We start from the raw sequence: 47,720 nt of genomic DNA on the forward strand, positions 1-47,720 counted from the left end.
CCTGGCCGCCGGGGTGCCCGACACGCCCGCCAAGGCGGCCACCTACCTCGAGGCCGTGGTGGGCGGCGGCGTGCCGGCCGACCGCCGGGCCGCGTTCCTGTCCGCCGGGCCTGCCATGATCTCCTTCGTCACGCGCAACAGCCCGCTGCGCTTCCGCTGGATGGAGGGCTACTCCGACTACTATCCCGAGCTGCCCGGCGGGATGCCGAACGGCCGCTCCATCGAGCCCGACCAGCTCGACGGCAGGGTCCTCGGCCCCGAGCTGGCCCACCTGAACCCCTCCTACATCCCCACGCCGCCCGGCCTGGTCGTCTTCAGCGCCGACTACAAGTGGCTCACGCTGGCCGCGGTCAGCCTCAAGGGCGCGGCCGTCTCCGCCGAGTGCGTCGCCAGGTACACCGCCGCCAAGCTGCGCGGCGAGATCCCGCTCACGATGGGCCAGGCGCTGGCCGGCGGCCTGCGCGCGGGACTGACGGCCGCCGGCGTGCCGGTGTGGCTGAACACCCCGCTGCTGGACCTGCGCTTCGACGGGGACGGCCGGGCCACCGGCGTGCTCGTGTCGCAGAACGGCACGCAGGTGCTGGTCAGGGCCGCGCGCGGGGTCATCATCGGCTCCGGCGGCTTCGAGCACGACCTGGCCATGCGCACGGAGTTCCAGCGGCAGCCCATCGGCACGGACTGGACCGTCGGCGCCAAGGAGAACACCGGCGACGGCATCCGGGCCGGCCGCCGCGCCGGCGCCGCCCTCGACCTGATGGACGACGCCTGGTGGGGCCCGGCGATCCCGCTGCCCGGCGAGCCGTACTTCTGCCTGGCCGAGCGCACGCTTCCCGGCTGCATCCTGGTCAACGGGGACGGCGTGCGCTTCGTCAACGAGGGCGCGCCGTACAGCGACGTCGTGCACGTCATGTACGACCGCAACGCCACAGGCCCGCACATCCCGGCGTGGCTGATCACCGACCAGAACTACCGCAACCGCTACCTGTTCAAGGACGTCGCGCCGACGCTGCCGTTCCCCGACTCCTGGTACGCCGCGGGCGCCGTTCACAAGGCGTGGACGATCGGCGACCTGGCGACGAGGATCGGCGTCCCTGCCGCCGCGCTGCGCCAGACGGTCACCAGGTTCAACGGCTTCGCGATGACGGGCAAGGACCTCGACTTCCACCGCGGCGACAGCGTCTACGACCACTACTACACCGACCCCGCCGTGGCGCCGAACTCCTGCCTGGCGCCGCTCTGGCTGCCGCCGTTCTACGCCTTCAAGATCGTCCCGGGCGATCTCGGGACCAAGGGCGGGATGCGGACCGACGCGCGGGCGCGCGTCCTGCGCGCGGACGGGTCGGTCATCCCCGGCCTGTACGCCGCGGGCAACGCCAGCGGAGCGGTGATGGGCAACAGCTACGCCGGCGCCGGCTCGACGCTCGGCCCGGCGATGACGTTCGGCTACGTGGCGGCCGACGACATCGCCGGCACCTGACGCGCGGCGGCCTCCCACCGGTCAGGCCGTGGTGGGCTCCCACCGGTCAGGCCGTGGTGGGCTCCCACCGGTCACGCCGAGGTGGGTTCCCAACGGTCACACGGAGGCGTGGCGGGCACCCGCCCCTCACGCGATGCCTGGGGGCGCCCCTCACGCCGAGGCCTGACGGGCGGACGCCGGTCAGGCCGAGGCGCGGCCGTGCAGGACCAGCGCCCAGACCAGCAGGCCGAAGGCCGGAAGGCTGGTGAGCACGCGAACCATGTTGAACGTGGCCCACCTGGCCTCGTCGAACCGCCGGCGCACCGCGGCCACGTCGATCCGGTCGGGATCCCCTGCCGCCTTGATGGCGTCGTTGCGCGGCACGTTCACCCCGACCGTGATGACGAACGTCACGACGTACAGCACGAGCGCGACCACGATCCACGGGAAGGCCGGCCGGCCGATCTGGGTGACGGCGGCGGCGACGGTGAACAGCAGGGCGCCGAAGAAGCCGCCGCCGATGAACCACGGATTGATGATCGCCCGGTCGATGGCCTGGAAGGCGCCGACGAAGGTGCGGTCGTCGGTCTTCCCGAGCCCCGGCATGATGGTGTGCGCGTAGAGCACGAACGCGCTCGCCGACATTCCCATCGACAACGTCGCGGCGATCAGTGACAGCGTGCGCAGTACGTCCATCGGACACTCCCAACAGGCGAGAAACGGGCCGGCACGGCCCGCGGAAGCGAAGGTAGCGGACAAATCCCATCGCGCGCGGCGCGAGCCGGACGGTAGCGTTCTCCGGTGCCCGAACTCCAGCGCCTGCGCCCCGACCACGTCCCCGCCGTCCTCGCGTTCGAGCTCGAGAACCGGGCCTACTTCGCCGCGTCGGTGCCCGATCGTGGCGACGACTACTTCGCCGAGTTCGACGCCCGGCTCAGCGCCCTGCTCGCCGAGCAGGCCGCCGGCATCTGCCACTTCCACGTGCTGGTGGACGGCGACGCGGTGGTGGGGCGCGTCAACCTGGTCGACGTGGAGGACGGCGCCGCCGAGCTCGGCTACCGCATCGCCGAGAAGGCCGCCGGGCGTGGCCTGGCCACCGCCGCCGTCCGCCGGATCTGCGAGCTGGCGGCCACGGAGTACGGCCTGACCGAGCTGTGGGCTGTCACGACGCTGGACAACACCGGATCGCGGACCGTGCTCACCCGCGCCGGATTCGTTCCCGCCGGCGAGACGGTGCTGGAGGGCCGGCCCGGCGTGCGCTACACCCGCGCGCTGACTGACACCGCCTCCTGACCGGGGCGGTGCGGGAGGCCGGGGCTGCCGGTCGTGCCCGGCAGCCCCCAGGACCTCAGTGGGCCTTCGGCAGCGCGTCGATGAGCTTCTTCGGCGCCGGCTCGAGGGATTCCTCGAGCGCGGGAACGTCCTCGCTGCGCGTGACCAGGTCCGCGGGCGGCGGCTCGACCGTCACCTTGGCGCCCCAGCCGGTGAAACGCACGTCCGCGCTGACGTCCAGCCGGCGGTCGGAGAGCCGCTGGTCGGCCAGCATGGTGGTCAGGCGGGTCACCCTGCCCTTGTCGTCGAACCAGAGCGCCCAGGCGATCTTCACGCCGTTCCGGGAGCCGAAGGGCCGGCCCGGGATCTTGCGGATGTCGATGGCGCCCTCGGCGGAACGGGAGCTGACGGAGGAGGCGGTGGCGAGCAGCGCCTTCAGCGCCCCTGGCTGGAAGAGATCGACCGTGAGGTCCGCGGGGCGGGACTCGCCGGGAATGTCGCGCACCCACTTCTTGTCCAGCGGCAGCATGCCGATCAGCTCGCCGCCGGAGGTGTAGCTCACGCCCTTGGCCCTGATGACGAGCGTCGGGAAGCGGAAGTCCGCCTGGAGGCTTTCGGCGCTGTCGGGCGCGTAGACGCTGGTCGTCTCGTCGGTGTCGACCTGCCATCCCTTGCGGAAGCCGGCGACGCGCTCGGTGCGGATGGTGGCCAGCCGCTTGCCGTCCAGCGCGATGCGGGTGATCAGGGAGACGTTGACGCCCTTGCCGGGCGCCACCTGGGCCTGAAGCGCCTTGACCGGGTCGGCCTTGGGCGCTGCCTGCGCCGGCGGAGCGGCGACGAGCGCGGCACCCGTGGTGAGGGCGAGGCCGACGATGATCCTCTTCATGCGATTTCCTTCAACATCTGGAGGGAGGAGGAGCATCCTGCCAAAAGAAGATCACGGCCCCGTCTCGACCAGCGGCGGGCCCCCACTACGGGTGGTGCCAGGGGATGACCACGGGCTCGGCGGGCAGGTCGCCCTGGAGGAGGCGTTCCAGCAGGTCGGCCAGGTTGAGCGGGATCACGCGCTCGGCGGTGGCGCGCAACTCGGCCACGCTCCACCACCGGTGGGTGCCGAACAGGGAGCGTTCGAGGTCCTCCATGCCGGAGGTGTCCACCGTGAACTCCGGGACGCGGAGGAAGAAGAAGGAGTCGTCGGCGTGGACGCGCACGCCGTCGTTCCGGACCCAGGGGCCGGAGCTGACCGCCACCACCGGGCCGACCGCTTCGGGGACGACCGTGTGCCCGGTCTCCTCGCGCAGTTCTCTGGCGGCGGCCACGGCCAGGTCCTCGCCCGGCCGGACACCGCCGCCCGGAGTGAACCAGGCGTGGCCGGAGTTCTTCGTCAATCCCCGCCCGTGGTACAGCAGGATCCTGTCGCGGTCGTCGACGAGGAGGACGCGGGCGGAGGGACGCGATATCGCTTCAGGCACGGGCGCGAGCATAGGGAGGCCTGGCGGGCCTGTCATCGCCTTTTCCGGCGACCGCGAGACGGGCCGGGAGCGTCACCGCTGTTCGTCCGGGCCGCGGTCGCGGATACGGGCTCGTACGACGTCGGGGTACCACTGGGTGAAACGAACGGCGCCGACGATCGCCGCGATCTGGATGATCCAGCCGGTCCAGATGTTGTCCGGGTCGCGCAGGACGAGGTCCCCGAAGAGGCCCGCGATCGCCGCGACCAGGAAGGCCAGCCCCCAGACGCCGGTGATCACATAGTTGGTGCGGAGGAAGACGGGCGAGTTCCAGTACGCGCGGTCGACCTGCTCGCGGGCGTACTGCAGGGTGAAGGGCCGCCGCACCGCCATGGACCCGAACGCGATCAAGGTCAGGGCGATGTTCGACATCTCGCCCGCGTACGTCTCCAGCCAGCGGCGCGTGTCCTCGCTCGCCGCCCCGCCCACCATGGCCGTGACGGCGAAGAACAGCACGGTGGCGACTTCGAGGAGCTTCCAGGAACTGCCCGGCCTGGCGATGCGGGCGGCCACGATCAGGAAGAGGGAGGCGGCCAGCGCCAGCATCACCGCCGACTCGAACCGCCCCGGGCCGACGAGCACGGAGAAGATGATCCACGGGGCCATGCCGACGGCCGGATTGTCCAGGACGCCGGTCGGTTTCCCGCGAGCCTGGGCGTTCATGGGCGCGCCTTACGTCACGGGTTCCTCACTGCCAGTGTGCCCTCCTCGTTCGGCCATCTGCCAGGGGGACGCGCCCCGTCGCGGGGGCCGCCGCGCCTCCGGTGGTGGTGTCAGGCGCCCGGTCAAAGCCGGTCGAGGATTTGGCGCAGCTGGTCCACCTCGGCCTGCTGGGTCGACGCGATGGTCCTGGCCAGTTCCCTGGCCTCGGGGTTGACGCCCCGTGCCTGCTCGGCCTCGGCCATCTCGATCGCGCCCTTGTGGTGAGCGATCATCAGCTGGCCGAACAGCTTGTCGAAGGCGGCGCCCTCGGCGGCCTCGAGCCGCTTCATGTCGTCGGCGGACATGATGCCCGGCATGTCGTGGTGCATGCCGTCCGAGGGCATGGGCCGGCCCCAGGCCCCCAGCCAGCTCCGCATGCTCTGGATCTCCGGCTCCTGGGCCGCCTTGATCCTGGCGGCCAGCTCCTTGACCTCGGGGTCGGCCGCGCGGGTCTCGGCCAGCTCGGCCATCTCCACGGCCTGCTCGTGATGCGGGATCATCATCTGCGCGAACATCACGTCGGCCTCGTCGAAGGCGGCGCCGGGCTGCGCGGTGGCCGTGGTGGCGACCGCGCCCGGCGCCGCGGCGGGCCCTTCCGGTCCGGCCGTCGCGGTGCCGCAGGCGGCGACGAGCAGCGTCGTCGCGGCGCCCACGGCGAGCCGCAGCCGCCGGGCGCCCGATCGGTCGGTGGACATCATGGCTGGGTGCCTCCTGGTGATCGGTGTGCACACAAACCGGAAAACTCCTCACATATCACTATGAGCCATAGTAAGAAGGAGCTGCTAGAAGGAACTATCCAGGCCAAGCCTTACGACTATGGATAGTAGCTATCCGACGCCCCAGCGCACCCAGTACTGGAGCGCTCCGGCGACCAGTTGCACCGCCATCGCGGCGGCGAGCAACCCCATGACCCGCGTCACCAGGTTGAGCCCGTTGTCCTTGAGCAGCCGCCCGATGAGCGAGGAGAAGCGCAGCGTGAGCCAGGTGATCGCCAGAGCGGCCACCATGGCCAGGACGACGGCCAGCGTGGCCGGCCCGCTGTCGGCCTTCTCCATGTAGAGCATGGTGGCCGCGATCGCGCCCGGCCCGGCCAGCAGGGGCGTGCCCAGGGGCACGAAGGCGACGGCGCCACTCTCGGCCCTGGCCCGGTCGCGGGCGCAGTCCGCCTTGAGCAGGTCGAGCGCGATGAGACCCAGCAGCGCACCGCCCGCGACCTGCAACGCCTGCAGGGAGATGCCGAGCGCGTCGAGCAGCCGGTCGCCGAGCACAGCGAAGACGGCGACGATGCCGGCCGCGACCAGCACCGAGATCCTGGCGGTACGGCGCCGCGCCGCCGGCGTCTGGGCGCGGGTGAGGGTGAGGAACACCGGGATGGCGGCGAGCGGATCGAAGATGACCAGAAGCGTGACGAAGGCCTGGACGAACAGGGCGGTGGACATGAGACGACCCCACGGGTGAAAGGGAGGATCCCGCCCGCCGTCAGGAAGCCTCGGCGGGCAGGCTGGACCAGGTCGCCGCCCACTCACAGGGCACGGTCCAGCGCAGCCACACCGCCACGCCACGCCGTCCGTCGATCATGCCCGCCGTAACCGCGGGGCTCTCCGAGCTATTCCGTCAGTCAGCGCCCGGATGGCCATCCGGGTGGCCACTGGACCAAACTTGACCTGCGCGAGCCTGACTGGAGGGTTTACTACTTCGTATAGTTATTTTGTCGGATCGACGCAAGCTGCGAACGCCCGGCGGCCCGACAGGGGTGGACATGTCCGACAGTTTCCCCGTGATGCCGGACATGTCCACCCGGTTTTCGCCTATATACCCCCCACCCGTATATGATGCGGACGTGACCTCTCCGGAACGACGCTTCGTCGAGCACCTCACCCGCTGGCTCGGCGGCTGGCCGGCCACCACCGGCCTCGACATCATCGCCGAGCCCGGGCGCGCGCTCCCCGGCTGGGACGGCCTGCTCCACCCCGTCCTGGGCGTGGCCGGACCGGCGGGCGGAGTCCTCTCGGTCCCCCCTGCGCATGCCGAGACGATCGCCGCGCGGTACGCCGAGAACCAGGACCTGGCACACTTCGGCCCCCTGGTCCCCGCGATGGCGGGCTTTCCCGAGCGCGGCTGGTTCACCGCCGTCTACCGCTGGACGACGCGCCCCGCGCCGCTGGCCGACGCCGGTGTCTGGGTGCCCGCCCAGGACCCCGCCGTGCCGGAGTGGCTGCGCCCCTTCAACGGCGACGTGCTGGTCGCCCACGACCCGGAGACCGGCGAGCATCTGGCCGGCGTGGGGATCAAGCGGCACGACGACTACGGCCGCGAGCTCGCCGTCGTGACCGCTCCCGCCGCTCGCGGCCGCGGCCTGGCCCGCGGGCTGGTCGCGCAGGCGGCCCGCCGCGTCCTGGACGAGGGCGGGATCCCCACCTACATGCACAGCCCGGACAACCTGGCCTCCGCCGCCGTGGCGGAGGCGGCCGGGTTCGCCGACGCCGGCTGGACCGCCTTCGGCGCCACCGAACAGGCGACGCAACAGAAGACCGCCGGCTGACGCTCCCCGCCATGCGGGAAGGCAGGCCGGCTATCCCACCGCTGGGTCGGTGACAGCGTGGCGCCGGACGGGCTCGTCGTCGTCATGGTCGTGCCCGCGGCGGGCCGAGGCCAGCGCCGCCAGCGCGGTGGTGATGGGCACCGCGGCGATCAGGCCGAGGGTGCCCACCACGGCCCGGACGATCTCCTGGGCCATCATCGGGTTGGTCACGGTCTCGCCCAGCGGCTGGTCGCCGATGCTGATCAGCAGGAGCAGCGGCAGCGAGGCACCCGCGTAGGCCAGGATGATCGTGTTGATCACGGAGGCGATGTGGGCGCGGCCGACCCGGGCGGCGGCCCGGTACAGCCGCCTGGCGGTGAAGGCCGGGTTGGCGTGGGCCAGCTCCGCCACCGTGACGGCCTGGGTGACGGTGACGTCGTCGAGCACGCCGAGCGTGCCGATCAGGATGCTGGCCAGGAGCAGCCCCTGGGTGTTGATCCCATGGCCGGTGTCCAGGTAGAACGAGCTCTCGTCGGTGATCCCGTTCAGCTCCGCGAGGCCGATGGCGGCGTAGGCCAGCGCGCCGGTCAGCGCCAGGCTGGTCAGTGTGCCCACGATCGCGATCGACGTGCTGACGGTGAAGCCGTGCGTCAGGTACAGCACGGCCAGCATGATCGCGGCGGCGCCGACGACGGCCACGAGCAGCGGAGGCCGGCCGTCCAGGATGGCGGGGATCACGAAGAGCAGCAGCAGCGCGAAGGTGATGGCCAGGCCGACCAGCGCGCTGAGCCCGCGCCAGCGTCCGAAGGCCAGGACGGCCAGCGCGAACGCCGCCCCCGTCAGCCACAGCGCCGAGGAACGATCGTGGTCGGAGATCCGGTACGGCGAGGCGTCCAGCGTCTCCTCCGGCGTGTAGATCACCACCACGGAGTCGCCCGCCGCGAACGTCTGTGCCCCCGGCCCGCTCGGCAGGGGCGTCGAGACGATCTGGCCGCGCTGGCTGCCGGTGGTCAGCTCGATGCTCGCGGTGCCGCAGGTCCGCGGGTCGGCCGGCGGCCGGTCCTCGGCCGCCACGCCGTCCGGAGCCGGTTCCCTGGGGCACGGTTTCGGCGTGACGGCGATGACGGTGGCGTGCATCCGTTCCAGACCGGCGGGTTGGGGCACGTCCGGCTGCCGCCGGTCGGGCCACAGCCACAGCAGCGCCACCACGGTGGCGAGCGCGAGCGGGATGATGACCGCCAGCGTCGCGACCACTGTTGTGCGGGAACTGCTCGCGACCGAGCCGTGATGGTGGTTGGCACCCACGAACGCGATCTCCTCGGGTGACGAGCGGAGGGGTTTCCGCGGCAGACGGCTACCGCCGCGCTGGGGTCGGCGGCGGCAGGCCCCGATTCCATCAGAGAAGGCCACGGGACCCAAACCGCCACCGGGCGGTCCGCCCGTCCCGCTCATCACTTCCGCGGTGTCGACGAGCCGTCCTTCTGTCGTCTTCGTCACAGCGCGCGCGATCGCCGCGAGGACAACCCGAGAGGGGGAAGGAAACCGTCATGCCCGACCGATATCCCACCGCCGCCCGGCAGGTGGTCCGGTGCCGCCATCGGCCGATCGGCTGCCAGGGGGTGTCCTGATGAGCACGACGGACAGGCGATCCGCCGTCCCGGCCACGGGCCGCGGCCGTTCCACGGGCGGCCGGCGGATCGTCGCGGCGCTGTCGGTCACCCAGACCATCGGCTACGGCGTGCTCTACTACGCCTTCTCGGTGTTCCTGGGGCCCATGACCGCCGCGCTCGACGCGAGCGGAGCGCAGGTCACCGCCGCGCTCACCGCCGCGGTGCTGACCACGGCGCTGTGCGCGCCGCTGGTCGGCAGGTGGCTGGATGCCCACGGCGGACGCGCCCTGATGACCGCCGGATCGGTGCTCGGCACGCTCGCCGTCCTGGCCTGGTCCCAGGTGACCTCCCTGCCCCAGCTGTACGGGGTGTTCCTGGCGATCGGCGTCGCCTCGGCGATGGTGCTGTACGAGCCGGCGTTCGCGGTCATCGTCAACTGGTTCGACGGCAACGGCCGCGCCAACGCGCTGCTCGCGCTCACCATCGTCGCCGGATTCGCCTCCGCGGTCTTCCTGCCGCTCACCGGCCTGCTGGTCGACCGGTACGGCTGGCGCCAGGCGCTGGTCGTCCTCGCCGTCGGCTACGGCGTGACCGCGATCCCGCTGCACGCCTGCGTGGTCCGCCGCCGCGCCGACCCGGCCGCGGCGGCGCGACCGCCCGCGCAACGCGCCGACCTGGTCAGGGCGGCGGTGCAGGGCCGGCCGTTCTGGCTGCTCGTGGCCGCCTTCACCGCCCACAGCGGGGCCGTGGCGACGATCGCGGTCCTGCTCGTCACCTACCTCGTCCGTCTCGGCCATCCGCCGGTGTTCGCCGCCACCGTCGCGGGGCTGCTGGGCGTGCTGTCGGTGACCGGCCGCCTGGTCACCACCGGGCTGCGCCGCCGCTGGTCCGCCGCGCCGGTGGCCGCCGCGGTCTTCACCCTGCAAGGCGTGGGAGCGCTCCTGCTGCCCCTCGCCGGCCGGACCGTCGCGGGCGCGATCGGCTGCGTGCTGCTGTTCGGGCTGGGGTTCGGCGTCGGCACCATCACCCTGCCCCACCTGCTCGCCGAGCGGTACGGCACCGCCGCCTACGCCACCCTGTCCGGCCGCGTCGCGATGTTCTCCGTCGCCGACCGGGCGGCCGCCCCGCTGGCCGCCATGGCCCTGGCCCAGGCGGCCGGCTACGGCTGGGTGATGGCCGCCGTGGCACTGGCGTGCGCGACCGCGGCGTTGGCCCTGCTCGCCTACCACCGCCGCTGACCGGCGCGAGGTCCGAACAAGGTGCTGCCGTCCGAGCCCCGGCGGGGAGGGACACCAGGAGTGTTCAGCGAAGCATGGGTCACTCCAGGTTGGTGTGGCGGGAGCGCAGGGCCCGCGGCGGTTCCGACCGCCGAGTCCGGACCCGGTTCGTGACCAGGTCGGCCAGCACGAGCAGGGCGATCTCGTAGGCGCTCCCCATGGGCAGCACGGAGGTCGAGGTACGATCGTCGGCCATGGTCTGCGCGGTGACGCGGACGACGCGATCGGCCTGCCCGGCCGGCGGGCGCTCGGGCTGGGCCGTCAGGTAGAGCACACGGGCGCACGCGCGCCCGGCCACGCCGGCCAGCGCCGCGACCGTGGACAGCTCCCCGGGACCGCAGGAGAGCACGACCAGGTCGCCCTCCCCCACCGCCGGGCAGGTCATCTCCCCGACGTAGTGCGCGTCGAGCCCCGCGTGGAAGAGCCGCATCACGAGGCCGCGCAGAACCAGTCCCTCCCTGCCCGGCGCGTAGCAGGCGATCCGCCGGGCGGCGAGCAACTCCTCGGCGATCGCGTCGAGCTCGGTCCCTGGCACGCTCCCGACCGCGGCGGCGATCTCCTCCATGGCCTGCGCGGCGTCGTCGGCGAGCCGGCTGTCAGTCGTCATCGCGACCTCCTCGAGCGGCGCCGCTGATCTGGGGAACGAAGCGGTGATCAGCGGAAACTCTGTCCCAAGAATCATTCTGCTGTTCGTGCTTCTCCTGCGGCGCGCCGCCGCGTGCCGTACTGGGCGGATCTACCGTGAGCGCCAGGGCCGACGTGATCGGGGGATGCACGTGCCACAGAAGACAGAGGAAGTTCCGCCCGCCCGCTTCGTCCGGAGCGGTCCGTTGCCGCCCCATCGCGACATCGTGTTCTCCCAGCGCCTGGCTCTGGCCACCGTTCTCGTGCTCGCCATGGCCGCGGGTGTCGGCGGCTGGCTGGGCTCGGCGTCGGCCAGGCAGCCCGCGCTCCCCGCGCCGGCCGCGGCGCCGCGCGCCGTAATCACCGTCACCGCCTCGCCGCACGCCCAGGCGAGGAGCACGGCGTCGCCCGCTCCGACCCCGTCCGCGACTCCCGCCGCCAGGAAGCCGGAACCGCGCACGAAGGAGGAGAGCATGCGCGCGCGGCAGCGGCTGCTGCTGCAGACCGCCACCCGGCGCGAGCTCACGAAGGGGTTCTGCGCCGCTTTCACCGGCCTGCGGCGCGACTACTGCTGGGAGTTGCTCCTGAGGCGCTGATCACCTCGGGGGGCGGGCCGTGCTGTTCCTGACCACGAGCCGGGTCGGGACCAGGTCGGTGCCGGGCTCGGCGGCACGGCCTTCGCGGATCTGGCGCAGCACCCGCTGCACGCATCTCCTGCCCACCTCCGCGAAGTCCTGGTGGACCGTGGTCAGGGGCGGGACGAAGTGGGCGGCGTCGGGGATGTCGTCGAAGCCGACCACGCTGATCTGGTCGGGGATCGCCCGGCCGCGCTCGTGGAAGGCGCGCAGCAGCCCGAGGGCCATCTGGTCGTTGGCGGCGAACACCGCGGTGCAGCCGGGTTCGCCGGCGAGGCGGAGACCGGCGCCGTAGCCGGACTCCGCCGACCAGTCGCCGTGCAGGGGCGGAGGGACCGGACGGCCCGCCGCTTCGAGCGCGCCGCGCCAGGCCTGGGCGCGGCGCTGGCCGGCGTAGGACGTCCGCGGCCCGGTGACGTGCCAGACGGTCCGGTGTCCGAGGTCGAGCAGGTGGTGGACGGCCCGCCGCGCCCCGTCGGCCTGGTCGGTGTCGACCACGCTGTAGCGGTCTCCGGCGTCGGAGTCCACGACGACGACGTGCACACCGGGCGGCAGGCTCACGGTCCCCGCGTCGAGCAGATGGATCCCCATGATGACGATGACCGCGTCGACGGCCAGTTCCCCCATCCGGGTGAACGCCCCGAGCACGTTGTCCTGGGTCGGCACGTCGATGGGGATCAGCGTGATGGCGTAGCCCTCGGCCGCCGCGCGCGTGGCGATGGCCTCCACCGTGCGGCTGGTGCCGGTCGACGCCAGGTCGAAGAGGATGACCCCGATGGTGTTGAACCGGCCGTACCGCAGCGCGCGGGCCGCGCTGTTGGGCCGGTAGCCCAGCTCCCGCATCGCCGCCAGCACCTGCTCGCGGGTCGACCCGATGACGCCGGGCTGGCCGTTGGAGACGCGGGAGACGGTCTGCGCCGAGACGCCCGCCAGCTTGGCGACGTCCGCCATGGAGACGCGCTGCTTGCGGCGGCCGCCCGGGATGCCCGACCCGCCACGCTGGACACCACCGGTGGGCGTGGCGCCCCCGTCCATAGCCTCACCCCTTGCCTGCCCTCGGCCGATGCTCTACCGTACCGCACCAAGTTTACGTAAACATCACCCTGAGGAAATCTCTGACTCCTCTGCGTCGCCATCGATCGCGGTGATGTCGACATCGCGGGCGGCCGGCCTTCTCATGGCGGTTCGCCGGTCAGGAGGCGGGCCCCGGCTCGTGCGGCCGGCGCAGGACGCACACCTGGCGGGGGGCCAGGGTGAGGCCAGGGGCGAGGCAGGGAGCCTGCACCACCTCGCCCGCCACGTCGCCCACGGCGACGCTCCGGTCGGTGCGGTTGATGAGGAACCAGTAGTCGGCGTCGCCGCCGGTGCGGATCGCCAGCTCCACCGCTCCGGCGACCGCTGCCGGGAGTTCGGGGCGCACCCCGCTGAAGGCGAGAAGCCGGGACAGCACCGGGCCCAGGCCCTCGGGCCCCAGCCTGGTCGAGACGTAGGACGCCGAGCCCGGCCCGACGGGCCGCGTGGTCACGGCGGGCCGTCCCGCGTGGTCGCCGGACGCGTACGAGGCGACGATCTCGACATCCGGCGCGACGACGTCGATCCGATCGGTCCACAGCGTGCCGGACACGCCCAGATCGAGGTCGACGCGGTCGCCCTCCAACAGCGGCCCGAACTCCTCGATCCGGATGCCGAGCAGATCCCGCAAGGGGCCGGGATAGCCGCCGAGCCAGACGTGGTCGTTCTCGTCCACGATGCCGGAGAAGTAGGTGGTGACGAGATGGCCGCCGCCGGCGACGAACCCGTTCAGGCGCTCGGCCAGCTCTGCCGGCACGACGTGCAGGATCGGGGCGACCACCAGGTCGTAGTGCGAGAACGAGTCGCCGGAGGAGATGACGTCGACCCGCACGCCGGCCGCGGCGAAGGCCGAGTACCAGTCGAGGGCCTCCTGGCGGTAGCGCAGCCGCGAGGTGGGATGGGAGTCCAGCTCGCCGGCCCACCAGGAGTCCCAGTCGAAGACGATCGCGGCCGCGGCCCGCCGGCGGCGCGTCCCGGCGACCGGCGCGAGCGCCCGAAGCGTCGCGCCGAGATCGACGACCGACCGGAAGACCTCGCTGTCGGTGCCGGCGTGGGGAACCATCGCCGAGTGGTACTTCTCGGCTCCCGCCGCCGACTGCCGCCACTGGAAGAAGCACACGGCGTCCGCCCCGTACGCCACATGGGTCAGCGAGTCGCGGGCCAGGCCCCCCGGCTTCTTGGCCAGGTTGACGGGCTGCCAGTTGACCGCGCTGGTCGAGTGTTCCATCAGGAACCAGGGCCGTCCCCCGGCGAGCGAACCGGTGAGATTGGCCGAGAACGACAGCTCGTCCTGCGCCTGCGGTCCGGTCAGCAGGTAGTGGTCGTTGGACACGAAGTCCACCTCGGGCGCCCAGTCGGCGTAGTTCATGCCGCTGGTGTCACCCATGACCATGAAGTTCGTGGTGACCGGGATCCGCAGCGTCAGCTCCCTCAGCACGCTCCGCTCGGCCCGCAGGTAGTCCTTGAGCGCGTCGGAGGAGAAGCGTTTGAAGTCGAGCTGCTGGGTCGGGTTCGGGTAGGAGGCGGCCAGCCGAGGGGGCAGGATCTCCGCCCAGTCGCCGTACCCCTGGGACCAGAACGCCGTCGCCCACGCCCGGTTCAGCTCCTCGATCGTGCCGTACCTGTCGCGCAGCCAGATCCGGAAGGCCGCCGCCGCGTCGTCGGAGAAGTCGTAGACGTTGTGGCAGCCGAGCTCGTTGGAGACGTGCCAGGCGGCCAGGGCCGGATGCGTTCCGTATCTTTCCGCCATGGCGCGGACCAGGCGCAGGGCGTGCTCGCGGAAGATCGGCGACGTCGGGCGCCAGTGCTGGCGCGCGCCCTGCCACAGCGTGCGGCCGTCACGGTCGACGGGGAGGATCTCCGGATGCCTGGTGGTCAGCCACGGCGGCGGGGACGCGGTCGCGGTGGCCAGGTCCACGGCGATGTCGTGGGCATGGAGCAGATCCATCACCTCGTCCAGCCACTCGAAGGTCCACACGTCCTGGCGGGGCTGGAGCCGCGCCCACGAGAAGATGGCCAGCGAGACGATGTTCACCCCGGCCTGGCGCATCGCCCTGACGTCCTCCTCCCACACCTCCCTGGGCCACTGCTCGGGGTTGTAGTCGGCACCGAAGGCCAAGCGTCCGCGCGAGCTGTCCGAAGGCCAGCGAAGCCAGCCCGGCCTGGACTCGTCATTGATCGTCACAACCACTCCTGCCCGGTCACCCAGTCTCATGTTTACGTAAACATACGCTATCGGGCCCGCCCGGTTCGAGCCGTCCGGGCGGGCCCTCCTACCAGGCGACAGGGAGCCGGCGCACGCCGTAGATGGTCATGTCCGTCCGCAGCGGGATCTCCTCGTGCGGTACGGCCAGCCGCAGGCCGGGGAAGCGGTCGAGGAGCGCGCGGTAGGCGACGCGGAGCTCGATCCTGGCGAGCTGGTGGCCGAGACACTGGTGGATGCCGTGCCCGAAGGCCAGATGCCCGGCCGTCGGCGGCCGGGTGACGTCGAGGACCTCCGGGTCGGCGAACCGTTCGGGATCGCGGTTGGCGGCGGGGATGGAGACCGTCACCACCTGCCCCTTCCTGATCGTCCGGCCGCCGATCTCGACGTCCTCCAGCGCGGCCCTGAGCGGACCGAGATGGGCGACGGACAGGTACCGCAGCAGCTCCTCGACGGCACCGTCCAGCAGGGACGGGTCCTCACGCAGGGCGGCGAGCTGCGCCGGGGCGCTCAGCAGGGCGTAGGCGCCCAGTCCCAGCATGTTCGCCGTGGTCTCGTGCCCGGCGACCAGGAGCAGCAGCCCCATCCCGGCGATCTCCTCGTGGGTGGCCTCCCCGGCGGCCACCAGGCCGCTGAGCAGGTCGTCGCCCGGTTCGGCCCGCTTCCTCGCGACGAGCTCGAAGAGGTAGCCGAACAGCGCCGCCGTCGCCGCCCCCACCTCCTCCTTGCCCGACCCCACCCGCAGCGCCGTGGCGGCGTCGCGCTGGAAGCGCTCCCGGTCGGCGTACGGCACGCCGAGCAGCTCGCAGATCACCAGGGACGGGACGGGCAGCGCGAACTCCTGGACCAGGTCGGCGGGCGCGCCCCCGTCCTCCATCGCGTCCAGCGCGTCCGCTGCGATCCGGGCGATACGTGGTTCGAGCCTGTTCATCCGGCGCACGGTGAACTGGGCGGCCAGGTGCCTGCGCAGGCGGGTGTGGTCGGGCGGGTCCATCTGGAGGAAGAAACCGGGAGGCGTGGCGAAGTTCTCCGGAGCGAGCCCCTCCCAGCGGATCGGCCAGCGCAGATTCTCCATGCGGCTGCTGAAGCGGGGGTCGGCCAGCACGGCCCTGACCGCGGAGAAGCCGGTCACCAGCCAGCCCTCGTGGCCGTCGGGATAGCTCAGCGGCCGGATGGGCGCTTCCTCCCTCCAGCGGCGAAGCACCTCGGGAGGGTCGAAGGGGGACGGGCGCTCTGTCGGAAAGGTGACGGGGGTGGGTGCCGCATCGGTCATGAGACGCTCCTTCGTCGGGCTCTACATCTGTAGATACCTCTACAGAAGTAGAGTAGCGAGGAGCCGCCGCGGCCCGGTGACGAGGTCTTCCTGGAAGGCCGGCGATGCCCTCCGGTCACCGCTCGCCGGCGGCGCTCAGCAGCGAGCCGATCGCGGGGCGCAGGTCGGGAACCTCGTCCGAGTCCGCGCCGACCAGGCGGTCGAACAGCAGCCCGTCGGCGAAGGCCAGCAGGTCACGCGCCCACAGGTCGGCGTCGGGCACGCCCCAGGCGGCCAGCAACTCGACGACCATGGCGCGCAGCCGGGCCCCGCCGGCGACGAGCACCCCGCGCAGCTCCGGTCGCCGCGTCGCCTCCAGGGACAGCTCGTACCTCGCCAGCTGGCGATCACGGTCAGTGGTGAGCCACCGCCCGATCACCTCCGCGACGGCGTCGACCAGACCGTCCCGGCCGGGCGTCGACGACTCCGCCAGCTCCCGCAACGCGGCCAGGTCGGCGGCGGTGTGCTCGGCCAGCCGTTCGACCGTCGCCTGAAGCAGCGACTGACGGGTGCGGAAGTAGTACGACGTCGACCCCTCCGGCAGGCCGGCGGCCCGATCGACGGCACGGTGGGTCAACCCGCGCATGCCCTCCGCGGCGAGGAGGGAGATCGCCACGTCGGCGATCTCTTGTCTTCTGGACACTCACCAAGTGTAGAGACGGGCGCGCCTACTCCTCCAAAGCGGCGAGCAGCCGGTCGCTCTCGCTCGTCCAGTAGGCCAGCCCCAGGCGGGCATGGGTCTCCCGGGCCCGCCGGGCGTGCCGGCGCGCGAGGTCGCGATCGCCCGTCGCGCCGGCCAGTTCGGCCAGCACCATGTGCATCGATCCCCACGCGGCACCGCCCATGCCGCTCACGACAAGCCGTTCGGCGTACGGCGCGAGCCTGCGGTAGTGGGCGGCGGGGTCGGGCGCCCGCAGCCGCGCGGCGACATGACCCCAGACGACCGTCAGGAACTCGGTGGCCCAGTCCTCGCGGACCTCGCTGCCCCACCGCTCCAGCAGCCGGCGGGCGAGCGCGGTGTCGCCGACGTCGAGAGCGGCCAGCACGGCGACGGGGCGCAGCGGCACGAGGCCGGGGTCGTGCGCCCGGGAGATCAGCCGGTCGGCGATCTCGGCCACTCGGCCCTGACCGCGCCTGCAGGTGTACAGGGTGATCAGACCGGGGTAGTCGACCGCCCACATGCCGATCCCCTGGAGCAGCGCGGTGAACTCGGCGGCCAGAACCTCGGCCCGTTCCCAGTGGCCGCGCAGGTTGTGGCCCGCGGCCTCGGCGATCCGGGCCATGCCGGTGAGCTCGGGCCGCTTGAGCTCGTCCACCAGCCACCGGCAGCGGGACAGGTCGCGCTCCCACGCGACCAGTTCGCCGGCCCGCAGCAGGTGCGCCATGCGGAAGACCCGCGCCACCGCCTCGGTCGGCGGGTCCAGCGGCAGGGACAGCATCTCCTCGACCGCCTGGCGGCGCTGCTCCTCGCGTTCCGGCACCCATGCCGCCACCAGGTAGTTGTTGAGCGAGCGGGCCAGCAGGCCAGGATCACCCGTACGGCGGGCCACCCGCACGCCCTCCTCGGCCAGCCGTTCCCCCTCGGCGCGGCGCGGGGAGTAGTAGAGCTCCAGGCCGAGGTTGCCCAGCACGGTCGCCCGTTCGGCGTCGCCGAGCGGCTCGGCCACCAGGCTCTCGAGCAGGGCGATCATCGTCGCGTCGACCTCGCCGTAATGGCGCCAGTTCCACACCGACAGGCCACCGAACACCTTGACGGCCTCGATCAGCGTGGCGCGGTCGCCGATCCGGGCGGCGAGCGTGATCGCCTCCTCCAGCGCCGACCGTGCCCCGCTCAGATCCCCGACCACTCTCAGCGCCTCGCCGTGGCCGACCAGCAGGGCGCAGCGCCGCGCGGGATCGGCGGGGCCGAGCGCGGTGAGAGCCTTCGCCCACCAGGTGACCGCCTCGGCGTACGCGCATCGCGAGGCGGCCTGGCCGGCGGCCCGGACGGCGTAGTCGACCGCCTGCGCCGCGCCGCCGGCGCGGGAGGCCATGACGAAGTGATGGGCGAGCACGGACACCTCGACGCCGGGCAGCGTCTCCAGCGCCAGTCCCGCGCGCAGGTGCAGCTGAGCCTTGCGGACGCGACTGAGGTCGGCGTAGAGGGCGTCGCGGACGAGGGCGTGCGAGAAGCGGTAGTCGAAACCGTCCGGGACCTCGACGAGCAGCCCCGTCGCCACTGCCGGTTCCAGCAGCGCCATGACCTCCTCCGCGGGTGTGCCGCTGACGGCTTCGATGGCGTCGAGGCTCACCTCCCGGCCGAGAACCGCTGCCGAGCCGAGCAGGGCGCGGGTCTGCTCCGGCAGCCGGGCCACGCGGCGGCCGATCACCTCCCGCACCCCGGCCGGGACGCCGAGGGAGGCCGCGTCGAGCCGGTGCTCGCTGTCCAGCAGCCTGATCAGTTCGCCCAGGTAGAAGGGGTTGCCGGCGGTCCGGTCGAAGAGCACGCCGGCCAGCCGCGGGTCGGGCAGGCCGCGCCCGGTCAGGTAGGTGAGGACGTCCTCCCTGGTGAAGGGCGGGAGCGCGAGGCGCTCGGTGCCGCGTTCGCGGGCGAGGGCGGCCAGGGTGTCGCGCAGCTGGTCGGGGTCGCCGCCGGGTTCCGGCCGCATGGTCGCCAGCACCAGCACCGACGTCCTGTGCAGCGCTCCCGCCGCGAAGGCCAGCAGGCGCAGGGACGACGCGTCGGCCCAGTGCAGGTCCTCCAGCACGACGAGCACCGGGCCCACCGACCTGAGCGCGTGGACCACGCGTTCGTGCAGCTCGAACAGGGCGGCGCCGGGGTCACCGTCCCGTCTCGCGGTGACCCCGGACAGCGCGCCCAGCGCGTCGGCGGCCTCCTCGCCGAGGTCGCGCAGCACCTGCAGCCATGGCCAGAAGGCCGGGGCGCCCGTGTCCTCGGCACAACGTCCCCACGCGACAGCCAGTCCCAGCGCGTCCGTCTCGTCCGCCACCGCCTCGGCGAGGCTGGTCTTGCCGATCCCCGCCTCGCCGGAGACCAGGAGCACGCCGCCCCGGCCGCGCCGGGCTTCCGCCAGGCGCTCGCCGACCCGCTGGAGCTGCTCCTGCCTGGCGACCAGCCCGTCCCTCACGAGGGTGCCGGCCGGCCCAGGACTGACGGGGACGGGACCGACCGGGACAGAGCCGGCCGGGACAGGACCGGCAGGGACGGCGGCGGCCCGGGCGGGACCGGCAGGGGCCGGTTCCAATACCGGCGACTGGTCGAAGACGTCCCGCTCCAGCCGCCGCAGCTCCGGACCCGGCTCCAGGCCCAGCTCGTCGGCGAGCCGCGCCCGGACCCTGCGCAGTGCCGCCAGGGCGTCGGCCTGCCGTCCCGAGCGGTAGAGGGCCAGGACCAGCAGCCGCCACACGCGCTCCCGGAACGGGTACTCCTCCACCAGGCGTTCGAGATCGGCCACGCACGAACCGCTGTCACCCAGCGCCAGCCGGGCCTCGAACCAGTCCTCGGTCGCCGAGGCACGCAGCTCGGTGAACCGCGCGACGACCGGCTGGACGAAGTCGTGGCCGGCGAACTCGGCGAGCGGCTCGCCGCGCCACGTCTCCAGCGAGCGGCGCAGGAGATCGGCCGCCGTGTCGTGGTCGTGCTGGACGAGCGCCCTGCGGCCGTCCTCGGCGAGGGTGGTGAAACGGACCAGGTCCACCTGGTGGGGTGCGACGGCCAGCAGGTAGCCGGGCTCCCTGGTGATCAGCACCTTCGGCGGCGTGCGCGGCGGCCGCCCCGGCTCCAGGGCGCGGCGCAGCTGGGAGATGTAGGCCTGGAGCGTTCCCGTGGCGCTCGACGGCGCCTCCCCTGACCACAGCTCGTCGATGAGGCGGTCGAGGGAGACGACGCGCCCCGGCTCCAGGGCGAGCACGGCCAGCACCGCCCGCTGCTTGCGCCCCCCGAGATCGACGGCATGCCCCGCCGAGTCCGTCACCTCGAACGGGCCGAACAGCCGAAAGTCCACGCTTCCTCACCAGAGCCGGAAAACACTCGAAAAGTGTAGGGCCATGCCGCGGGAACCCGTGGACTCCTAGTCACCTCCTACTCGCCTGCAAACCAGCTGCGGCAGGCTATGGCGCGAATGCCGCAGTGATCAGGAGGAAAGTGTGACATCCATCGGAACCGACCTGCGCCGCGTGGTGCGCGGCCGTGTCCTCGCGCCCGGCGACGACGCGTTCGAGACCGCCAGGCTGCCCTGGAACCGGGCGATCGACCAGCAGGTACGGGCGGTCGTCGAGATCGAGGACGCGGCCGACGCCGCCGCCGTCATCCGCTACGCCAAGCTGCACGGCGTCGGTGTCACCGCGCAGGCCGGCGGGCACGGCGCCTCGTCCCATCTCGACGGGACCATCCTGGTCCGCACCGGACGCCTGCGGGGGATCGACGTCCGGCCGGAGCAGCGGATCGCCCAGGTCGAGGCGGGCGTGCAGTGGGGCGACCTGCTCCTCGCGACCGGCAAGCACGGGCTGACCGGCCTGCCGGGCAGTTCCCCCGTCGTCAGCGTCACCGGTTACACCCTCGGCGGCGGCATGAGCTGGTTCGGCCGCCGGTACGGGCTGGCCGCCAACGCCGTGCGCGCGTTCGACGTCGTCGACGCCGACGGCGCTCGCGCCCACGTCACGGCGGAGTCGGACCCGGACCTGTTCTGGGCCCTGCGCGGCGGAGGCGGCGACTTCGCGCTCGTGACCTCGATGGAGGTGGACCTGCACCCGGCGCCCGTCCTGTACGGCGGGCGGCTGCTGTGGCCGGCCGACCGCGCCCCACAGGTGCTGGACGCCTTCAGGGAGGTCACCGCCACGGCCCCGGACGAGCTGACCGTCTGGTTCACCATGCTCAGGTTCCCGCCGCTCCCCCACGTGCCCGAGCCGTTGCGCGGCCTCGCCGCCGTCGCGATCGACACCACGTACCTGGGCGCGGACGACGAGGCGCGGGCCCTGCTCCAGCGCTTCGAGACCATCCCGGGCACGATCCTCGACACGCGCGCGCCCATGGCGCTGGACGCCCTCGGCGGCATCTGCGCCGAGCCGACCCAGCCCGTGCCCGGGATGCAACGCGGCGACCTGCTGGTCGGGCTCGACGACGACGTGGCCGCCGACCTCCTCGCGGCGGCAGGCGGCATCGCGCCGCTGGCCGCCGTGCAGGTGCGTCACCTCGGCGGCGCCCTGAGCCGCCCGACCCCCGGCTCCGGCGCGTGCGGCCATCTGGCGGAGCCGTACCTGCTGGGGTTGCTCGGCCCCGTCCCGACTCCTGAGGCGGCACAGGCGGTCAGGGAACGGCAGGCGGAGATCTCGCGCGCGATGATGGCCCACACCACCGGCCGCAAGCCGTACACCTATCTGGGCGGCGGGGAGAAGACCGCCGCCGCCTTCCCCCGGGACGTCATGTCGCGGCTGCGCGACATCAAGCGCCGTCGGGACCCTGCCGGAGTCATCCGGAGCAACCACCCCGTGCTCATCTCGTGAGACGGTCCGCCCGCGGGCGAGGGCGGACCGGCGGTCATCGCGGAGCGGACGGACGACGGCGTCCTCCGGATCCGCGGCCTCCGGCCCGCCCGGGACCGTCGGGCAGGCCCTAGTTGTACTTGTACAGCCGCGTCGCCACCTGGCGGTCGTCGTCGAACACCGAGGCGCGGTACATGCTCACCGGAAGGTCGTCGTGCACGGCCTTCCCGCAGGTGTTCAGCCCGGCCAGCTGGTGGATCTCGAAGCGCGCCGTGGGGTCGCCGTCCAGGAAGTACTCCGCCCGCGCCTGGTGCCGGTCGGCGCCGGTGTCACACGCGTAGACGAAGGTCTTCTTCCCGCCGAAGCACATGCTGGCGGCGCCCTTCGTCGAGGTGCAGATCTCGGAGCGGGCCCGCGCACCGGCCGGGGTCACGCGGGTTTCCCGCTTGACGGGGTTCTTGGTGACGTCGCGGACCGTCCGCCACGCGCTGACCCTGATCCGCTCGTCACCGCTGTAGACGGCGGCCCGGAACGTGACGGTCTTGCCGATCCGGCGGTTCCCCTTGATCTCACCCTTGCGGGCGAGGTTGTGGATGACGTACTTCGTGCCCAGGTAGCCGTTCTGGTAGTACTCGACCGCGGCGTGGAGCCTGTCCTTGCGCGTGTCCTCGATCGTTATGCCGGGCAGGGAGCCCTGGTCCACTCCCACGCACGCCCTCGCGCCTTTGACGCGGACGCACTCGGCCGGCGCCGAACCCACCGTCGTGGACACCGCGGCCGGAGTGACCACGCCGACCGCCGCGGTGCTGACGCGGGCCACCGGAGCAGGGCGGGCCTGGACCTCCGCCGCGGCTCCCTCCACGCCGAACGCCGCGGTCATCACCATGACCACGGCGGCCAACCTGCGATCTAATACCATTCGTCCCTCCAACCTCAGCTGTCACATGTTCCAGGTGTGACGCGCCGCATGCGGTAAAGGTTCGGATGTGGAGGGATATGACCGTCAGGCCGTGGCCGGTCGCGCTCCCGGGCCGTACCGGTGAAGCAGCGGCTCGCCGCGGTTATCCCGCGCCGGGCCAGGCTCACCGCGGCTCGCGTCAGGCGGGGGCGACGCGGGCGAGCGCGTTCAGCAGGTGCGGCAGCGCGGGCCCCGGTGGGCCCGGGGGTACGGCCAGCGACGTGGTGAGGGCGGGCTCGGCCAGCGGCCGCAGCGTGACACCCGGAAGCACCGGCAGCCCGTTGACCTCGTAGAAGACCGTCCACGACGGTGTCCCGGCGCCGATCGCGGTGAGGGTCTCCTGGAAGCCGGTGAACGGCGGCCCGAGCGTGGGTTCGGCGCCGGCCGCGCGCATCGTCCCGACGACCAGGTCGTGGAACGGGGGATTGTCCTGTCGTGGCGCGAGGCGGAGCGGCAGGTCGGCCAGGTGCGCCAACCGCAGGTCGGGCGTCTCGGCCCGGGGATCGCTCGAGGGGAGCGCGACGTACAGGGCGTCGGTCCAGACCGGGAGCAGTTCCAGCCCCGGTGCCGCGGTCATCGCCCGGACGAACGCGGCGTCCAGTTCCCCGGAGCGCACCGCGGCCAGCCGCTCGGCCAGCGGCAGCCGCCGCGGCCTGACGCGCAGCCGCGGAGCGAGGCGGGACAGCTCGGCGAGCACCTGGAAGATCCGGTCACCCGGCCCCTGGATGACGCCCAGCCGGAGCACGCCGTCCGTGCCCGCGGCGATGTCGGCGGCCACCTGCCTGGTGCGATCCGCGGCGGCCAGGACGCCACGGGCCTCGGCGAGCAGCCGCTCGCCCGCACCGGACAGGCTCACGTGCCGCGTGGAGCGGTCGAACAGCCGCACGCCGAGTTCCCGCTCCAGCCGCTGGATCTGCTGGCTGACCGCCGACTGCACGATGCTCAGCCGCTCGGCCGCGCGGGCGAACCCGCCTTCCTCGGCCACCGCCACGAAGTACTGCAGCTGGCGAAGCTCCACGCGTTACCCCGATTTATCGCGATCGGTGATTTCTGCAGGTGACAACTGCCGGTGGCTCCGGTGATGTTCCCGCGATCGAATGAGAGCCCGCTCTCGATCAAGGAGATGACCATGACGACCATCGGTGGAGCGCTTGTCGTGCGCCCGGAGGAGGCCGAGGAGGTGGCCCTGCCGCACGGCGGCGGTTTCCGCCTGCTGGCCGACGCCGGCCATACCGGGGGTGCGCTGGGGGCCAACCGCCTCGTGCTGGGCGAAGGCGCCGTCGGCGCCCGCCCGCACCACCACGTCCGGTCCACGGAACTGTTCTACGTCGTCGACGGCGAGCTGGAGTTCTGGCTCGACGGCGCCACGACGCGGGTCGGCAGGGGCGCCGTGGTCGTGGTGCCGCCACGGATGCCGCACGCCTTCGGCGCGGCGCCCGCCCGCACCGCCGAACTGCTGGCGATCCTGGCACCCGGCGTCGACCGTTTCGGCTACTTCCGCGCTCTCGGGCGCATCCAGCACGGGCTGGACTCCTTCGAGAGCCTGCTGCCCGAGCAGGAACGGTACGACGTGCACTTCCTCGACGCCACCGTCTGGCCCCGCTGAGCAAGGAGTTCGCATGTCACACACCATCGCGACCACGGGCGCCTCGGCACCGGACAGGGATCACGGACCGCTGTCGACCGCGCTGCGCCTGGGGGCGCTCTTCGGGCCGGCGGTCTTCGGGGTCACGGCGGCCGGTGTGGCGCTCCCCCAGGTCGCGGCCGAGCTGCGGGCGCAGCCGGACGCCGTGGCGTGGGTGCTGACCGCCCACGCGCTGGCCCTCGGTGTGGGCACGGCCGTCTTCGGCCGCCTGGCCGACACCCGCGGCCTGCGCGTCGCGCTCTGGATCGGCGCGCTCCTGCTCGGCGCCGGAGCGATCATCTGCCTGGCCGCGCCGGGGCTGGGCGTTCTGGTGGCCGGGCGGCTGGTCCTCGCGGCCGGATCCGGCGCGATGGCCGCCGGCGGGGCGGCCCTGGCCGCGGCGGTGCCACCGGACCGCCGCTTCCGCGTCCTGGCCGGGTACGGCGTCGTCATCGCGGCGTTCGCGGCCTGCGCCACCCTGGTCGGCGGTGTCGTCGCGACGTGGGTCTCCTGGCGCGCGACGCTGATCCTCCCGGCGCTGTCGCTGGCCGCCGTACCCCTCTGCCTGCCCCTGGTACGGCGGGCCGGGACCGGCCGTAGCCTCGACGTGACCGGCGCCGCCCTGCTGACGCTGGTCGCGACCACGCTCCTGGTGGCCATCCAGTCCGGGACCCTTCGGCTGCCCGCCGCGCTGGTCGTCGCGCTGGTCTGCTGCCTCGTCCCCGCCGCCGCCGCGCTGGCCTGGTGGACCCGGCGGCACGCGGACGGCTTCCTCCCCCACGCGGTGATCACCGACCGCGCGTTCCTGGCGGCGGTCGCCATCGGCGCGAGCGTCTTCGCCGGGCTGTTCGCCACCATGTACGCGGCGCCGCAGATCCTGGCCCGATCCCACGGCTGGAGCGTGCTCGCCATCGGGGCGGCGCTGTTGCCCGGCGCCGTCGTGGGCGCCGTCCTCGCCCGTACGGCGGGAAGGTTCCACCCCGGCGACCGGCGCCGCCTGCTGGCCGCGACGGCGCTGGTCACCGCCGCCGCACTGGCCGTCGCCGCGACCGGCGCGGCCGGGCCATGGGCCGTGGTGGCCGCCGCCTCGCTCAGCCTGTCCGCCTTCGCCGTCACGCAGGTCGTCCTGACCGGCGAGATGTCGGCGCGGCTTCCGATCCAGCTACGCGGTGTGGGGATGGGGCTGCTCAACCTGACGTTCTTCGTCGGCGGCGCGGCCGGTTCCGCGGTGACCAGCGCGCTGTCGGGAGGACTGGGGCTGACCCGGGCGCTGGCCGTGGTCGCGGCGTTCTCGGTCGCCGCGGCGGTGCTGGCGCTGTCCACCCGCCCGGCCGAGACCGCGTGATGTGACCCGCCGGGGCGGTCCGCCGGTTGACCGGCCCGGATGGCGGGATCCGGGGTGGGCGGCCGCGCCCGCCCGCGCTCCGACGGCGTGCCCGATTCGGGTGGTTATCGCACCACAGGGGAAATGTTGCGGGATTGATGGCTGTGTCCTGAATGGATACCCTCCGGGAGGATTCACCTAGCCGTTCGGAGTCGTTCATGCGCGATGTGGGCGGGTTAGTCGGGCGTGAAACCGCGTTTCAGGCCCTCCTGGAGGCCATGACGCACCCACCGTCGGTGGCCCTGGTGGAGGGAGAGCCGGGCATCGGCAAGACCACGCTGGTGCACGCGGCGGCTCAGGCGCGCGGAACCGGCAGCACGCTCCTGCTCGGCCACTGCCACCAGCTGCGCGAGCCGTTCCCCTACGGCCCCGTCTTCGAGGCGCTGCGCGACCTGACGGACCGGCTGCCTCCCGTGGGGCGGCTCAACCCGGTGACCGGGGCGCTGCGCGGCCACCTGCCCGAACTGTCGGACGTGCTGCCCCCGGCGCCCGCCGAGCTGGCCGACCCCGGAGCCGAACGCCACCGGCTGTTCCGCGCCGTCCACGAGCTGCTGGCCGCGGCCGGCCCCGCCGTACTCGTCGTCGAGGACCTGCACTGGGCGGACGACGGCACCCAGGACCTGCTGCACTTCCTGCGGCGCAGGCCCCCGGAAGGGCTCACGCTCGTCCTGACCTACCGCAGGCAGGACCTGCCCGCCGCCGGGCTGCCGCTCGTCGCCTCCTACCGCCAGTCGCCCGAGGCCACCAGTGTGCTGATCCCCCTCGGCCCGCTCGACGCCCGCGACGTCGGGCTGCTGGCGGCCACCCTGCTCGACCGGCCCGAGCTGCCGCCGGAGTTCGTCACCCGGCTGCACGAGCGCACCTCCGGCATCCCGTTCCTGGTGGAGGAGGTGGTGCGCTCGCTGGGCGACGACTGGCGTCCCGAGGCGCTCGACCGCGCGGGGGTGCCGCTGCTGCTGCGCGAGTCGATGACCGAGCGGCTGGCCAGGCTCTCCCCCGTGGCTCTCGGCATCGTCCGGGCCGCGGCCGTCCTGCGCCTGCCGGTCGGAGAGGCGCAGCTCGCCGCGGTGGCCGGCGACACGGGCGGGCTGGTCGAGGCGCTGCGGCTCGGCGTGCTCCACGAGTACCCCGACGGCAGGTACGGCTTCCGCCACACCCTCGCCCAGGAGGCCGTGTACGACACGATCCCCGGCCCCGACCGCAGGCTCGCCCACGAGCGGGCCGTCGCCACGCTGGCCACGGGCGACCCCCCGCCCCTGGTCCAGCTCACCTTCCACGCGCGCAGGTCGGGCGACACGGCGGCCTGGCTGAGGTACGGCGCCGCGGCGGCGGCCCGCGCGGCGGCCGTGGGCGACACCCCTCTCGCGGTCGAGGTTCTGGAGGAGATGCTCGCCGACCCCAAGCTGCCGGAATCCGAGCAGGCCGCGCTGGTGCTCATGCTGGGCCGCCTGTCGCTGGCCGGCCTGTCCTACCCGCGGGTGATCAGGCTGCTCAGGCACCTGCTCGCCGACGACCGGCTCTCCCGCGACCTGCGCGGCGAGGCGCGGCTGTCGCTCGGGCTGATGCTGTTCGGTCAGGGCGGCGACGTGGCCGCGGGACGCTCGGCGATCCTGACAGCCGTGGAGGAGCTGGGCGACCGGCCCCTGGCGGCGAGGGGCCTGGCCGCGCTGGCGATGCCCGCGTGGGGCGAGGAGAGCCTGCCGACGCACGAGAAGTGGATGGCGTGGGCGGAGGAGCTGGCCGCCACCTCCGACGACGCCGAACTCACGGCGGCGGTGCGCGGGAACAGGGCGGCGCTGGCCATGGCGGTCGGCGCGCCGGAGGCCGGCGCCCTGGCCGCCGCGCTGCCCGCCACGGACCCGTCGGCCGCCGTCCGCAGGCAGGTGGCGCGCAGCTACTGCAACCTGTACGACATGGCGGCCAACCTGGGCCGCTACGCCGAGGCCGAGACGTACGGCAGGCAGGTGCGCACGCTGGCCGAGGAGACGGGGGCGTTCTTCCCCGCCCAGCTCGCCCAGGGGGTGACGCTGCGCGTCGACCTGATGACCGGCCGGTGGGACGGCCTGGCGGCCAGGGCGGCCGCCGCGACCGAGGCCGTGGAGGAGTCGCCGGTGGCGGCGATGGAGGCGCACTTCGTGCTCGGCCGGCTCGCGCTGGCCTCGGGCGAGTGGGCCGAGGCCGCCGCCCGCCTGCGCGCGGCGGGGCTCGACGACCCCGGCGAACGCTACCTGCCGCTGGTGCTGGCCGCGTGGGGCGGCCTCATCGAGCTGCTGCTCGCCAGGGGCGAACTCGCGCGCGCGGTGGCGGAGTCGGGCAGGGCGGTGGCCAGGCTGCGCGACAAGGGGGTGTGGGTCTGGGGCGACGAGGTCGTGCCGCCCGCCGTCACCGCGCTTGTCGAGGTCGGCCGGGTGACCGAGGCGGCCGAGCTGACGTCGTTGTTCGCCGAGGGGATCGCCGGGAGGGCGGCGCCGTCCGCGGCGGCCGCGGTGCGTCTCGCGCGGGGCGCCGTCGAGAGCGCGCAGGACAGGCACGAGAGCGCCGCCGAGCAGTTCGCGCTGGCGCGGGCCGCCTACGCCGCCATGCCGCAGCCGTATGCCGCGGCCCGCGCGGGAGAGGCGGAGGCCCGCGCCAGGCTCGCCCTGGGTGACCGTACGGCCGCCGCCGCGGCGCTGGCCGAGGCCGCCGAACGCTTCACCGCGCTGGGCGCCACCCGTGACGCCGCCCGATGCCGTCACGAGCTGCGCGAGTGCGGCGTGCCCACCCCCGGGATGCGCCGCAGGGCCTCCGGCCTGCTGTCGCCCCGGGAGCGGGAGGTGGCCAGGCTGGTCGCGCTCGGCCGGACCAACAAGGAGATCGCCGAGGTGCTGTTCCTGTCGCGCCGTACGGTCGACACCCACGTGGCCACCCTGCTGCGCAAGCTCGGGGTGCGCTCGCGCACCGAGATCGTGGTCCCGGCCGAGGATCCGGCCGGGACCACGGGTGCCTCCTAGACGGTGATGCTCCAGGAGTCCAGGATTCCGTTGTCGAAGAAGTAGACGTCCTCGATCTCCAGCACCCATGTGCCGGCCGCCGGCTGGGTCACGGGCACCGAGAAGTTCCTGGTGCCGAAGACCGAGCAGGAGGTGCCGCCGGCCGACCTGAGCTTGTACCACGCGCCGTTCGGGCCGCGCAGCCAGATCTCCAGGTCCTCGATGCAGGTGTGCGTGCTGGTGATCGAGACCTTCACCGGCGAGACGGCGTTACCGCTGGCGGTGGAGGTGATCGGGCTCTGGACGGTCGAGAAGTCGTTGATGCGGTAGTCGGTGTCGTTGCGGAAGGTGCGCCCGGGCTGGGAGGTCTGCACGGTCAGCGTGTACACCGTGGTGTGGCTGCCCGTCTCGCCGGTGCCGACGATCGTCAGCTGGTGGTTGCCCGCCGGGGTGCCGGCACCGGTGGTGATCGTCAGCGTGGAGCTGGCGCCCGAGGTCACCGACGACGGGTTGAAGTTGACCGTGACCCCTGCGGGCAGGCCGGTGATGGTCAGGTTGACCGTCTGCGCGGTGCCCGCGGTGGTCTGGGTGGCCACCGTCGTGGTGGTCGCCTGACCGGCCTGGACGGTGCCCGAGGAGGGGTTCACCGCGACGGAGAAGTCACGCGAGGTGGGCGTGCCCACCGCCAGCTTCCAGATGGCGTACGCCGAGGCGTCGGCGGCCCGGTCCAGGATCGTGTCGTTGATGTTGGTGGTGGTGTCGCAGGAGGCGTGGTAGCAGGAGTCGTAGGCCTGGCCTGCCGTGCCGCCCCACTTGGCGGCCTGTGCCGACGACTTGGTGTTGCTGGCGCCGGCCGCCACACCCGAGGTCGCGATGCCCGCGTTGCGGAAGGAGGCGTCGTCGGAGCGGTTGGCGCCCTCGGTGTTCTCCTCCGGCTGCAGGTTCAGCGCGTCGTAGAACGCCTTGAGGTGGGTGGCCGCGGTGGTGGTGATGTTGTTGATGAAGTAGCCGCCGTTGCGCGAGCCGACCATGTCGAAGTTGTGGTAGACCTGGATCTTCGAGCGCTCGGCCGAGCTGAGAGAGGCGACATAGCCCTCGGAGCCGTTGAGACCCTGCTCCTCGTCGCTCCACCAGCCGAACCTGACGTGCTTGGCCATCGTCGGGTTCTTGGCGGCCAGTGTCAGCGCGACCTCGAGCAGCGCGCCGGAGCCCGAGCCGTTGTCGTTGATGCCGGGTCCGGCGGAGACGCTGTCGAGGTGCGCGCCTGCCATGATCACCTGGTTGGCGTCACCGCCCGGCCAGTCCGCGATCAGGTTGGGTCCCGCTCCCGAGCTGCAGGTGGAGCCGCAGTTCTGCCGTACGACCGTGTACCCGGCGGCGCGCAGCTTGTCCTCCAGGTAGGTGACCGAGGCGGTGTAGCCGGGGCCGGTGGACCTGCGGTTGCCGCCGTTGTTCGTGGCGATCGTCTGCAGCTGCGCCAGGTGCGCCTTCACGTTGGCCAGGCTGACGTCCGGCGGGTCGGTCGGGTTGGGGCCGCCGCCCACGGTCAGGGCGTAGGTGGCGGTGTGGGTCGCCGTCTGGCCGGTGCCGGTGACGGTCACGGTGAAGGTGCCGGCCGGCGTCGAACCGGTCGTCGCGATCGTCAGCGTGGAGGAGTTCCCGCTGGTCACCGAGGTGGGGTTGAACGTGGCCGTGGCACCGGCGGGGAGCCCGGAGGCGGTCAGGTTCACCGTCTGCGCGGCGCCCGCCGTGGTCTGGGTGCCGACGGTGGTGGTCGCCGACTGCCCTGCCTGGACGGTGCCGGAGCCCGGGTTGGTGCTGATGGAGAAGTCCTGGCTCTGCCCGGTGCAGGTGGGCTCGCCGGCCTGCGCGGGCACGCTCACCGCGTTCCACGCCGCCTTGGTGGTGGCGCACTCGGGGCTGTTGGCGCCGTACAGCTCGGCCGCCGCGGCCAGCGACGCGGAGCGGACGTTCGCGTACCGCCAGGAGGAGGTCTTGCGGGCCAGCGCGCCCATGAAGATCTTGCCGGCCTTCTGGACGCCGACGCCGGTCACCGACGAGGGCCCGCCGGAACAGATCGGGCTGGGCGGCTTGCCGCCGCCCGGCGCCGACCCTTCGGCCAGCAGGTAGAACCAGTGGTTGAGCGGGCCGGCCGCCGCGTGCACCTCGGTGTTGGGAATCGAGGTCGACCAGCAGTTCGGGTCGCCGACGCGCGACGGGTTGTACATGTACCTGATCGGGCCGTCGCCGACCAGGTTGACCTCCTCGCCCACCTCGTAGTCGGGCGGGTCTCCCGCGTTGTTGGCGTAGTGCTCGGTCAGGGCGCCGAAGATGTCGCCGGTGCCCTCGTTGATGCCGCCGTTCTCGTTGCCGGACCCGGCGCCGCCGGGAGTGGTCTGGAAGATGGCGTGGCCGAACTCGTGGCCGACGACGTCGATCGGGGTCGCCTGGCGCTGGTTGTCCTGGGAGTGGCCGAAGTTGGTGTAGCTGCCGTTCCAGTAGGCGTTGACGTCGGAGAGCCCGACCCTGGCGGGGAATCCGCGACCCTGGCCGTCGATGCCGTTGCGGCCGAGCCAGTCACGCAGCATGTCCCATTCCCGCTGCACGCTGTACAGCGCGTCGACGCAGGCGGTCTCCAGGTCGGTGCCGGAGTTGTTGCCCCAGGTGTCGTCGGGTCCCGTGTACGGCTGGCCGTTCTGGCCGCCGCACTGGATGCCGGGGCGGGAGGTGTCGACCATCCGGTAGGTGCCGCTGGACTGGCTGGTGTCGATGGTCACGCCGGAGTAGTAGTTGCCGTTGCCCGTGCCGGCCTTGACCTCGTCGTAGAAGTCGGCGACCCGGCCCGTGCGGGCGTCGACGAACACGTGCTGGCGGCTCGGCTTGCCGTCGGCGACGCCGGAGACGACGGTCTCCCACGCCAGCCTGGGTTGCCCGCCCCAGGCGAGCACGACCAGGCGGGGCGCCTCGCTGTCGTCGACCTTGGACAGCCTCCCCCTGGAGACCTCGATCGCCCGCTCGGCGGTGACCCGCGGCCGGACGTTCAGGTTCTGGGGGGCGGGGCCCGAGGCGGCGGTGGTGTCGCGCACCCGCCCCTCGGAGTCGGTGACGACGACCGCGTCGCCGCCGACGACCGGCAGGCCCTTGTAGGTGCGGTCGTAAGAGACGTAGAACATGCCACTGGCGCCGGCCGTCACGGCGCGGCGCCAGTAGGTCTCGTCAGGTCCCTTGCGTAACTCGTCCAGGCCGCTGGAGACGGCCTGGTCGGCCGCCTTCGCGGCCAGGCTCGCGGGATCGTTGCCCGCTGTCAGGTTCTGCTGGGGTTTCACGCCGGGAGGCGCGCTTGCGGCGGCGGGGTTGACCACCAGCGCAGTCGTGGTCGCCAGCCCGGCGACTGCCGCGAGAACGGATCTGCGTCTCACTCGCCAGTCCTTTCATGCGGCCGTCCACGCCGGCCCGTTCGCTGAGCGGGCCGGGTGGAGGGCGGGGGGTGTTCGGCGGCTTGACAGTAGATCCGAACTGGCGGACAAGATATCCGTATGAATATCGGTACCAGTACCGAATTAGGACACGGGAGGAGAGGGCGGGCGGCGCCCGTGGCGCGGCGGCCACCCCCTCCAGGACGGCACGGCACCGTCTCGTAGGCGGATGCACGAGGGTGGCTCGGCCCGAGGTCGGTGCTAGCGTGTGCCCGTGTCGAAAACGGACAAGGTGCGCCGTCGCTGAGAGCGACGGCGCAAAACCCCAGTTCTCGCCGTCGCTCCTGACCCTGTGGCCAGGAGCGCCTTCGTGGCGCTCGGACTTCCCTTGTTCCGGAGCGCATCCGTGTTCGCCTTGTCTCTTCGTCAACGTCGGCGTGTCCTTGTCGCCGACCTCATCTCCACCGCGGTCTTCCCGCTCGCGATCACCGGCGCGACGGCGATCGCCCCCGATGTGAGCGCGCGGCTCCCAGGTGCGGACGCCCTGGGTCCGTGGATCGTCCTCGCCTACAACGGGCTCTTCGCCGCGGCCCTCCTGCTGGCGGGGGCGAGCGCGGATCGCACCGCCCGCACCCGGTTCTTCGCCGTCGGCAACATCGTCGTCGCGGCCACCGGGATCCTGTCCGCCTTCGCCCCGGACCTGCCGTCTCTGGTCGCCCTTCGCGCGGTCGCCGGCGTCGGGGCGGCCATGTGCGCCGCCGGCGGATCCTCGATGGTCCTGGCCGTCTACCCGCCGGAGGAGCGTCCTCGGGTGTACGGCTACGCGGGCGCCGTGCTGGGCAGCAGCCTGGCGCTGGGACCGATCGTCGCCCAGGCCCTCACGGCCGTCGGAGGCTGGCCCCTCGTCTTCGTCGCGCCGGCGGCCGTCGCCGCCGTCGCGGCCCTGACCACACTCGGGCTTCCTGGTCTTCGCAGCCCCGAGGTGCCCGACGACTTCGACCGTGCCGGAGCCGTCCTGTTCGGGCTGACCATCGCCGCCGCGGTGACCGCACTCGGGCTGGGCCTGGGGACCGGCGTCCCCTGGTGGGGGCCGGGCGCGCTCGTCCTCGTCGCGGCGGCCGCCGCCACCGGGCTCGTCCGCGTGGAACGGCGCGCGTCCGATCCCGCGATCCCCCTGGACCTGTTGCGGATCCCCGCCTACCGGGCGTACGCCCTGGCGACGGGTGCCTTCATGGGGATGCTGGTGGTGGGGTTGACCGTGCTCCCGCAGCTCGCCGCTGTCCGGGACATGGGCCCAGGCGAGGCCGCGGTCATGCTCAGCCTGCTGACCGTGCCGTCCACGGTCCTGCCGCTTGTCGCCGCACGGCTCGCCCGCCGGGCGGCTCGGCCGCTGGTGACAACCGCCCTGTCGGCCTGCACCGCCACCGCGCTCGCCCTGCAGGTCACCGACCATCCTGCCGCTCTTCTCGCCGCGGCCGGGGTCATCGGACTGTGTCTGGGCCTGACCGAAGGCGTCCCTGACGGGCAGGCACTGACGTACGTGCCCTCCCAGCGCGGAGGTGCGGGCGCCGCACTGTTCAGCACGGCGCGGATGAGCGTGGAAACACTCACCCTGGCGGCGGCCACCGGGGTGATGGCGGCGCTGGGTCCTGCATCCGGCATGGCGGTCGCCGGCGCCATGTGCCTCCTGGCCGGCTTCGCCGTCCGCCGGACCGCCTCCTCCCGCGACGCATAGCCGGGGAACGCACTCCCCTGGGCGCACGCCGTCGCGGCGTGCGCCCCGCTCGCTCATGGGACCGGCTCATCCACCGGCGGCCATCACCTCCTCGGGGAGGGCGGCCGAGGTCTTCCGGCGAGTGACGAGGGTGACGGCCAGCGAAGCCGCCATCAGCGCCACACCGAACCAGAAGGCACTCCTGACACCCACGTTGTCGGCGAACACCCCACCGAAGAACGCTCCGAGCGCGATGGCCGTGTTGTATCCCAAGGTGTTGAGTGACATGGCCGCTTCGAAGGTGTCGGGCGCGGCGGCGAGCGTCATGTTGATCTGGCACAGGTTCACGGCGCCGAAGGAGACTCCCCACAGGGCCACCGAGACGATCAGGCCGACCTGTACGTGACCGATCGTGAGCAACAGCAGCAAGGACGCCACGAGTCCCGCGCAGGCGACGACGAAGCTCGCCCTCAGATTCTTGGTCGCGGTGTATCCGGCGACGAAGTTCCCGGCCGCGCCTCCGACACCATAGATCACCAGCAGTGCGGTGATGAAGGCGGGCGTGGCGGCTGAGCCGTCCTCCACGAAGGGGCGCAGAAAGGTGTACGCCCCGAAGTGGCCGAGCACGTACAGCACGACGGTGAACATCACCGCACGTAGCCGGGTGTTCTTGAGCGGGAGCCCGAAGACCTCCCGGACCGGGACCGCGTTCTCCGACGGCAGCGAGGGAATGACGGCAGCGACCGCGAGGAACACCAGCGCGCCGAGGCCGCTCCAGATGAGAAACGTCGTGCGCCAGCTGGTGAGGCTCTCGAGGAAGGTTCCCAGCGGGATGCCCACCACCGTGGCGATCGAGATGCCGGACAACGCGACCGCGGCCGCCCTGCTCGCGTGGCGGCCCGGAACGAGGCGCATCGCCATGCTCACGCCGATGGCCCAGAACACCCCGTTGGCGAATCCCATGACCAGCCGCGTCGTCAAGACCAGCGGAAAGTTCGGCGAGACGGCGGTGACCAGGTTGCCCAGGACCAGTACCGCCAGCAGCGCGGACAGCAGGACGCGCCGGTTGACCCGCCTGGTCCAGGCCACGATGAACGGGACGCCCAGCCCGGCCGAGATGCCGTACAAGGTGACCATCAGCCCGGCGATTCCCACAGATATGCCCAGGCTTGCGCTCACCGGAGTAAGAAGGCCGACGGGCATCAGCTCGGTCGTGACGAAGACGAACAGGCTGGCCGTGATGACGGCGACACCCAGCCATGACCTCAGGGCCGAGTGCGGGTGCTCATCGTGTGTGGTCTGTGTGGTCATTGCTTCTCTCTGTTTGTCCGGATGAACGGCGATGGCGCCCGAAATCTCTTCGCTGGATGTCGCCCGCGCGCCGTCATGAACGCTTCCCTTCCACCGGGGTTGTCGCTGTCAGGGGAAACACGCGGGCGCCGCCCCCTGCGTCGCCCGGCCAGGGTTGCGCGAGCAGGACGGCAGCGATGATCACCACGGTTCCGGCCAGCTGCGGAACCGACAGCGTCTGGCGGAGGAACAGGTATCCGAGGAGGGTCGCGACGATCGGGCTGACCAGGGCGAGGAAGGAGACCGCCGGGGCCGGCAACCGTTCGATCCCGCGGAACCAGATCGCATAGCTGATGACGGCGCCCAGGGACATCAGATAGCCGAACCCGATGATGTTGGTGCCGCTGATGGTGGTCGGCAGCCCTTCGACGGCCAGCGTGAAGGGCGACAACACGAGTCCGCCCGCGACGAGTTGCCAGCCGGTGAAGGGAAGGAGCCCCACCCCGGCCGGGCGTCCCCACAGTTTGGTCAGCGTGATGCCGGCAGCCATGCAGGCCGCTCCGGCCAGGGCCGCCGCCACACCGACGACATCGGCTGCCGCCGTTCCCTTGAACACCAGCAGCGCCACGCCGCCTGCGCCCAGGACGCAGGCTGCCACCTGCTGGTACCGGATGCTGTCCCCGATGAGGAGCGCCGCCAGGACCAGGACCAGCATCGGCTGCACCGCCATGATCATCGCCGCTGTACCCCCTGGCAGGTGGTAGGCCGCGACGAACAGCAGGAAGTTGAACGCGCCGATGTTGAGCGTCCCGAGCACCAGGGCGCGCCACAGCCAGATCCCGGTCGGCAGCGTGCGGGCGAAGACCATCAGGATGAGACCCGCGGGAAGCGCCCGCACGGTGGCGGCCAGCAGCGGGCGGTCCGGCGGCAACCACTCGGTCGCCACCAGGTAGGTGCTCCCCCAGATCGCCGGTGCCAGCGCCGTCACACCCGCGGTGAGGAGTGGCCGGCCGCTGCGGCGGCATTTATCTTCCATGGAAGATAATTTATTTTCCGGGGAAGCTATAGTCAAGGCATGACAACGCCCACCGACCCTGACGGCGTGGATCGGATCGTCGCGCAGTGGCGCCGCGAGCGGCCTGACCTCGACCCCAGCCCGATGCACGTGATCGGGCGGATCAGCCGGCTGCACTGGGCTTTCCACGAGCGGCTGCTGCGCGTCTTCGCCCGCTATGACCTGGGCCGGGGGGAGTTCGACGTGCTGGCCACGCTGCGCCGCGCCGGCGAGCCGTACGAGCTGACCGCCGGCGAGCTGTGGGGGGCGACCATGGTCACCTCCGGGGCCGTCACCAAGCGGGTGGACCGGTTGGAGCGGGCCGGGCTGGTCGCCCGCCGAGCCGCCGAGGACGACGCGCGCGGCCGGCTGGTCAAGCTGACCGACCAGGGCCTGCAGGTCATCGACGACGCCATCGTGGCGCACGTGCGCCACGAGACCCAGCTGCTTTCCGGCCTGACCGATTCGGAGCGAAGCACCCTCACCGACCTGCTGCGCAAGCTGGGCCAGACGCTGCCCGAGGACTAGCGATCGGGATCGGGTGGCACGCCGACGGCGCCGGCCGTCCCGGCTGAGACCCACCGGGCGACGCGCCTTGCCGCGGCTGGGCGACTTCTTGCATGATCGACTCTTCGGCAAGGCTGGGAGGGCGGATGCGGGACAACGGCTGTCGGCACGGCAGGCTCGGCGGCGCGGGCGCATGAAGGATCGGCTGATCGAGATCGCCGCGGCGGTCCTGCCGGGGACGCCCGTGGACGGCGCCGTCCTGGCCGGCGGGCAGTTCCACGACGTCGTGCTGCTGCCGGGTGTGGCGGCCGTACGGGTGGCGCGCCACGAGAGCGCCGCGGCCGAGCTGCCCAGGCGTACGGCGCTGCTGGCCCGCCTGGCCGCGCTCGGCCTCCCGTTCCGCGTGCCCGAGCCACTCGGTCCGGTCACGACGGTCGACGGCCTCGCGGCCGTGGCGCTGAGCTGGGTCGGCGGCGCCGCGCACCCCAAGGGCAGCGGCGATCCCGTACGGCTGCGCGGACTCCTGGAAGCTCTCGCGGCCGTCGACGTCACCGCCGTCGAGGACCTGCTGGACGTCCCGCACGCCTACGCGGGAGGGGAGCGCTGGGAGGAACTGCTCCTCGAGGAAGTCCTGCCCAGGCTGCCGGGTCACGTGCGCGGCGAGGCGCGGCGCAGGATCGAGGCCGCCGCCGGGCTGGGGCAGGTGCCGGCCCGGCTCGTCCACGGCGACCTGGCGGGCGACAACGTGCACTGGGGGCCGGACGGCGCCGTGGTGGGCGTCCTCGACTGGGACCTCGCCTCGCCCTTCGACCCCGCGGTCGACGCCGCCTGCCTCGCCTGGCACGGGTGGGAGGCGGTCGCGGCGGCCGTCGACGGCGAGACGTACCGGAGGGCACGCGTGTGGGCGGCGACCTTCGCCGTCGAGGGGGTCGGCGCCGCGCTGCTGAACGGCGAGCCGGTGGATCGGCAGATCGCGGCGGCGACCCGAACGCTGGAAACCATGGGGTGAGGCGGTGCACGACCGCTCGGACAGGCGAGCCGGCCCGCGCCGCCGCCTGTCCGCCCAGGCGTCGAGACAGGGGAAACCTGTGCCCGCCCCTCGGCGAGGCCGGACCGAAGGTTACGCCGTCTCCCCGACGGCCGAGACCGCCGCGGCCCGCTGCCGGGTGACGCGGCGGCGCCGGGTCGGCAGCCGGAGCGTCGGGTTGGCGACGGCCCATGCGGCGCTCTTGCAGATCAGCTCCTTGTAGACGGCGGCGAGCCGTCCGGTCAGGACCGCCCGCACGGCGCGGTCGTCGGCGGTGACGTACTGGATCAAGCCCTCCTGACGGCCCAGCGAGACGCACTGGTTGAAGTAGCGGATCGGCACGTTCGGGAGCTTCCCGCCGGTCAGCCGCGCCGCGATCGCGCCGGCGGCCTGCCACGCGGTCGGGGTTCCCGAGGCGCACGACATCCGCAGCGGCTTGCCGCCGGGACCCGTCACCATGGCCGCGTCGCCCACGGCGTAGACGTCCGGGTGCGAGACCGAGCGCATCGTCCCGTCGACCACGATCTGGCCGCTGGCGGTGACCTCCAGGGCGGTCGCCTGCGCGATCGGGTGGACCGCGAAGCCGGTGGTCCACACGGTGACCGCGGCCGGGATGACCTTGCCGTCGGCGGTGGCGACGTGATCGGCTTCGACGCCGGTGACGGCGGCGTGCTCGTGCGCGGTGATCCTGAGCTTGCCGAACACTCTGCGCAGGTGCTCGCGGCCCTTGGGCGAGAGCCAGTCACCGAGGCCGCCGCGGGCGACGAGGGCGACGTCGAGGTCCGGCCGGGCCTCGGCGATCTCGGTGGCGGCCTCCAGGCCGGTGAGACCGCCGCCGACGACGACCACGGCCTGCCCGGCGTCGAGGCGGGCCAGGCGCTCGCGCAGCCGGAGCGCTCCGGGACGGCCGGCGATCTCATAGGCGTGCTCGGCGGTCCCAGGGACGTCCTGGGCGTTCGAGCCGCTGCCGAGGGCGTAGACGAGCGTGTCGTAGGCGAGCTCTCCGGCGCCGTCCGCGTCGACGACGGCGACCGTCTTGCGGTCGACGTCGACGCCGGTGACCTTCGCGAGCCTCAGTTCGACGCCGGTGCCCGCGAACATCTCGCTGAACGGCCGGGGCCTGAGGTCCTGGCCGGCCGCCAGCTGGTGCATGCGGACGCGTTCGACAAAGTCGGGCTCGGCGTTGACGAGGGTGATGGCCACGTCCTCGCGGTGGAGCCGCTTGGCGAGGCGGCCGGCGGCGACGGCTCCGGCGTATCCGGCTCCGAGGACGACGATGCGGTGCTGCATGTCCTTGCTCCTGTCCTACGCGGGTTCGCCCCTTGAACCGGGCAGCCCGCCGTTTCCTGACAGGAACGCGATGTGAAACACCTCACATGACGGGTCAGACGCTGAACAGGGGCTCCCCGTGGTCGGTGGCCGCCCACTGCGCGGTCGCGCGTTCGAGCTTGTCGGGGTTGACCTGGTGACGGAATGCGGCGATGCCCTCGGCGGTGACCTCCAGACACATGACGCCGACGACCCGGCCGCCCACGACGGCCACGACGGCGGGGTCGCCGTTGGCGGTCCAGGCGTAGATCTCGGATGTGCCGCCGACCAGGGCGCGCTTCGCCTTGCCGGGTTTGAAAAGGCCCCACAGGAACCTCGCGACCGCGACTGCGCCCTCGAACGCCTTCGCACGGGCCGGGACCTTCCCGCCGCCGTCGCCGACGGAGACGGCGTCCGCGGTGAGCAGGCGCACGAGCGGCTCGGTCCGGCCGCTGGTGGCGGCCGCCAGGAACTCCTCGACGATCCGCCGGGCGGTGGCCTCGTCGATCTCGGTGCGGGCCTTGCCGTCCGCGACGTGCTTCTTGGCACGGTGGAAGATCTGCTGGCTGGCGGCCTCGGTGACGTCGAGGATCTCGGCGATCTCCCGGTGCGGGTAGTCGAAGGCCTCCCGCAGCACGTACACCGCCCGCTCGTTGGGGGAAAGGCGCTCCATGAGGGTGAGGACCGCGTACGAGACCGATTCGCGCTGCTCGGCGGTTTCGGCCGGGCCGAGCATCGAATCCCCGCCGAGCAGCGGCTCGGGAAGCCATTGGCCCACGTAGGTCTCGCGGCGCGCCCGCGCGGAGGTGAGCTGGTTGAGGCACAGGTTGGTGAGGGCCTTCGTCAGCCAGGCCTCGGGGACCTCGATACGGTCGACGTCGGCGGCCTGCCAGCGCAGGAACGTCTCCTGCACGGCGTCCTCCGCCTCCCCGGCGGAGCCGAGCAGACGGTAGGCGATGGCTTCCAGGCGCGGCCTGGAAGCCTCGAACCGGTCGACGTCGTTCACGGTCAAGGGCATGGCCCGATCCTAGGCCGCGCGGCATCGACCGCCGCGGCGACGGGGCCCTTCGCCGTTCGATACGCCATCCGACCTCGCGGACGTCGCCTCGCCCAGGCGAAGCTCACGGACGCAGCAGTTGCCGCACCCGTGCCGCCTCCCGCGTGAGGTGGTCGCGCTCCGGCACGCTGGTAGCGGCGCGGGAGGCCTCGGCATACAGCTCGGCGGCGTGCTCGAGGTTCCCGGCGCGTTCGTGCAGGTATGCCGTCACCGCGGCGTAACGCGGCAGGTCGGGGCGCACGTCAGCCAGCGCCGCCAGGCCGGCCTGCGGACCGTCGGCCTCCCCGACCGCCACCGCGCGGTTGAGCCGCACCACCGGGCTGCCGGTGAGGAGCAGCAGTTCGTCGTACCACTCCACGATCTGCACCCAGTCCGTCTCGGCTGCCGTCCTGGCGTCCGCGTGCAGGGCGGCGATCGCGGCCTGCGCCTGGTATTCGCCCAGCCGGTCGCGGGCCAGCGCGGCCTGCAGAATCGTCACCCCCTCGGCGATCAGGCCGGTGTCCCAGCGCGAGCGGTCCTGCTCACCGAGCGGCACCAGGCGACCTCCCGGACCGGTGCGAGACGCGCGGCGCGCATGGTGCAGCAGCATGAGCGCGAGCAGCCCCGCGACCTCGGGCTCGTCGGTCAAGGCGACGACCTGGCGGGTGAGGCGGATCGCCTCGGCCGCCAGGTCGACCTTTCCGCTGTACCCCTCGTTGAAGACGAGGTAGAGCACGCGCAGCACCGTCCCCAGATCGCCGGGCTGGTCGAGCGGCAGCCCCGCGATCCGCCGCTTGGCCCGGCTGATCCGCTGCGCCATGGTCGCCTCGGGGACGAGGTACGCCGTCGCGATCTGCCGCGTGGTCAGGCCACCGACCGCGCGTAGCGTCAGGGCGACGGCCGAGGTCTGCGGCAGGGTGGGGTGCGCGCACAGGAAGTAGAGCCGCAGCGTGTCGTCCGTGGCGGGCACCGGACCGGCGGGCGGCTCGACCTCCACGGCCAGTTCGCGCCCCCGCCGCGACGCCTCGGCACGGGCGGCGTCGAGGAACCTGTGCCACGCGACCGCGACGAGCCATGCCTTCGGATCGCGCGGTGGATCGTCCGGCCAGGTTTCCAGCGCCCGGATCAGGGCCTCCTGCACGGCGTCCTCGGCCGACGCGAAGTCTGCTCCGCGCCGGACGAGGACACCGATCACCCCGGGCACGAGCTCCCGCAGCAGCGACTCTTTCACTCTTTTACTTTTTCACTTTTTCACTCGGTCACTCGGTCTCTGCTCACTCGGTCCTTGGTCCGTGGTCACTCGGTCACCGTGGGCGCCTCGGCGAGAAACGGCCGGACCTCGAGCCACTCGTGGATCGGCTCGCCGCCGGCCCCGGGAGCGGCGGACAGTTCCCCGGCCAGCTGGACCGCGCGATCCCAGGACTCCACGTCGATGACCATCCAGCCGGCGATGAGGTCCTTGGTCTCGGCGAACGGTCCGTCGGTCACCGGTGGGCGCCCCTCGCCGTCGTACCGCACGAACGCGCCCTCGGGCGCCAGTGCCTGTCCGTCGACGAACTCACCCGTCTCCTCCAGGCGGGCCGCGAAGTCGCTCATGTACTGCACGTGCGCGTCGACCTCCTCCGGCGTCCATCGGTCCATCGGCACACAGTTGACAGCGGGGGTGGGGCCGCCTCGGTAGTGCTTCAGCAGCAGGTACTTCATGGTGGTTCTCCCTCTTCGTCACGCGGCCCACCGTGGCCACTCGTGTCCCTGGGACGAAGCCGACACCACATTCTCGACATCCAGCGGCACACAGACTTCCAGAACCTTCTTCTGCCCGTCACCGCCCTGCCGAGCCGCCCGTACCGCATGCCGCCGCCGACGAGGGCGATCGATTGAGCCGCGGACAGATGGCGTCCTCCATGAGGTGGTGCCGGACCCGGGCTCGGCAGGGCCGGGCAACCCAAGAAGAGGCGCAGACATGTCTCATCGTGATTTATGGGCGGGACTTGCCGGGCGCCCCCGCTCAGGGGACTCTAGTGATTCAGGTTCGGGTGACCATCAGGCGCGGCGGCGCCTTCAGCCTTTCAGCGCCGGACGACACTATTCACAATCGCTCACTTCTCTTTGGACCTGCTTCTCCTTGGCGCCGAAGGCCTTGAAGTCGTTGCTGACGTCCAGCTTGCCGTCGACGATGTCCCGCAAGGTGGTCTGATCGCCGTACTTCACCATCACGCCGGCCATGCAGTCGAGGGCCGAAGCCGGGAGCTCCTTGGTCTCCGGCACTTTATTCGTCATGGCGTCGATCAGGGCCGCCTTGTCGACGGGCTTGGTGCCGGCATCGCCTGCGGTGCCCGCACCTCCTCCGCAGGCAGAAGCTGCCGAGACCAGGGCGACGGCCGTAAAGGCCATCACACAGGTTTCGCATCGTTCTCCCCTCATGCTCTTGTCCAGGACGTGCCGTTCGTTTCTATGAGCCGTCACAACGAGCGGATGTGACCGACAAAAGATCACGATCTTCTAACGGGACGGCTCTCATGCCCGAGGCGCGGCAGGGACAAACCGTGCATGCGATCAGTAATCAGATAATCACAAAATGTCACCGAATGTGGCGTGGTCCACATGTGCCCCCGAACCCCCGGGAACAGACAAAACGGGCAGAAGGCCCACAAAACGGGTGTTGGGGGGTTCGGATGTCACTGCGCGTCCCGTTCGTAGCGGTCGCAGTCGCGGCCGCCACGCTGCTCCTGGCCACAGGCCTGGCGGCGTCAGCGACGGCCAAGGTTCCCGAGCAGGACACACTCTTTCTCCGTCAGGCACACCAAGGAAACCTCGCCGAGATCGCCGCCGGAACCGCCGCGCAGGAGAAGGCCGAGGCCGACGTCGTCCGGGCGATCGGAGCCGATCTCATCGCCGACCACACCAGGCTCGATGCCGCGCTCAAGCAGACCGCGCGCGCCTTGCGGGTGTCACTGCCATCACGACCGTCGGCGAACCAGCGGGCCGCTCACAAGCGGCTGGCAGCCCTGTCCGGCGCCGCCTTCGACCAGGCGTGGACGCAAGCGATGATCGAAGGACACCGGATGGCGTTGCAGCTGGGCGAGCGGGAACTACGGGAAGGCACCTCGGCGAAGGCCAAGGAGATCGCCTCATCCAGCACACCGGTCATCCAAGGGCATCTGGACCGGCTGCTCGAAGCGCAGAAGACGCTGGGCGCACCACGGGCGGTTCCAGCCGGCGACGGCGGCCGGGCCGGCGCCGGGACGATGCGACAGCAGGGCCTCGGCGCCGGCGTGCTCGCCGCCGGTTTGGCGCTCGCCCTCACCGGCATCGTGGTGTGGAGGCGTGCCCGCGTGAGGCAGCGCTGAAGCAGGCGGGTGCGACGATGACGCTGCTCGGTACGGTGCTCGCCTGCTGCGGCGGCACCGTGCTGCTCGGCAGCGCCCTCACCCCCGCACCCTCATCACTGAACGCCGGTCTCGTCCCGTCAACCGCGGCCGGTCTCGTCCCGTCAACTGCGGCCGGTCTCGTTCCGCCGACTGCGGCCGGGTCCAGCTCGCGCGCCGGCGGTGGAGGTTCGCCGCCGGTGCGCCTCCGCATTCCCGCCCTGCAGATCAGCGCGGACATCCGTCCGGTCGGTGTGGACGCGCACGGGGCTTTGCGGGTCCCCTCAAGTGCGCGCGTGCTGGGCTGGTGGAGCGGCGGGGCCGGTCCTGGATCCGGCGCGGGCCGCGTAGTGATCGCTGGACATGTCGACTCCATCCGGCAAGGTCCTGGGGCCTTCTTCCGGTTGACCCAAGTGGTGCTGGGACAACAGGTGCTGCTGCGTACCGCCGACGGACGCTCCCGCTCCTACCGCGTCGTCGCTCGCCGCTTCTACCGCAAGGAGCAACTTCCAGCACAGGTCTTCGCCCGCACGGGTCCGCCGTGCCTGGTACTCATCACCTGCGCGGGCCCTTTCGACCGACGAACCGGCCACTACCGGGACAATCTCGTGATCTACGCTTCGCCCGCCTGAAGACCACGTACGTCAATAGGCAGACCCAAGCGGTCCCGTCCGAACGTGATCCCGCGGTGCGGGCGGTCCGGCCCATCGAGCCCGTGCTGTCGACGAGGCGTGCACCTGCGCGGCTCCACCGAACCCACCCCGGCGATGACCGAGGCCGCCAACCCGAAGGGCGGCATGACGGCGGGGACATCGCCGCCGAAAAAGTTGGCTGACTAACTGTGGACGCCTGCCTTCGGCGACTGCTACGGTTCCAATCAGTCAGCCAACTAACTAACTCACTCACGGAGACCTCCCATGATCGTTGTCACTGGCGCCACAGGTAATGTCGGACGCGAGCTGACCGGATCGCTCGCCGCCGCCGCCGAACAGGTGACCGCGGTGTCCCGCCGCCCAGGGCCACTGCCGGAAGGGGTACGGCACAGCGCCGGCGACCTGGCCGACCCGGCGAGCCTGAAGGCGGCCTTCACCGGTGCCGACGCGTTGTTCCTTCTGGTGGCGGGCGAGGATCCGCAGGAGATCCTCGAAGTGGCCAAGGCGGGCGGGATCCGCCGGGTGGTGCTGCTGTCCTCCCAGGGCGCCGGGACCAGGCCGCAGGTCTACCGCCATGCGGTCACCTTCGAGGAGGCGGTCCGGGCCTCCGGGCTGGAGTGGACGATCCTGCGCCCGACCGGGTTCGACTCCAACGCCCTCGCCTGGGCCGAACCGATCCGCGCCGAACGCACGGCCGCCGCCCCCTTCGCCGATGTGGGACTGCCCACCATCGACCCGGCCGACATCGCCGACGTCGCGGCCGTGGTGCTGCGGGAGCCCGGGCACGCCGGTCGTGTCTACGAGTTGACCGGACCCGAGCCTGTCACCCCGCGGGAACGCGCCTCGGCGATCGCCGCGGCGCTGGGCGCGAAGGTGCGGTTCGCGGAGCAGACCCGCGAGGAGGCCCGGGCGCAGATGCTGCGGTTCATGCCGGAGGCGGTCGTCGAGGGCACGCTCGCCATCCTCGGCGACCCGGCCGAGGCCGAGCGGCGGGTCAGCCCGGACGTCGAGCGGATCCTGGGTCGCGCGCCGCGCACGTTCGCCGAGTGGGCGGCCCGCCACGTGGCGGCGTTCCGATGAACGCCCCGGCCGCCGCCCTGAGCCCGCGCGTCGCCGCGTTCCTGGCGGAGCCGTACGTCGCGACCCTCACCACGTTGCGTCCCGACGGGTCCCCGCACGTCGTGGCCGTCCGGTTCACCTGGGACGCCGCCGCGGGCCTGGCCCGGGTGCTGACCGTCGCGACGACGCGCAAGGCACGCAACCTGCTCGCCCGGCCCGGCGGTCGGGCCGCGCTCTGCCAGGTCGACGGCTACCGCTGGGTCACCCTCGAAGGCTCCGCCACGGTGTCGGACGACCCGCCGCGGGTGGCCGAGGCCGTCCGCCGCTACACCGAACGCTACTTCTCGCCGCCACCCGCTCCACCCGGCAGGGTCGTCCTGGAGATCGCGGTGCACCGGCTGACACAACTCAACATCTGAAGGAAAGCACGATGCCGAACCAGCAAGTCCTCGACTCCACAATGTTCTATCGGGAGACCGGCGCCGGGAGACCGATCGTCTTCCTGCACGGCAACCCGACCTCCTCCCACCTGTGGCGCCATGTCCTGCCCGCCATGGGACCGGGACGCCTGCTGGCCCCCGACCTGATCGGCATGGGCGAGTCCAGCAAGCCGGACGTCGAGTACACCTTCGCCGACCACGCCCGCTACCTGGAAGCCTGGTTCGACGCCCTCGCGCTGGACGACGTGGTCCTGGTGGGCCACGACTGGGGCGGCGCGCTGGCTTTCGACTGGGCCGCACGCCACCCGGGCCGGGTCAGCGGCATCGCCTTCACCGAGACCATCGTCAAGCCGATGACCTGGGAAGAGTTCCCCGAGGGCGGCCGCGAGCTGTTCCGGGCCATCAAGACCGGCGGCGTGGGAGAGAAGATGATCCTCGACGACAACGCCTTCCTCCTCCAGGGCCTCCCCGGCACGATGGCCACCGCGATGTCACCGGAGGACCTCGAGGTGTACGGCCGGCCGTACCCGACCAGGGAAAGCCGCCTGCCGCTGCTGCGATGGCCGCGTTCGATGCCTCTGGGCGGCGAGCCGGAGGACGTCGTGGCCAGGGTCGAGGCCTACGACAGGTGGCTGGCCACCAGCGTCGAGGTGCCGAAGCTGCTGATCACCTTCCGGCCCGGTCCTGGCACCATGATGGGCCCCGCGCTCCTCGACTGGTGCGCGGCCACCATGGCGAACCTGGAGATCGCCGGGCACGACGCGATCGCCGGACACCACACGCCCGAGGACCAGCCCGAGGCCATCGCGTCGGCGATCCGGTCCTGGATGGATGCCCACGGCCTGGCTCCCTGACGGACAGGATCAACGCCCAGGTCCGGATCTCCCCGGCCTGGGCTGTCTCATGAGGGCTGCGCCATCGTGAGCTGGGCTGCGGGGAGCCTGACCGGCACGGCGCCGAACCCCTGGGACCCGCCGACACCTGGCAGCTTGGGACGAAGGCCGCCTACGACGTGTCCGATCGCCGGGCAGGGCACCTCAAGCGTCGGTGGTGCGGCTCGCGTGCTCACAGGTCTTGCGTCCATACGCCGGGAAGGTGTTCGTCGGGTCTCAACCACAGGTGGGGCTGGTGGTCGCGGCAGCGGTCGTCCCCCTCCGGCTGCCAGGGGAAGGTGCCATCCGGGGCAGGCCATACGACCTGGAGGAACGGGAAGGGCGGCCGCTGGTAGAAGTCGATCGCCGTGCCGAAGAAGGCTCGATGCCAGCGATGGTCGACTGCCTTGAGAGCGACGGGGTGCCGGTCGACGATGTCGTGCCACTCTTGACCAGCCTCCAGCGTCAGGCCGGCGGCCACCTTGTCGCCGAGGGCGTTGAGGCAGGTCTGCATGTCGTGGATGTCCAGGCCGAACATGGCCAACTCGGGTGAGCGGTAGTGGTGCCACAGCCCGATGGTGAAGGCCCAACCTGGCCCGTGCTCGTCATGGGGAATCATCACGACTTGCCAGCCGTGCTCCTGAACCTTCTCGATCGTCAGCTGAGCACGACGATCCAGCTCGCCGGGGTCGTTGCAGAGGACACAGTGGCATGCGGTCAGATCGACAGGCATGGGCGTGAGCGTACGGGATGTCAGTGAAGAGGGCGGCCACCAGTCCGCCCTCGATCTGGGCGAGACAGTGCACCAGGGACTCTCGGCGCATCGTCATGTCCTCCGTGGTGACACCGAGACCGGGAAGCCGGTCCCAGATCGCGCGGGCGCGGTCGGGTGGCACGGCCCGAACGCCGTTGGCGAGCCGGTGCAGCGTGTCGCGCCGCGCCGTCAGATCGTCGATGCGGCCGGCGAGGCGCCGTTCGACGTCGACGAGCGCGGCGCCGAACCGGTCGGGATCGGCGTCCGGGGCGAGTGCACGTTGCTCGTCCGATCAGCGTGCGCCCTGACGTGATGCCAAGGGCAGCGAAGTCCGGTCATGTCCGCCCGCCCTCAACCCCGAAACCGGCGAACAGGGGTCGCCGTAGCATCCGCCGGCGGCGATCAGGTCTGATGCGGTGTCGTGTCAGCGCCGTGTCAGCACGGCAACGGCCCGGTATCAGGGCGGTCGGGGATGGTGGACGCCATGGAACACACCGTCACAACGCTGCCGACCTCGCGTCAGCCCGGCTGTCCCTTCGACCCGCCCAAGGAGCTGATCGAGGCGCGCGAGCACGGTCCGATCAGCCGCTTCCCCTTCCCCGACGGGCACGA

At 72.2% G+C, this 47,720-nt stretch carries 42 protein-coding genes and 1 pseudogene (1 of these 43 only partly in view); 19 read left to right on the forward strand and 24 right to left on the reverse strand.

What is annotated here, in order from left to right:
- Positions 1-1,477, forward strand: the 3' portion of a protein-coding gene (gene kstD, locus ACWDLG_RS31585) for a 3-oxosteroid 1-dehydrogenase (RefSeq protein ID WP_449926971.1). Its footprint begins 296 nt before the window's first position; only the last 1,477 of its 1,773 coding nucleotides appear in the window; the start codon falls outside the window, past its left edge; it ends in the stop codon at positions 1,475-1,477.
- A gap of 180 nt (positions 1,478-1,657) precedes the next feature.
- On the opposite strand, the gene ACWDLG_RS31590 is transcribed toward kstD, so the two are convergent.
- Entirely contained in the window at positions 1,658-2,152 is a 495-nt protein-coding gene (locus ACWDLG_RS31590) for an anthrone oxygenase family protein (RefSeq protein ID WP_354918908.1), read from the reverse strand.
- A 105-nt stretch (positions 2,153-2,257) separates the two neighbouring features.
- On the opposite strand from ACWDLG_RS31590, the gene ACWDLG_RS31595 reads away from it, so the two are divergent.
- Positions 2,258-2,749, forward strand: coding sequence for a GNAT family N-acetyltransferase (locus tag ACWDLG_RS31595; protein ID WP_449926974.1), 492 nt, complete (start codon positions 2,258-2,260; stop codon positions 2,747-2,749).
- Between the two features lie 55 nt (positions 2,750-2,804).
- Here the strand turns inward: ACWDLG_RS31595 and ACWDLG_RS31600 are convergent, their stop codons facing one another.
- The 5 genes from ACWDLG_RS31600 to ACWDLG_RS31620 all read right to left on the reverse strand — a co-directional run bounded on the left by ACWDLG_RS31600 (position 2,805) and on the right by ACWDLG_RS31620 (position 6,380).
- Positions 2,805-3,614 (reverse strand): hypothetical protein, encoded by an 810-nt coding sequence (locus ACWDLG_RS31600; protein ID WP_449926977.1) that lies wholly within the window; start codon positions 3,612-3,614, stop codon positions 2,805-2,807.
- 85 nt (positions 3,615-3,699) lie between these two features.
- Positions 3,700-4,200: an NUDIX hydrolase gene (locus ACWDLG_RS31605; protein WP_449926980.1), complete on the reverse strand. Its 501-nt coding sequence runs from the start codon at positions 4,198-4,200 to the stop codon at positions 3,700-3,702.
- 72 nt (positions 4,201-4,272) lie between these two features.
- Entirely contained in the window at positions 4,273-4,902 is a 630-nt protein-coding gene (locus ACWDLG_RS31610) for a hypothetical protein (protein ID WP_449926983.1), read from the reverse strand.
- A gap of 122 nt (positions 4,903-5,024) precedes the next feature.
- Positions 5,025-5,639, reverse strand: a complete 615-nt coding sequence (locus ACWDLG_RS31615) for a DUF305 domain-containing protein (RefSeq protein ID WP_449926985.1) — start codon at positions 5,637-5,639, stop codon at positions 5,025-5,027.
- A 129-nt stretch (positions 5,640-5,768) separates the two neighbouring features.
- Positions 5,769-6,380 (reverse strand): MarC family protein, encoded by a 612-nt coding sequence (locus ACWDLG_RS31620; RefSeq protein ID WP_449926988.1) that lies wholly within the window; start codon positions 6,378-6,380, stop codon positions 5,769-5,771.
- A gap of 401 nt (positions 6,381-6,781) precedes the next feature.
- Between ACWDLG_RS31620 and ACWDLG_RS31625 the strand changes: the two genes are divergently transcribed.
- A complete protein-coding gene (locus ACWDLG_RS31625; RefSeq protein ID WP_449926990.1) occupies positions 6,782-7,483 on the forward strand; it encodes a GNAT family N-acetyltransferase in 702 nt (233 codons plus the stop codon).
- Positions 7,484-7,513: 30 nt separating this feature from the next.
- On the opposite strand, the gene ACWDLG_RS31630 is transcribed toward ACWDLG_RS31625, so the two are convergent.
- The gene (locus ACWDLG_RS31630; protein ID WP_449926993.1) at positions 7,514-8,767 is read right to left on the reverse strand and encodes a YibE/F family protein; all 1,254 of its coding nucleotides are present in this window, start codon (positions 8,765-8,767) and stop codon (positions 7,514-7,516) included.
- A gap of 322 nt (positions 8,768-9,089) precedes the next feature.
- Between ACWDLG_RS31630 and ACWDLG_RS31635 the strand changes: the two genes are divergently transcribed.
- A complete protein-coding gene (locus tag ACWDLG_RS31635) occupies positions 9,090-10,310 on the forward strand; it encodes an MFS transporter (RefSeq protein ID WP_449926995.1) in 1,221 nt (406 codons plus the stop codon).
- Positions 10,311-10,389: 79 nt separating this feature from the next.
- Here the strand turns inward: ACWDLG_RS31635 and ACWDLG_RS31640 are convergent, their stop codons facing one another.
- Positions 10,390-10,956, reverse strand: coding sequence for a hypothetical protein (locus ACWDLG_RS31640; RefSeq protein ID WP_449926998.1), 567 nt, complete (start codon positions 10,954-10,956; stop codon positions 10,390-10,392).
- A gap of 244 nt (positions 10,957-11,200) precedes the next feature.
- On the opposite strand from ACWDLG_RS31640, the gene ACWDLG_RS31645 reads away from it, so the two are divergent.
- Positions 11,201-11,569 carry a hypothetical protein gene (locus tag ACWDLG_RS31645; protein WP_449927001.1) on the forward strand — a complete coding sequence of 123 codons (369 nt, stop codon included), beginning with the start codon at positions 11,201-11,203 and terminating at the stop codon, positions 11,567-11,569.
- Here ACWDLG_RS31645 and ACWDLG_RS31650 read toward each other — a convergent pair whose 3' ends face one another.
- From ACWDLG_RS31650 to ACWDLG_RS31670, 5 genes are all read right to left on the reverse strand, one after another.
- Entirely contained in the window at positions 11,570-12,643 is a 1,074-nt protein-coding gene (locus ACWDLG_RS31650; RefSeq protein WP_449927003.1) for a LacI family DNA-binding transcriptional regulator, read from the reverse strand.
- Between the two features lie 157 nt (positions 12,644-12,800).
- Entirely contained in the window at positions 12,801-14,864 is a 2,064-nt protein-coding gene (locus ACWDLG_RS31655; RefSeq protein ID WP_449927006.1) for a beta-galactosidase, read from the reverse strand.
- Between the two features lie 88 nt (positions 14,865-14,952).
- Complete coding sequence (locus tag ACWDLG_RS31660; protein ID WP_449927009.1) at positions 14,953-16,155, reverse strand: cytochrome P450; 1,203 nt, start codon at positions 16,153-16,155, stop codon at positions 14,953-14,955.
- A gap of 115 nt (positions 16,156-16,270) precedes the next feature.
- Entirely contained in the window at positions 16,271-16,837 is a 567-nt protein-coding gene (locus ACWDLG_RS31665) for a TetR/AcrR family transcriptional regulator (RefSeq protein ID WP_449927012.1), read from the reverse strand.
- A 25-nt stretch (positions 16,838-16,862) separates the two neighbouring features.
- A complete protein-coding gene (locus tag ACWDLG_RS31670; RefSeq protein WP_449927015.1) occupies positions 16,863-20,198 on the reverse strand; it encodes a BTAD domain-containing putative transcriptional regulator in 3,336 nt (1,111 codons plus the stop codon).
- Between the two features lie 142 nt (positions 20,199-20,340).
- Here ACWDLG_RS31670 and ACWDLG_RS31675 point away from each other — a divergent pair, with 142 nt between their 5' ends.
- On the forward strand, positions 20,341-21,696 hold the full coding sequence (locus ACWDLG_RS31675) for an FAD-binding oxidoreductase (protein ID WP_449927018.1): 1,356 nt from the start codon (positions 20,341-20,343) through the stop codon (positions 21,694-21,696).
- A gap of 109 nt (positions 21,697-21,805) precedes the next feature.
- Here the strand turns inward: ACWDLG_RS31675 and ACWDLG_RS31680 are convergent, their stop codons facing one another.
- Together ACWDLG_RS31680 and ACWDLG_RS31685 are read right to left on the reverse strand one after the other, a co-directional pair.
- Positions 21,806-22,594, reverse strand: coding sequence for a hypothetical protein (locus tag ACWDLG_RS31680; RefSeq protein ID WP_449927021.1), 789 nt, complete (start codon positions 22,592-22,594; stop codon positions 21,806-21,808).
- Between the two features lie 178 nt (positions 22,595-22,772).
- Positions 22,773-23,651 (reverse strand): LysR family transcriptional regulator, encoded by an 879-nt coding sequence (locus ACWDLG_RS31685; RefSeq protein ID WP_449927024.1) that lies wholly within the window; start codon positions 23,649-23,651, stop codon positions 22,773-22,775.
- A gap of 111 nt (positions 23,652-23,762) precedes the next feature.
- Between ACWDLG_RS31685 and ACWDLG_RS31690 the strand changes: the two genes are divergently transcribed.
- The 3 genes from ACWDLG_RS31690 to ACWDLG_RS31700 all read left to right on the forward strand — a co-directional run bounded on the left by ACWDLG_RS31690 (position 23,763) and on the right by ACWDLG_RS31700 (position 28,631).
- Positions 23,763-24,239: a cupin domain-containing protein gene (locus ACWDLG_RS31690; protein WP_449927027.1), complete on the forward strand. Its 477-nt coding sequence runs from the start codon at positions 23,763-23,765 to the stop codon at positions 24,237-24,239.
- A 13-nt stretch (positions 24,240-24,252) separates the two neighbouring features.
- The gene (locus tag ACWDLG_RS31695) at positions 24,253-25,602 is read left to right on the forward strand and encodes an MFS transporter (protein ID WP_449927029.1); all 1,350 of its coding nucleotides are present in this window, start codon (positions 24,253-24,255) and stop codon (positions 25,600-25,602) included.
- A 257-nt stretch (positions 25,603-25,859) separates the two neighbouring features.
- A complete protein-coding gene (locus ACWDLG_RS31700) occupies positions 25,860-28,631 on the forward strand; it encodes a helix-turn-helix transcriptional regulator (RefSeq protein ID WP_449927031.1) in 2,772 nt (923 codons plus the stop codon).
- On the opposite strand, the gene ACWDLG_RS31705 is transcribed toward ACWDLG_RS31700, so the two are convergent.
- Entirely contained in the window at positions 28,628-32,029 is a 3,402-nt protein-coding gene (locus tag ACWDLG_RS31705; RefSeq protein ID WP_449927033.1) for a M28 family peptidase, read from the reverse strand. The genes ACWDLG_RS31700 and ACWDLG_RS31705 overlap by 4 nt on opposite strands.
- 403 nt (positions 32,030-32,432) lie before the next feature.
- Here ACWDLG_RS31705 and ACWDLG_RS31710 point away from each other — a divergent pair, with 403 nt between their 5' ends.
- The gene (locus ACWDLG_RS31710) at positions 32,433-33,761 is read left to right on the forward strand and encodes an MFS transporter (RefSeq protein ID WP_449927035.1); all 1,329 of its coding nucleotides are present in this window, start codon (positions 32,433-32,435) and stop codon (positions 33,759-33,761) included.
- Between the two features lie 66 nt (positions 33,762-33,827).
- On the opposite strand, the gene ACWDLG_RS31715 is transcribed toward ACWDLG_RS31710, so the two are convergent.
- Both ACWDLG_RS31715 and ACWDLG_RS31720 read right to left on the reverse strand, forming a co-directional pair.
- Positions 33,828-35,051 (reverse strand): MFS transporter, encoded by a 1,224-nt coding sequence (locus tag ACWDLG_RS31715; protein WP_449927037.1) that lies wholly within the window; start codon positions 35,049-35,051, stop codon positions 33,828-33,830.
- Positions 35,052-35,124: 73 nt separating this feature from the next.
- Positions 35,125-36,066 (reverse strand): EamA family transporter, encoded by a 942-nt coding sequence (locus ACWDLG_RS31720; protein WP_449927088.1) that lies wholly within the window; start codon positions 36,064-36,066, stop codon positions 35,125-35,127.
- A gap of 39 nt (positions 36,067-36,105) precedes the next feature.
- On the opposite strand from ACWDLG_RS31720, the gene ACWDLG_RS31725 reads away from it, so the two are divergent.
- Positions 36,106-36,612, forward strand: a complete 507-nt coding sequence (locus tag ACWDLG_RS31725) for a MarR family winged helix-turn-helix transcriptional regulator (protein ID WP_354918835.1) — start codon at positions 36,106-36,108, stop codon at positions 36,610-36,612.
- 172 nt (positions 36,613-36,784) lie between these two features.
- On the forward strand, positions 36,785-37,600 hold the full coding sequence (locus ACWDLG_RS31730) for a phosphotransferase family protein (RefSeq protein WP_449927039.1): 816 nt from the start codon (positions 36,785-36,787) through the stop codon (positions 37,598-37,600).
- Between the two features lie 111 nt (positions 37,601-37,711).
- Here ACWDLG_RS31730 and ACWDLG_RS31735 read toward each other — a convergent pair whose 3' ends face one another.
- From ACWDLG_RS31735 to ACWDLG_RS31755, 5 genes are all read right to left on the reverse strand, one after another.
- Complete coding sequence (locus tag ACWDLG_RS31735; RefSeq protein WP_449927042.1) at positions 37,712-38,908, reverse strand: NAD(P)/FAD-dependent oxidoreductase; 1,197 nt, start codon at positions 38,906-38,908, stop codon at positions 37,712-37,714.
- 94 nt (positions 38,909-39,002) lie between these two features.
- Complete coding sequence (locus ACWDLG_RS31740) at positions 39,003-39,944, reverse strand: RNA polymerase sigma-70 factor (protein WP_449927044.1); 942 nt, start codon at positions 39,942-39,944, stop codon at positions 39,003-39,005.
- A gap of 103 nt (positions 39,945-40,047) precedes the next feature.
- Positions 40,048-41,193 (reverse strand): RNA polymerase sigma factor, encoded by a 1,146-nt coding sequence (locus ACWDLG_RS31745; RefSeq protein WP_449927047.1) that lies wholly within the window; start codon positions 41,191-41,193, stop codon positions 40,048-40,050.
- Positions 41,194-41,258: 65 nt separating this feature from the next.
- A complete protein-coding gene (locus ACWDLG_RS31750; RefSeq protein WP_449927049.1) occupies positions 41,259-41,666 on the reverse strand; it encodes a YciI family protein in 408 nt (135 codons plus the stop codon).
- Positions 41,667-42,047: 381 nt separating this feature from the next.
- On the reverse strand, positions 42,048-42,386 hold the full coding sequence (locus ACWDLG_RS31755; RefSeq protein WP_449927051.1) for a hypothetical protein: 339 nt from the start codon (positions 42,384-42,386) through the stop codon (positions 42,048-42,050).
- A gap of 251 nt (positions 42,387-42,637) precedes the next feature.
- Here ACWDLG_RS31755 and ACWDLG_RS31760 point away from each other — a divergent pair, with 251 nt between their 5' ends.
- The 5 genes from ACWDLG_RS31760 (at position 42,638) to ACWDLG_RS31780 (ending at position 46,336) form a co-directional block, all read left to right on the forward strand.
- On the forward strand, positions 42,638-43,312 hold the full coding sequence (locus ACWDLG_RS31760; RefSeq protein ID WP_449927053.1) for a DUF4142 domain-containing protein: 675 nt from the start codon (positions 42,638-42,640) through the stop codon (positions 43,310-43,312).
- A 17-nt stretch (positions 43,313-43,329) separates the two neighbouring features.
- A complete protein-coding gene (locus tag ACWDLG_RS31765) occupies positions 43,330-43,962 on the forward strand; it encodes a class F sortase (RefSeq protein WP_449927054.1) in 633 nt (210 codons plus the stop codon).
- Positions 43,963-44,247: 285 nt separating this feature from the next.
- Positions 44,248-45,063 carry an NAD(P)H-binding protein gene (locus ACWDLG_RS31770; RefSeq protein WP_449927056.1) on the forward strand — a complete coding sequence of 272 codons (816 nt, stop codon included), beginning with the start codon at positions 44,248-44,250 and terminating at the stop codon, positions 45,061-45,063.
- Positions 45,060-45,461, forward strand: a complete 402-nt coding sequence (locus ACWDLG_RS31775; RefSeq protein WP_449927059.1) for a pyridoxamine 5'-phosphate oxidase family protein — start codon at positions 45,060-45,062, stop codon at positions 45,459-45,461. Before ACWDLG_RS31770 ends, ACWDLG_RS31775 begins: the two co-directional genes overlap by 4 nt.
- Before the next feature lie 11 nt (positions 45,462-45,472).
- Positions 45,473-46,336, forward strand: coding sequence for a haloalkane dehalogenase (locus ACWDLG_RS31780; protein WP_449927062.1), 864 nt, complete (start codon positions 45,473-45,475; stop codon positions 46,334-46,336).
- 211 nt (positions 46,337-46,547) lie between these two features.
- Here the strand turns inward: ACWDLG_RS31780 and ACWDLG_RS31785 are convergent, their stop codons facing one another.
- Positions 46,548-47,087: a DUF4262 domain-containing protein gene (locus ACWDLG_RS31785; RefSeq protein WP_449927065.1), complete on the reverse strand. Its 540-nt coding sequence runs from the start codon at positions 47,085-47,087 to the stop codon at positions 46,548-46,550.
- Between ACWDLG_RS31785 and ACWDLG_RS31790 the strand changes: the two genes are divergently transcribed.
- On the forward strand, positions 47,086-47,421 hold the full coding sequence (locus tag ACWDLG_RS31790; RefSeq protein ID WP_449927068.1) for a hypothetical protein: 336 nt from the start codon (positions 47,086-47,088) through the stop codon (positions 47,419-47,421). The two genes, ACWDLG_RS31785 and ACWDLG_RS31790, sit on opposite strands and share 2 nt — an antisense overlap.
- A gap of 171 nt (positions 47,422-47,592) precedes the next feature.
- Positions 47,593-47,720, forward strand: a pseudogene (locus tag ACWDLG_RS31795) (cytochrome P450); the annotation flags it as partial.

The sequence above is a fragment of the Nonomuraea sp. NPDC003727 genome (assembly GCF_053586935.1).

Coding starts and splice junctions, on each gene's coding strand:
- ACWDLG_RS31590 (WP_354918908.1), bottom strand. CDS start 2,152: ATGGACGTACTGCGCACGCTGTCACTGATCGCCGCGACGTTGTCGATG.
- ACWDLG_RS31600 (WP_449926977.1), bottom strand. CDS start 3,614: ATGAAGAGGATCATCGTCGGCCTCGCCCTCACCACGGGTGCCGCGCTC.
- ACWDLG_RS31610 (WP_449926983.1), bottom strand. CDS start 4,902: ATGAACGCCCAGGCTCGCGGGAAACCGACCGGCGTCCTGGACAATCCG.
- ACWDLG_RS31615 (WP_449926985.1), bottom strand. CDS start 5,639: ATGATGTCCACCGACCGATCGGGCGCCCGGCGGCTGCGGCTCGCCGTG.
- ACWDLG_RS31620 (WP_449926988.1), bottom strand. CDS start 6,380: ATGTCCACCGCCCTGTTCGTCCAGGCCTTCGTCACGCTTCTGGTCATC.
- ACWDLG_RS31635 (WP_449926995.1), top strand. CDS start 9,090: ATGAGCACGACGGACAGGCGATCCGCCGTCCCGGCCACGGGCCGCGGC.
- ACWDLG_RS31640 (WP_449926998.1), bottom strand. CDS start 10,956: ATGACGACTGACAGCCGGCTCGCCGACGACGCCGCGCAGGCCATGGAG.
- ACWDLG_RS31650 (WP_449927003.1), bottom strand. CDS start 12,643: ATGGACGGGGGCGCCACGCCCACCGGTGGTGTCCAGCGTGGCGGGTCG.
- ACWDLG_RS31660 (WP_449927009.1), bottom strand. CDS start 16,155: ATGACCGATGCGGCACCCACCCCCGTCACCTTTCCGACAGAGCGCCCG.
- ACWDLG_RS31680 (WP_449927021.1), bottom strand. CDS start 22,594: ATGGTATTAGATCGCAGGTTGGCCGCCGTGGTCATGGTGATGACCGCG.
- ACWDLG_RS31690 (WP_449927027.1), top strand. CDS start 23,763: ATGACGACCATCGGTGGAGCGCTTGTCGTGCGCCCGGAGGAGGCCGAG.
- ACWDLG_RS31695 (WP_449927029.1), top strand. CDS start 24,253: ATGTCACACACCATCGCGACCACGGGCGCCTCGGCACCGGACAGGGAT.
- ACWDLG_RS31700 (WP_449927031.1), top strand. CDS start 25,860: ATGACGCACCCACCGTCGGTGGCCCTGGTGGAGGGAGAGCCGGGCATC.
- ACWDLG_RS31715 (WP_449927037.1), bottom strand. CDS start 35,051: ATGACCACACAGACCACACACGATGAGCACCCGCACTCGGCCCTGAGG.
- ACWDLG_RS31720 (WP_449927088.1), bottom strand. CDS start 36,066: ATGGAAGATAAATGCCGCCGCAGCGGCCGGCCACTCCTCACCGCGGGT.
- ACWDLG_RS31725 (WP_354918835.1), top strand. CDS start 36,106: ATGACAACGCCCACCGACCCTGACGGCGTGGATCGGATCGTCGCGCAG.
- ACWDLG_RS31730 (WP_449927039.1), top strand. CDS start 36,785: ATGAAGGATCGGCTGATCGAGATCGCCGCGGCGGTCCTGCCGGGGACG.
- ACWDLG_RS31735 (WP_449927042.1), bottom strand. CDS start 38,908: ATGCAGCACCGCATCGTCGTCCTCGGAGCCGGATACGCCGGAGCCGTC.
- ACWDLG_RS31740 (WP_449927044.1), bottom strand. CDS start 39,944: ATGCCCTTGACCGTGAACGACGTCGACCGGTTCGAGGCTTCCAGGCCG.
- ACWDLG_RS31750 (WP_449927049.1), bottom strand. CDS start 41,666: ATGAAGTACCTGCTGCTGAAGCACTACCGAGGCGGCCCCACCCCCGCT.
- ACWDLG_RS31755 (WP_449927051.1), bottom strand. CDS start 42,386: ATGAGGGGAGAACGATGCGAAACCTGTGTGATGGCCTTTACGGCCGTC.
- ACWDLG_RS31760 (WP_449927053.1), top strand. CDS start 42,638: ATGTCACTGCGCGTCCCGTTCGTAGCGGTCGCAGTCGCGGCCGCCACG.
- ACWDLG_RS31765 (WP_449927054.1), top strand. CDS start 43,330: ATGACGCTGCTCGGTACGGTGCTCGCCTGCTGCGGCGGCACCGTGCTG.
- ACWDLG_RS31770 (WP_449927056.1), top strand. CDS start 44,248: ATGATCGTTGTCACTGGCGCCACAGGTAATGTCGGACGCGAGCTGACC.
- ACWDLG_RS31775 (WP_449927059.1), top strand. CDS start 45,060: ATGAACGCCCCGGCCGCCGCCCTGAGCCCGCGCGTCGCCGCGTTCCTG.
- ACWDLG_RS31780 (WP_449927062.1), top strand. CDS start 45,473: ATGCCGAACCAGCAAGTCCTCGACTCCACAATGTTCTATCGGGAGACC.
- ACWDLG_RS31790 (WP_449927068.1), top strand. CDS start 47,086: ATGGGCGTGAGCGTACGGGATGTCAGTGAAGAGGGCGGCCACCAGTCC.
- ACWDLG_RS31785 (WP_449927065.1), bottom strand. CDS start 47,087: ATGCCTGTCGATCTGACCGCATGCCACTGTGTCCTCTGCAACGACCCC.